The organism is Acinetobacter venetianus RAG-1 = CIP 110063 (assembly GCF_000368585.1).
GTDB lineage: Bacteria > Pseudomonadota > Gammaproteobacteria > Pseudomonadales > Moraxellaceae > Acinetobacter > Acinetobacter venetianus.
The window spans coordinates 1,431,163-1,488,833 of record NZ_KB849558.1 but is presented as its reverse complement, the minus strand read 5'-3'; the positions used below and the strand labels follow the sequence as shown (position 1 = coordinate 1,488,833).

Below are 57,671 nucleotides of genomic sequence, written 5' to 3'. Positions count from 1 at the left end.
AATGAATATTCACCAAAATTCATAAAAATAATTATAGGTATTTTATGAATTTATAGTCAATTAGTACAAAATCTTAGCTCGTTTAGCAGCTTTTGATTCAATCTTGATGATAATTCTATTACAATAATGGCGTTTTAAAAATTCACGCCCAGTATATATAAATTAGAGGACGTAACTGTGAGCAAAGAAACTATCGTTGCCCTACACGCAGAACACCAAGGTCGTTGGAAAAACCGTGAAGAAATCGCGGAACGTATGATTACATTAATTGGTCAATTGTACCGTGAGAAAAACATCGTGGTTTCTGTTTACGGTCGTTCTTTAATTAACCGCTCAGTAATCCAAATTTTAAAAACTCACCGTCGTACTCGTATGCTTGATGTTGAGCTTTCAGTTGTAAATACGTTCCCTATTTTAGAAGCGTTAATGAAAGTTGAAAACATTGGTTCAGCTGAAGTTGATATCGGTAAACTTGCTGTTGAATACAAGAACCAAGGTGGCGATGTTGATGCATTTGTTGCTCAAGCTGTTGCTCCAATTCAAGGTAACTCAACTGCTGCTGAGCCTAAAGATGTTGTTCTTTACGGTTTTGGTCGTATCGGTCGTATCTTAGCGCGCTTAATCATCAGCCAATCTGGTTTGGGTCGTGGTTTAAGCCTTAAAGCAATCGTTGTGCGTAAATCATCTGATGGTGACTTAGCTAAGCGTGCTTCGTTATTACGTCGTGACTCTATTCACGGTACTTTCGACGGTACGATTTCTGTTGATGAAGAAAACGAAGCGATCATCGCAAATGGTCAATTCATCAAAGTAATTTACGCTTCTAGCCCAAGCGAAGTAGATTACACAGCATATGGTATTGATAATGCACTTCTTATCGACAACACTGGTAAATGGCGTGATGTTGATGGTTTAGCTCAGCATTTACAATGTGCTGGCGTTGCCCGCGTTGTGTTGACTGCACCTGGTAAGGGGGACATGAAGAACGTTGTATTTGGTGTGAACCAAGCTGACATCTTAGATGAAGACAAAATCATCTCTGCTGCAAGCTGTACAACAAATGCAATTACACCTGTATTAAAAGTTTTAGATGACAAATACAAAGTGTTAAATGGTCATGTTGAAACAGTTCACTCATTTACAAATGACCAGAACTTAATCGACAACTACCACAAAGCAGATCGCCGTGGTCGTGCTGCAACATTGAACATGGTTATTACAGAAACTGGTGCGGCAAAAGCAGTTGCAAAAGCATTACCAGCACTTAAAGGTAAGTTAACTGGTAACTCAGTACGTGTTCCAACACCAAACGTTTCTCTTGCTATCTTGAACTTAACTTTAGACAAAGAAGTTGATCGTGAAGAAGTGAACGAATACATTCGTCAAATTTCGATTAACTCTAAGTTACAAGGTCAAATTGGTTATACCAACTCAACAGAAGTTGTATCGAGCGATTTTATCGGTTCTCGTACAGCAGGTGTATTTGATGCGCAAGCAACAATCACTTCTGGTAACCGTTTAACTGCGTATGTTTGGTACGATAACGAAGTTGGTTATAGCTGCCAAGTATTACGTATCGCTGAACAAATGTGTGGCGTAAGCTATGCGAAAGTTCCTGCTGAAACAAATGCATAATATTTGTTAGCAAAGCTATACAATAAAAGCCCAGTTTAAACTGGGCTTTTTTATTGACTGTACAGAATCTATGCAGATTAAAACATAAAAATCGATGAGAATAACCACAAAGGGAAATGATTTGTTAGGAATACTTCATTGTTGCAGTTTAAACGTGTGCTGGCGATTTTTGGCCTAATTATTGTTGCTAACCTATGTGGTGTTTATATTGCCATGTGGGTATTTAAACATTTTAATATTTATATCCCACTCAAAAATCAAGATGTTGCGATTGATTTACAAGAGCCATTACAAGTTCGTGTAAAAGTGAAAGATGCATTAAATGTAGATGTGGATGGCCGTGTGGATGCAAAAATTCCAATCGATGAGCAACTCAATGTTCCGTTGACACAAACATTAACACCACGGGTGTATTTTGATAATTTGGTGCCGATCAGCACCACAATTCCTGTCAATGAAACGATTAAGGTTAATCAAAGTCTGCCAATCGATACAAAAGTCCAAGTTAAAATTTTAGGTAAAGATGTCACTTTACCCTTGAAAGGGTCTATTCCTTTGCAACTGGATGTGCCGATTAATATCCAAGTTCCTTTAAATCAAAAAGTTCATTTAAAATTTGATGCGCCAGTTCGTACTGTTTTAAAAGAAAACTTAAATATCCCATTAAAAGCACAACTTAATGCCAATATTCCTATTCAAGGCAAATTAAATGTACCTATTACATCTGAGTTAAATGCATCGGTTGATGTAAAAAATACGCTTCCTGTTAAAATTGCTGAAGGGGAGTTGAAAATTCCACTTTCAACGATGTATTTGGATCGAGTTAAAACTCAACCTGTAGATGAGCCTGCAAAACCTCGTGACGTAAAAATAGGTGAATAATGGATATCACCAAATCGATTAAAAGCTTCGTCATCAGTTTTGTCATACTCACAACGTTAGTTGCAATCTTGTTTTGGTTGTATTTGAACATACAAGCATCTTTGATTGTTTCTGCACAACAGGCGGATATCCGCCTGCCTGAATCATTGGCTACACAAATTCAGGTGGGTGATCATTTACGAGTAAAATCACAGGGTCAACTCAATACAACCTTGGATATTGATCGAACTCTACAACTTCCTTTGAAAGGTAAATATTTAGCGGATTTAAGTTTTGAAGTAGAAACACCGATTACCGTAAATATTAACTATGAAACGATGCTCAAAGTTGATCAGGTCATGCCTGTTGAAACGAGTACTGACTTAATTTACCAAAATAAATTATTACCGAAATTTCCATTAAAACTAAATGTACCCGTAAAGCTCGACATTCCGTTTCAATTGAAGCGGACTTATACCGTTCCTGTAAAAATCGTATTTAGTGGACCTGTTCATTTTGGTTTTGATGAATCAGTAAATTTACCTGTGAAACATCAGTTTAAACCAAGCTTTTATATGAATGATGCGGTGAATATGACTAATATCTCATCTTTTAATGCCACGATGTTTAACTCAGTTCAGCAAACTAAAGCAAATTTAGATATGCAGATGGAGTTGCCATTGAAGAATGTGAAACCTTAATAGGAATAAAAATCTTTTTTAATGTTTGATACGTATTTGCTGATTATTCTATTCGAGAAATTTATTAAAATGTGGCAAAATAGTCCGCTTTTAAGATTTCAGAGGATTGGCACATGCGCTTTGTTGATGAAGCAGTCATAACCGTAGAGGCTGGCGACGGTGGCAATGGCGTAGCCAGTTTTCGCCGTGAAAAATTTGTCCCTTTTGGTGGCCCAGATGGTGGTGATGGTGGACGTGGCGGAAGTATTTATATTCAGGCCGATGATGACACTAGCACGCTCGTAGACTACCGATATACGCGTCGATTCCGCGCTGAACGTGGTAAAAATGGTTCAGGTGCGAATTGTTCTGGTCGTGGCGGTGAAGATGTCATTTTAAAAGTACCTGTAGGTACGACCATTGTTGATACAGAATCAGGCGATATTATTGGTGACTTGGTTGCTGATGGTCAACGTGTGAAAGTTGCTAACGGTGGTGATGGTGGTTTAGGAAACACACACTTTAAATCATCGACTAACCGCGCTCCACGTAAATGTACACATGGTATCAAAGGTGAATACCGTGAAGTACGCTTAGAACTTAAAGTACTTGCTGATGTCGGCTTACTCGGTATGCCAAATGCGGGTAAATCTACATTTATTCGTGCAGTCAGTGCAGCAAAACCGAAAGTTGCTGATTATCCATTTACGACAATGGTACCAAACTTAGGTGTGGTCGATGCTGATCGCCATCGTTCGTTTGTAATGGCTGATATTCCAGGCTTGATCGAAGGTGCTGCAGAGGGTGCAGGTCTAGGGATTCGTTTCCTTAAACACTTGGCTCGTACACGTATTCTTTTGCATATTGTTGATGTTCAGCCAATTGACGGTTCTGACCCAGCACACAATGCAAGAGCAATTTTAGGTGAGTTATTAAAATTCTCTCCGACATTGGCAAAACTTCCTGTGGTTCTTGTATTAAATAAGCTTGATCAAATTCCTGAAGAGTCAAGAGAAGAGTGGTGTCAGCACATTCTTGATGAGTTGCAATGGACTGGTCCAGTATTCAAAACTTCTGGTCTTATGTCAGAAGGAACCAAGGAAGTGGTTTATTACTTAATGGATCAAATTGAACAACAACGTGAACGCGAAGTTGAAGATCCAGAGTACGCAGCAGAAATTAAAGCATTCCGTGAGCAGCTTGAAGCTGAGACACGTGAACAAACCATCGCAGCAAAAGAAGCATATCGTGCAATGCGTAAAGCTCAGCGTGAAGCTGACTTTGACGATGATGAAGACTTTGATGACGATGAAGATGATGGCGGCGTAGAAAGCATCTACGTTCGTGACTAGTAAACCGAGGAAAAAATGATAGAAGTGGTCGATGGGCAACGTCAGCTCAATGCGTGTAAACGGATCGTTGTTAAAATCGGATCATCTTTACTTACTGCAAATGGGCAAGGTTTAGATCTAAATGCAATTTCGCATTGGGCGAAACAAATTGCTGATCTACACAATGCTGGACATGAGATTATTTTAGTGTCTTCAGGCGCAGTAGCAGAAGGGATGGTACGCATGAAGCTTGCGAGTCGACCCACCGATCTACCCAGTTTGCAAGCTTGTGCAGCCATCGGACAGATGGGTTTGATTCATACTTGGTCTAGTGTATTAGAGCAGCATGGTATTCAAACAGCACAAGTCTTATTGACGCACGATGATCTTGCTGATCGTCGTCGTTATCTGAACTCATGTGATGCCTTACAAAATTTGATTGACTGGCGTGTTATTCCAGTCATCAATGAAAATGATACTGTTTCTACAGATGAAATTCGATTTGGTGATAATGATACGTTAGCAGCTATGGTTGCGGGTCAAGTTCATGCAGAGCTGTTGATTATTTTAACTGATCAACAAGGTATGTTTGATTCTGATCCAAGAAGTAATCCAAATGCGAAGTTGTTCTCCGCTGTTCGTGCCTTAGATGACACTCTGTTTGAAATGGCGGGTGGTGGCGGTGTGCTTGGTCGTGGCGGTATGGTAACCAAAGTCCGTGCTGCACGATTGGCTGCAAAGTCTGGCTGTCCGACGCTAATCGCAAGCGGTGAAAGTGATAATGTTTTAGCCCGTTTAATGGCGGGTGAAATGTTAGGCACTTTATTCACCACGGATAATGATCGTGTTACAGCGCATCAGCAATGGTTGGCAGCACATCTACAAACTGCTGGTCGTTTAGTGATTGACGATGGGGCAGTTGAGGCAATTAAGCTCAAACATCGTAGTTTATTGCCTGTCGGTGTGAAAGACATTCAAGGGCATTTTGCGCGTGGTGACGTGGTTGAATGTATTGATCAGCGTGGCAGTCGTGTCGCTGTTGGTCGAGTTAATTTTAGTTCAACTTCAGCCGAGCGAATCAAAGGTTTATCTTCTGAAAAAGTCTATCAAGTTTTAGGTGAAGCACGTTCTTTAGAAATGATCCACCGCGATCATATGGCAATTTATTAGGTTGCTGAAAAGAAAAAAGCTCGCATTCAGCGAGCTTTTTTTATATTTCACTCATGTTTTCGCAAATCTTGAGTGCCTGTGGTTTTAATTTTGGTAAAGCTTTTTCTTCGCCTACCATATATGGATAATCTGCAATCGATAACATTTCTAAATCTTCTTCGCTATTGCCATAGGCATAGATAAATTGATAATCAGATAGTTGATATTGCTGCATAATTCGAAACTTTTTTTGTTCACAGCTACAATCTTCTGATCGATAAGAACCTGTTAGTAGTCCATTTTTATACTCTGTTTCAGTGCAAATTAATTCAATATTTAAATACTTGCAGATATAAGTTAAATACAGATCAATTGAGGCTGAAACTAGCACAACTTGATCCCCACGTTGTTGGTGGAGTTTTAGCTGATGCAGCAAATCAGGATCAAGTTTTTTAATTAATTTTTGCGCATATTCTTGGGCTAGTTTATCCACAAAATCTAAAGGTATATCTTTAAACATGCTTTGATATAAACGTGGTCTCATCGCATGTGCTGGATATAGCTTTAAATAATAGGCTTGAATCCAAGGCAGGATTTTCAGCCCATTTTTTACAATATGACGTTTTGAAAGGGTATAGAAAATAAACCCAGTAAAGCTGTCTTTGGGATAAAGTGTTCCATCGAAATCAAATAAAGCAAGATTTATAGTTTTATTCGTTTCGCTCTTTGCATGCATGATTCATATCTTCCATTTACACGGCTAGCAAACCAATTTGTATTGTAGTCACGGCTTAATTTAGGCCCAGAAATGACGACTTGCGGCATCACCGCATACATTGGTTCTTTATTGGTTTTATTCTGATAAAGTTTTTGTAGAGCTAAATAAGTTTGCGTATCTTCAAATTTCTTTTCCTTTTCTTTTTTCAAGTCAGAGCGAATTTGTCTTGGTGTAACGAGCACGTTGTTTTGTGCAAATGCAGCGATTAGCTCTTTTTCAGTTTGGCTTTGTGTTGCTTTGATACCGCCGTCTTTGTTGTACAGTAATAAGTCACCATCCAAACTAATTTCAGTATCCGTGAGTGCATTTAACATAGACTGAAACGCAGCATTACGGCTGGAATACATGCCTGAGTTATAATCAGCAAAACGATAGATTGCTTTGTCGTAATCTGCTGGGTATTCCATCAGGCGATGAATACCATAATATAAGCCGCCATATTGGGTATAAAGATCATTACGCAATTCAGCAATGTTTCCACTTTGGCGTTTATGTTCTTTTGCGTAGTTAATATGGACTTGCATAGAACCCAGAGTGGTAATTGGATTCATCTTTTCGCCGATGTCTTGACCAACCAGCTTAGCTGCACCTGTGAGTGCACTCACATGATAGTGCTGAGACATGTAGTCAAAAATTTCACGATAAAGTAGATCAAGTTCGCGCTCAGTTTTTACTTTACGCATTTGGCTCATGTAATTATTTTCTGGTGTTGGTTGGTTTTTGAGAACATCTTCAAAATAACCAGCAACAGTTCCCCCAATCATTTCACCTAATTTTGCTTCAAACTTTTCATTTAAGCGTGTGTTGATCTCTTGAACAGCTTTTTCACCTAAACCTGGAACTGTTGGATCAGCAACAAAGTTCGACTCTTGGTCAACCACAGCAACAATACTGCATACATTTTGTTTGGTTTTTGGAATTTTTAGTTGTTCCATAATGTCGAAGATGTCCTGTGACCAAGACTGACGACCATGAACGCGAGGTGGAATGACTTTCTGAATTTGTTCAGCTTCCATTTCAGGTTCTTTATTATTTGACCACCATGAACTATCTCCACAAGCCACTAAACTGATACAAGCAGTAAGCATGCTAAGTGTTTTGATGAATGGACGAGCAGAAGAGGGTTTGTTCATAATCTGGACAGCACCGCATAAAAAGATGAGCTGAATGGGCGAATGAAGTATACTATGTTGATCAGAATTTGTAAGAAAATATATGTATATTGGTTCATATCAACTGTCAAATAATTTGATTGTTGCTCCAATGGCAGGTGTTACTGACCGTCCATTTCGCTCGTTATGTAAATACTTTGGTGCTGGTCATGCGGTTAGTGAAATGATGACTGCGGACAAAACCTTGCGTATGAGTAAAAAGAGCCTATATCGGGCAAATTTTGATGGTGAACTTGCACCTATATCAGCACAAATAGCGGGTTCTGATCCTGAACAACTTGCTGAAGCCGCACGTTATCAAGTTGCAAATGGTGCCCAAATTGTTGATATCAATATGGGATGTCCTGCCAAGAAAGTTTGTAATAAGCTTGCAGGATCTGCATTGTTACAAGATGAAGATTTAGTCGCTCGAATTTTAGATACGGTTGTTGCTGCTGTTGATGTCCCTGTAACGTTAAAAACGCGGTTAGGTTTTTTAAACGGACATGAAAATATTCTACGAGTCGCTAAACGTGCAGAACAGGCAGGTATTGCCGCATTAGCTTTGCATGGCCGCACTCGTGAAGACATGTATTTAAATACCGCGCGTTACGAGTTAATCAAACAAGTTAAAGAAACGATTCATATTCCTTTAATTGCGAATGGCGATATTGATAGTCCTGAAAAAGCTAAATATGTTTTAGATTACACGGGTGCAGATGCCATTATGATTGGGCGTGCAGCACAAGGACGACCTTGGATTTTCCGAGAAATTGCACATTATTTGAAAACAGGTGAGCATTTAGCTGCACCAGATATTGCTGAAGTGAAAGATGTTTTGTTAGGCCATTTGGCTGAGTTATATCAGTTTTATGGTGAATATTCTGGATGTCGTATTGCACGTAAACATATTGCTTGGTACACCAAAGGCTTGCGTTCTAGCAATGAGTTTCGCCAAAGTATGTATAAAGTTGAGAGCACAGTCGATCAAGCTAAAGTTGTTGAGGCTTACTTTGATCAGTTGCTTGATCAAGGTCAACGTATGAGTGATGTGCAAGTTGAACAAGTCAACTTATTAGAAATTAAATAATCTATTTTTGTTTATCATTAAAAAAGCCTGCAATTTTGATTGCAGGCTTTTTCTTACTCTAAGTGAGAGGTAATTTTCTGCAAAATTTGCAGGATCACATCAAACTCACTTTGGAGTGGGGTACTTTTCCGTGTTACCAATGCCAATGTACGGCTTGGGGCATCTTCAATCGATTTCACAGCAATATCTTCATTGAAATGAATCATACTGTTTTTTAGTGCAATTTCTGGAAGTAGGGTAAAGCCTAAATCAGAAGACACCATTTCAACGAGTGTTGGAAGCGAACTTGCTTTCAAGCGGTGATCATTTTTACGTTCGCCAACAGGACATGCGCTTAAAGCGTGGTCACGTAAACAATGACCTTCTTCAAGTAACATTAAACGCGTCAAATCAAGATCATCCAGTGAGTTTGCATTTGCTGCATTCGTGTCTTTTTTATTGTAAACAAGAAATAAATGTTCTTTGGCAATTTCTTCAACTTTCAAACTACGTGTATCAAAAGGGAGCGCAAGAACGATCATATCTAAATTACCGTGTTCAAGCTTTTCTACAATCTTTTCACTTTGTGCTTCATGTAGATGCAATTGAATTTTAGGTAACTGTTGATGAACTTCATCAAGAAGCTGAGTCAGAATAAATGGTGCAATCGTTGGAATAATCCCAAGATGCAAATCACCTGTGAGAGGTTCGCTCATCTCTCGACTCAAGCGCATTAAGTCTTGAGCATCCGCAAGTAATACGCGTGCTCGAGCTACAACTTGCTCACCGAGTGGGGTTAAGCGGACGTTTTGACGATCACGTTCAACTAGGACGCCACCTAATAGACGCTCTAACTCCATAATGCCGCCCGATAACGTCGATTGGGTGACAAATGAACGGCGCGCTGCTTCAGTAAAATGTAAAGTTTCTGACAACGTAACTAAATATGATAGCTGTCTTAATGAGGGTAATGCAGCCATAGTGTCCTAGTGTGATGATCTAAAATGATGAGCAAACAAACCGCTAAGTTGTGGAATGAAATGAGCAGGAATATCATGCCCCATTCCTTGAATTAATTCAAACTTAGCACCAGAAATCGCTTTTGCAACCGCTTTCCCGTGACTCGGCGGTAACAATCGGTCTTTAGAGCCATGTACCACCAAGGTCGGTTGAATAATATTCTTGTTCAATGGTAATAATGAACCTGTACATAATATTGCTAAAAACTGTTGAAGTACACCCGCTGGATAAAAACTACGGCGATATAATTTGCGAATAGTTTGAATTGCTTCTACTTGGTTCACATAACCAGGTGAGCCAATGATGTGAAATACTTTTAAACTATGATTTACAATTGAATCTTCATCATGCGCTTCAGGCTTACCCAATAAGCTAAATAACTGCTTAGGAAACGGAGGAGGGAGTAAGGGTTGGTTATTGCTTGTAAATAACAGACCTATTTTTTCTACTTTTTCTGGATATTTTGCAGCAACGATTTGAGAAATCATCCCACCCATTGAAGCACCTAGAATATAGGTTTTTTCTAGGCCAAGCTGATCAATTAACATGGCAACATCATCTGCCATGTCATACAGTGTATAAGGTGCACCTTGATTCGCAAGACCAAACATAAAGCGACTCATTAATTTCATGGTATTGAGTCTTTGACCTTTATGGCGAACTTTTGAAGATAAGCCGATATCACGGTTATCAAAGCGAATAACGCGAAAACCTTGATCAATTAACGATTTACAAAAGAAATCTGGCCAAAACAGCATCTGAGCACCTAAACCCATAATCAATAAGATTGTTGGATGTTCAGGATTTCCACCCATTTCTACATGTAACTCAATGCCATTACCCAAGGTAACTTTAGTTTCTTGCATAAATGGAGCATATGGTGACACGTTGAATTGTAGGGCACTGTTCATGGCATTCATTCCAAGTTGAATTATTTTTATAAACAATATTTAGAGAGTTTATTGGAAGTCATTTTACAATAAACTCTCGTATTTAAACCTTAAATTTGAGCAGGAATCAAGTCAGGTACAAGTTTGGTCAACGTTAAACGTTGTTTCCCTGCCGTTGCCCCTAACAGAACAAAACCTCTCAATGTACCAGCAGCATCAGCCGCTTTCGCAATCATACCATCATCAAATTCTTCAGTTTCCCAGTTAACATCTACATCTAATGGTGCTGGTAGAACGGTTAATGGTGCCGCTGGTGTTTTCACTGCAACTGGCATAGCAGGGTAGTGTACAGCGGTACTTTGTCCGCTAAGTGTTTTTGCTAATGCTCGTGCTTGTTGCATGATTGGCATTACAAATGGAAGTAATGTTCCATTGACTTCAGCACAGTCACCCACTGCGTAGATATCAGGTTGATTGGTTTCTAATAATGTATTGGTAATGATACCGCGGCTAGTTTGAATATCTGCTGATTTTGCTAATGCTGTATTTGGTTGTAAACCAATGGCTGAAAGTACGATATCTGCAACTAAAGTTTGACCGTTTGCCAATGTTACAGCGTAGTCTTCACCATCATTAATTTTAGTTACTTTTTCAACTGTTGTAGAAAGGGCAAATTTAATGCCTGCTTGTTCTAAGTTGGTTTGAAATGCCTCTGCAACGTGGTTTGGTAATAAACGACCTAATGGTTGTGGTGCTAAGTCAATGACCGTCACATCATAGTCACTATGCAATAAATCATTGGCAAATTCGCAACCAATTAAACCAGCACCTAAAATAACGACACGCTTATCTTTACGTTTTGCAAGATTTTCTCGGAAAGCACGATAGTCAATCAATGAGTTCACAACATGAATATCATCACTGCCATCACCCGCAATCGCAAGACGAATTGGGTTAGCGCCTACAGCCAAAACAAGTTTTGAATAGGGTTGAGTGATTGTCTCACCATTTTTTTCTAATATTAGCTCATGGCTTTCAGCTTTGATTTCTTTTACCCACGTTTCTGCTTCGATACGCATATTTAACTGGGTTGCCATTTTTGCTGAGTCACCTAAAGCAATTTGTTCAGGCGCTTTATTTCCGGCAAAAGCATTGGATAATGTTGGTTTTGCATAATTTACCGCATCATCCGCACAGATCATAACAAGTTCTTGTTCAGGGCTGAGTTTGCGAAATTCTCTTGCAACGGTATAACCAGCCATACCTGATCCGATAATGACGATAGGATGCATGATATTCTCCAATATTTTTCCATTAATAAAACAAATGATAAGAAAAAAGACCATGATCATTATCATGGTCTTTTAGAATGATTTAGATTTCGACCATTTCAAAATCAGCTTTTGAAACGCCGCAATCTGGGCAAGTCCAATCATCAGGGATATCTTCCCATTTAGTACCTGCTGCAATGCCGTCTTGTGGCCAACCTTCTGCTTCGTCGTAAATCCACCCACAAACGATACATTGATATTTTTTCATGTGACTCTCCAAACTGATAGGTATGCTCAAGTTGCCTTTCAGTAAAACTATTCCATAATGTCGTTATGATCGCAGCAATAGAACTAACTTGTGTTGATCAGGAGTTAGATTTTTACGCAGAACGACATTTAAGTAAAGCAAATGCAAGAGTTTAATCATTTATGTAAAAAGTGATATGGCAATTTCAGCTGAAACTCTTGTTATTTGAGCAATTACTCTAATTTTTTGTAAAATAATTTTTGCTATATCTTAAAAAAATCAGTAAACGTATAGATATAGTATGAATAAAAAATAAACATTTGAAACTGTATTATCATGGGGTATTAGAATAATTAAGGAATGTAATACATGGAAACTTTATCTTTTAATATAAAAATCTATGCCTCCAGACAGAAAGTTTGGGATGTTTTATGGACACCTGAGAGCTATGAAACTTGGACAAAATTTTTTGCTTGCAACTCGACGATGCAATCAGACTGGAAAGAAGGTGGAATAACTTATTTCTATAGTGGAGAAGGTGATGGGATGATTTCGACGATAGAAAGCTTAAACGAACCACAAGAAATGATATTCAAACATTTGGGAATGATCAAAGACGGTAAAGAGGATACTGAAAGTGATGAGGTTAAAGCTTGGTCAGGAGCTTTGGAAAAGTATTTATTATTCGATTTGGATGGTATTACACAACTTCATGTTGAAGTTGATATACAGCCTGAATATGCAGAATTTATAAATAAAGGCTTTGATCAAGGGCTTGCCATGGTTAAGCATTTGGCTGAAAAATAATAAAGAGTCTGTTAATTTTTGATGGAGTAAAACGAGCCTATAACCTTTGGGAATTGATAATGATTTGTTTTTTTCTCAATTGTCTAGCTGAAACGATACGAAAATCGGTTGTTATCTGCTATCCTATGCGACTTCATTTTTACTTAGCTCGAGGCAGAGATGACGCAACAAAACGCTCAATCGACTTCTGAACAAACTCTTTCCGAAAACGATTTAATCGCACAGCGTCATGCCAAATTAAAGCAAATCCAAGAGACTGCCAAACAAAACGGCAAGAGTCCTTGGCCAAATACATTTAAGCGTGAGCATTATACTGCTGACCTACAAGAACAATTTAAAGATCAAGACAAAGCACAAATCGAAGGTGCTGAAAAAGTTTATGTAAAAGTTGCTGGTCGTGTCATGTTAAACCGCGGGTCATTTATTGTGATCCAAGATATGACAGGTCGTATTCAACTTTATGTAGACCGTAAAGGTTTACCAGTAGATGTTTTAGAAACGATCAAAAGTTTAGACCTTGGTGATATTATTGCTGCTGAGGGTTATATTGGCCGTTCAGGTAAAGGTGACTTATATGTTCACCTTGAAGGCTTTGAACTTTTGACAAAGTCTCTACGTCCTTTACCAGATAAGTTTCATGGTTTAACGGATACTGAAGCGAAGTACCGTAAACGTTATTTAGATTTAATCGTAAACGAAGAAACAAGAAAGACATTTGAAATTCGTGCCCAAGTGGTTGCAGGGATTCGTGCATTTTTAAGTAATGAACGTTTCATGGAAGTTGAAACGCCAATGATGCATGTGATTCCTGGTGGTGCTTCCGCAAAACCATTTGTAACGCATCACAATGCACTAGATATGGAGCTTTACTTACGTATTGCACCTGAGCTTTATTTGAAGCGTTTAGTGGTTGGTGGTTTTGAGCGTGTTTTTGAAATTAACCGTAACTTCCGTAATGAAGGTGTTTCAACACGTCATAACCCTGAATTCACAATGATTGAATTCTACCAAGCGTATGCTGATTATAAAGATTTGATGGCATTGACTGAAAATATGCTTGAGAAACTTGCTGTAGATATCTTAGGTTCAACAGATGTACCTTATGGTGATGAAGTTTATAGCTTCAAAGGTCCATTCAAGAAAATCTCAATGTTTGATGCGATTCTTGAACATAACCCTGACTTCACACCTGAAAATGTAAACGATCGTGAGTTCTTAGCTAAGTTTACTCAAGACGTATTAAAAGAGCAGGTTAAGCCGGGCTTTGGTTTAGGTAAATTACAAACGATCGTGTTTGAAGAAACAGTTGAGACGAAACTTCGTCAACCAACATTCATTACTGAATACCCTGCCGAAACTTCACCACTTGCACGTCGTAATGATGATAATCCACACATTACGGATCGTTTTGAATTCTTCATTGGTGGCCGTGAGTTGGCAAATGGCTTCTCGGAATTAAATGATCCAATTGATCAAGCTGAACGATTCCAAGCTCAAGTCGCAGAAAAAGATGCAGGCGACGATGAAGCAATGCATTATGATGCTGACTTTATCGAAGCGCTTGAATATGGCTTACCTCCAACGGCGGGTGAGGGTATTGGTATTGATCGTTTAGTGATGCTTTTTGCCAATGCACCAAGTATTCGTGATGTATTGTTATTCCCTCATATGCGTCGCAAAGACTAATTTGTCGTTGTTTAATGTCGAAAAAGCCACTTTTTAGAAGTGGCTTTTTTGTTTCTTAGGTTAAGAAATGTAATTGTTTGGTTTGAGGATTGAAATTCATGTTCAAAAAAACGATTATGTGCTCATAAATAAACTTGAGAACAGTTTGGATATGTTTCTAAAAAAATCGCTTTGCATCGCATTATTTGCTTCTTTTTCATCGACGATATTTGCGCAAGGTTTAGTGCTCAATGATGAAAATTTACGTACCGATTTAAACTGGTTAAATCAACAAGGTGTGATTCAAATCAGTACTTCGACTTGGCCTTTAAGTGGTGATGAAATCCAAAGAGCATTGTCTCAAGCACAAGTGAGCAATAACACGCAACAAAAGGTTGTGAATTCAGTGCTCAATACCTTGCAAGCGGATAACGCAACTGTGAAAGTTGGGTTACATGCTGGAACTGATCTAAAAACAGTACCTCAAGCATTTGGCGATAATCAAAAATCTCAATACCAAGCAGCAGTTGAATTCAATGCTGGTGGTGAGAATTGGGATGCTAAGATTCGTGTCAACGGTGAAAAAGATCCATTGGTTGACAATGGGCATGATGTCAATGTTGAAGGTTCATATATCGCAGGAAAATTATGGAATCAGTGGGTTGTTGCTGGTCAAATCCCAACTTACTGGGGTCCTGGGCATGATGGTAGCTTGATTCGTGGTGATGCAAGTCGTCCTGTTTATGGGGTGACAGTTCAGCGTGCTGTACAAAATGCTTTTGAAACAAAGTGGTTGTCTTGGATTGGACCATGGCAGTACCAAGCATTTGCTGGTCAATTAGATGACTACAAAGCTGTTCCAGATACAAAGTTAATAGGTTTACGTTTAACAGCACGTCCGTTCCCAGCATTAGAGTTAGGTGCTTCTCGTGCAATTCAATGGGGTGGTGAGGGGCGTCCTGAAAGCTTAAGCTCGTTATGGGATGCATTTACGGGTACTAAGGATAACGGTGGTACAGGTAAAGCTGATCCATCAAATCAAATTGCAGGATTTGATGGTCGATTATTCTTACAGCCTTTATTCAATGTCCCTGTAAGTTTATATACTCAATTTGTAGGTGAAGATGAAGCAGGTGGATTACCTGCTAAATATATGTATCTTGGTGGTGCAGATTTTTCTTCTAGCTATAAAAATATGCCATATCAACTTTATGCTGAGTGGGCTGATACACGTACTAACGGAAAAGCTCAAGGGATTTCGTATAGCCATACCACTTATAAAGATGGTTATTATCAGCATGGTTTCCCGTTAGGACATGCGATGGGTGGTGATGGTCAGATGTATTCTGTTGGTGGTGATATTCGTTTTGATGTAATGAATCGTCTTAGCGGAAGAGTGATGTATGCAAAAGTAAGTCAGACTCAACGAGTTGAAGATAATAATGCTGCATTCCCACAAGCAGATACGATTAAAGGTTTGGATGTTACGTGGACACATTATTTAAAACCTACGATTCCATTGAAAATTAATGGTTGGGTAAGTGACTCGGATGTAAATGGCAATGATGGCGGTGTTTCTGTCGGTGTTGAAATTCCATTAGAACGTAATATGTTCCGATTCTAAGATATGAATAAAAAAGAAGCCTGAAGGCTTCTTTTTTATTGTCTTAAATCATGTGAAATAAGATGTAAATTTTATCTCATCATAAAGATGCATATCATAATTTTGCATATTTATATGAAAAAACAAGCTAAAGAAGTCCGTCTAAATTATTATAATGAATAACCTTTACTGGATTATTCATTAACTTCTAGTAAGAACCTTGATATCACGAAAAATTGGAGTTGTTATGGCACTCGTTCCTCCACACGGTCTTCCAAGTGGTGGTGTAAGACCACTTATAGATTTTATGGGTAACATGAATAAAGGAGGAAGCCTACATGACTGAAAATAGATTAACTCACCTCAAACAACTTGAGGCGGAAAGTATTCACATCATTCGTGAAGTAGCGGCTGAGTTTGAAAATCCTGTAATGCTTTACTCAATCGGTAAAGATTCTGCGGTTATGTTACATCTTGCATTAAAAGCATTCTATCCAGCAAAACTTCCATTTCCTTTATTGCATGTTGATACAGGTTGGAAGTTCAAAGACATGATTGCATTTCGTGACAACATGGCGAAAACACATGGCTTTGATTTGATCGTACATCAAAATGTTGAAGGCCGCGAAGCGGGTATTAATCCATTTGATCATGGTAGTTCTAAATATACAGATATCATGAAAACACAAGGCTTAAAACAAGCTTTGGATAAATATCAGTTTGATGCTGCATTTGGTGGTGCTCGTCGTGATGAAGAAAAATCACGTGCTAAAGAACGTGTTTATTCATTCCGTGATAGCAAACACCGTTGGGATCCTAAAAATCAGCGTCCAGAACTTTGGAATCTTTACAACGGTAAAGTAAATAAAGGCGAAAGTATTCGTGTGTTCCCTTTATCTAACTGGACTGAGTTAGATATTTGGCAGTATATCTATTTAGAAAATATCCAAATTGTCCCTCTTTATTTCTCTGCTGTACGTCCAGTGGTTGAGCGTAGTGGTACGTTGATCATGGTAGATGATGAACGTATGCGTTTGAAAGAGGGCGAAGTTCCACAAATGAAATCAGTACGTTTCCGTACACTTGGTTGCTACCCATTAACAGGTGCAGTTGAGTCTGAAGCGGATACATTACCTGAAATTATCCAAGAAATGCTTTTAGCAACAAGTTCAGAGCGTCAGGGTCGAATGATTGATCATGATGAGGCTGGCTCAATGGAAAAGAAAAAGCAGGAAGGTTATTTCTAATTTCCTTAAGCGAATCCCTCTTTAAAGAGAGGGATTTAGGGAGATGAAAACCGATTTCTAAAGAATATGTGGAGTTTTGAGCAATGTCTCATCAATCAGATCTTATTAGCCAAGATATCTTGGCGTATTTAAACCAGCATGAAAATAAAGACTTATTACGCTTTTTAACATGCGGTAATGTAGATGATGGTAAAAGTACTTTAATTGGTCGTCTTCTTTATGATTCTAAACTGATTTATGAAGATCAATTGCAAGCGGTTACCCGCGACAGTAAGAAGGTCGGTACCACTGGTGATGCACCTGACCTTGCTTTACTTGTAGATGGTTTACAAGCTGAACGTGAGCAAGGTATTACTATTGATGTTGCTTATCGTTATTTCTCAACTGAAAAACGTAAGTTCATTATTGCTGATACACCAGGGCATGAGCAGTACACGCGTAACATGGCAACAGGCGCATCGACTGCTGATCTTGCGATTATCTTGATTGACGCGCGTTATGGTGTCCAAACACAAACACGTCGTCATTCATTTATTGCAAGCTTGTTAGGTATTAAAAATATCGTTGTTGCGATCAATAAAATGGATTTGGTCGAGTTCTCAGAAGCGCGTTTCAATGAAATTCAAGTTGAATACGATGCATTTGTGAATCAACTTGGCGATCGTCGTCCTGAAAATATTTTATTTGTTCCAATTTCTGCACTGAATGGTGATAACGTCGTTAATCCATCAGCAAGTACGCCATGGTACAAGGGTGAAACCTTGATGAGCATTCTTGAATCAGTGGAAATTAAGCGTGAATCGAACAAACAGGAATTCCGTTTCCCTGTTCAATATGTGAACCGTCCTAACCTTGATTTCCGTGGTTTTGCTGGAACAATTGCACTAGGCGAAATTCGTGTTGGCGATGAAATCGTTGCATTACCATCAGGCAAGAAATCAACAGTAAAAGAAATTGTTACTTTTGATGGAAATCTTGAACAAGCTGCTGCGGGTCAAGCTGTTACATTAACGCTCAATGATGAAATCGATATTTCTCGCGGCAACGTACTTGTACGTGCTGGTGAGCAACCTTTGATTTCACGTAGCGTTCGTGCTTCTGTGGTTTGGATGAATGAACATCCTTTAGTAAAAGGGAAGTTGTACAACGTAAAAATTGGTACGCAAACGGTTCCTGCTAAAGTCACTGCAATTAATTTCCGTGTAAATGTTAATACACTTGAGCATACTCAGGTTGAAGAACTTGAACTGAATGCGATTGCTGATGTTGTGGTTGAGTTCGATGCACCAGTTGTATTCGACCAATATCAAGACAGCCGTTACACAGGCTCATTTATCTTTATTGATCGTTTAAGCAACGTGACTGTCGGTGCTGGTATGGTTGAAGCAGCAGTAGAATGGACTGCACACAGTAATCCTGTGACTGCGGAAGATCGTGCTGCTCGTTTAGGGCAAAAGCCTGCAGTGATTGGTGTGTCTGCACAGTTAATCGAGAAAGCTCAGGCTTTGGAAAGCTTATTGATTCAACAAGGTGTGGTTGCGATTGCAAAAGCCAATTTAACGGCTGAGCAAATTGCATTGTTACGTGAAACAGGTGTGGTGGTTATTACGACAACTGTTGAAGGTACAGATACGGAAATTGCCGCTGAAACGGTTGAAGAAGCCGCTGAAAAAGTGGTGGAACTGGTTCGTCTTTAATTGATCGAGTCAATTGAAAAAAACCCGCTTAGGCGGGTTTTTTATTTTTGAATTAGACATTTTAGAATGCATTTTTAGATAATTTAAAAATATATTCTTGAATATCTTTTGGATAGTTGTGGATTAAAGCGATAAGCATTTGTTTATCACCTTGATATAAAGCACGGGTTGCTTCTTCATAATTAGGCATATCGCCTAACATTGCAGACATAAAGCGATCAGTGGCTTGTTTTGCCAGCATCTTATTGCTTTCAGAGTTTGGATCATCCAGTTCTTTATCGATCAGTTTGCGAATAATCGCAGAAGCACTGGCACTCTGCTGGTCTAGCCAATCCCAGTGCTTTTTCTGTAAGGTGATTTCTCGAGAAATTACCCCAAGTTTCGGGCGTCCAACTTTTTTAGTTGGTTCAGGTTCAGCATATCGCTCACGAATTTCTTGTTCAGAGCCAGTGTAATCAAAATCAATTTGCCTGCCATTTTGATCATTAAAAATCAAAATATTTTCAGTCGTTTCTTGAAGTTGTTTAATCTTTAAGATGAGTTCCATCATTTCACCACTTGCAAGATAGCGATCACCTGAAAAAGCGGTATAGGTTGTTGAACTATTCATATTCTAAAAATCTAATTTTATACGGGTAAAATAATATTATCAGGGTAAAACTATTTTTGCAAATCCTACTGTAGGATAGACGCCATTCATATTATTTTTTTTATGATGAATAGAGCAAATGAATAGATTGAAAGTTAGTAAGCGAAAGATGCAATTTTAAATTTTTATTCTGCTTTGATAGGGCTTTTATGAGACAATATCCTTTCATATTTTTTGTATTTGGACTCCCATGACTGATTATTCTCCAGAATCTTTAAGCGATATCGAAGTTTTAGACATTTTACAGTCTATGAAAAAAGATGTGCTTGATAGTGAAGCAAAAGAGATAATTCGTAATGGTGGGAAAGCTGGGCGTCAAGAATCACACAAACAAGCTTTAGTAGCGCTAAATACAAGTTTCGAAGAGAAATTTGTTGAAGCTGTGACCCTTGCTTTGGGGTTAAATGCGGGGCAGGCGAAAAAAATACGTTATAAGAAAGATCGTGTTCGTATCTTGAAAGTACGTGGTATTGATTATCTTGCGATTGATGGTGCGGAAACGGCACAAGTGTTGTCTCAAATTGCACAGGCAATTACGCGTGAAGATGCAATTGTGACAGAAGGCTTACACAATATTTTTCCATTTTGGAAAGAAGGCTGGCCGATGGTACAATTTGACAATGCTTATAAAATCTTGGCTGAAGACATTTCGATCCACTACCAAGCAACTTTAGATCAGCTTATTGCTTTATATGGTGGAAATTAATTTCTATTCAAGTTTAGAATGATGTAAATCAAATCATTAAAATAACAAGGATGTTGGCTTTATGAATCAACAATTAGAATTACCGCAAGAGGCGTTACAAGCATTGCGATCGGGGCAGTTAATTGAGGCAATTAAAATAACTCGTGAAAAAACAGGACTTGGTTTAAAAGAGTCAAAAGATTTAGTTGATCAATATTTAAATGATCATCCTAATGAACAATCACATTTACAAGAACAGTTGGCACAACGTAGTCGAGGTGGACTTAAGTTCGCTGTGTTTATGTTCTTGTTGATTGCGATTATCGCTTGGATGATATGGAAATAATAAAAAGCACAATTAAATTGGGCTGTTTATTTATTCAGATGAGGTTGTCGTTTCGGTTTCTTGACTCGGTAAAATCTGAGTTACAAGTAATTGGTCAATTTTATAATGATCAATATCGACAACTTCAAATTTAAAGCCTGCATATTCTACAGCATCGGCTGGGCGTGGAATTTTGCGAAGACGATACATGATAAAACCTGCGATGGTTTCATAATTTTCATTTTCAGGGAATTCTTCGATTTCTAAAACATGTTTTACATCTTCGATAGGTGTACTACCATCAATTAGCCATGAATGATTATCACGTTTAATGATCTGTTGCTCTTCATCCATTGGTGTGACCCAGTCACCCATCACGGTAATCATGATGTCACTCAGCGTAATTACACCGACAACCAAAGCGTATTCATTGATAACAACAGCGAATTTCTCTTTAGTTGAACGGAAACGATCCAGTAACTCGGATAAAGTCAACGTATCTGGAATAATCAGAACATTGCGAATCGTTGATTCATTTAACTGGGTAAATGATTGATTATTCAAAATACGAACTAAAATATCTTTGGCATCGACATAGCCAATCACTTGATCAATATGTTCGTTACAGACTAAAAACTTTGAATAAGGATATTCGGCAAGCTTTTGACGGATGCTTTCCTCGGGTTCGGTCAAGGTAAAGAACACAACATTTTCGCGTGTTGTCATACTAGATGGAACAGTTCTTTCTTCAAGCTCAAATACATTTTCAATAAAATGATGTTCTTGTTTTTGCAGAACACCAGCTTGAGCACCTGCATCCATCACCGCTGAGATATCATCAAAGGTAATATTATCATCACGAATTGTATTAACTTTAAACAGACGAAATAACAGGTTCGCTATTGCATTAATTCCCCATGCAAGTGGCTTACAAATTTTGATAAAAACTTGAATCGGTTCAATGACACTAATAGCAATTTTTTCAGGGGCGATCATTGCCAAGCGTTTTGGCATAAGATCAGCAAATAAAATGAAGAGCGATGTTACCAATGTAAATGACAGTGCAAAACCAATGGTTTCTAGCCAAGGGCCTGCATAAAACTGTTTGATCATTTCAACGAAAAACGGACGGAACGCAGCCTCACCAAGGATACCACCCAAGATTGCGACAGCATTTAAACCAATTTGAGATGCTGCGAAAAAATCAGCAGATTGCTCTTGTAGATCTAAAACTTTTTGAGCACGAGTTTCACCAGATTCCGCTAAAATTTTTAATTTAACTTTACGAGCGCCAGCTAATGCAATTTCTGTAAGTGATAAAAAGCCTGCCGCTGAAATCAGCAGAATAATTACTATAATATTTTGGAAGAGACTCACACATCACCTGTGGTTCATCATTATTATGAATATGTTGTAACACAAAAAAGTACGGAGGTAACTAAATCCTTACCGCAGTGTAACAATCTATTCGGAAGGGGGTAGAATTTGCTGATATTTCAACAAATTCTAAGGATTTTTACAATTGGATATTTTAGTATTGTGAAAATTGAGAATTATTTATAAAAAACTCACGATTCTCTTCTTCGATCATTTGTCTTGCAACAAAGAGGATTAATTGTCTTAACCAACGATGTGCAGGATGATGATGGAGCAACGGACACCATGCCATTTTTAATTCAAATTCTGGAATATAAAATGGAGGATCTTTAATCACAAGTTTTGGATTCTGTGTTTGTAAGCGTGCCATTCGGGTAGGTAATGTTGCAATCAAATCAACATTTTGAGCCAACAGCGCTGGCATTTGATAATGGCGTGTAAATACAGAGATTTTACGACGTTGGCCAATACGTTCTAGTGCTTGATCAATCCAACCCAAACCTGCTTGTTTATCTGGATTTACACCAAATCCAACACCCATACCTGTTTTAGATACCCAAATGTGTTGAGCATCTAAATAGCTTTTCAAATTTAAGTGAGTAACTGCTGGATGTTTGTCATTTAAAATACAACTAAAGCTATCACGCCAAACTAGGACTTGATGAAAACTTTGCGGAATTTCATTAAAGCGGTTAATGGCGAGATCAACTTTACCTTGTTCCATATCTCGATAAGACACGTCACTTGGAGTAAGGAAGTCGAGTACAACATTAGGTGCTTCCGAGCGCAATGCCTTGACAAGGCGAGGCACTAAGGTAGCTTCGGCATAATCCGAAGTCATGATACGAAACACACGAGTACTGGTATAAGGTCTAAATTCGGTACGTGGTTCCAAAATCATGGAAAGGTCTGACAATGCATCACGAATACGAGGTTGTAATTCAAGTGCACGTTCAGTTGGCGTCATACCTTCTGATGATCGAATGAGCAGGGGGTCATTAAACAAATTACGCAAGCGGCGTAAGATATTACTCATCGCGGGTTGAGTAACCCCTAATTGTTCTGCTGCGCGTGTGACATTTTTTTCCCGAAGAAGTACATCAAGATAAATTAATAAATTGAGATCAACCCGCTCCAGATTCATAAAAAAAATACCGAAAATAAAATATTTAAATTGTGTTGAATTATGACATATCTCAAGGCATTTGTATAACTTAAATCCTATTAAATAAGTCCTAAAACACCGACCAACAAAGCTATTCCGTTTTGTGCTAACTTGTTTGGTTTTGAATGCCGTTAACTGTAATCTGAACAGCAGTAAACAATAAAAATAATGAATGAGAATATGGCAAAAAGTGTCAATTTAGATCGTTAACATCGATGCTGACAAAAGAATTTACTGTTTAAAATTAATACAAAATCTTTGATGGGTGATTCTATGTTGTGATTATATTTTTAATAATAGTTTATAATTAACAATATCTTATGGTTGTTTATTTTTTGTGTCACATCATCTTTTTATATGTATTTCAAAAAAAAATACTGAAAATTACCTTAGGATATTGGATTAATCTCTTGGCAAAGACTAAGCTGTGCAACATATTGATGAAGTGCTTGAAATCTAGCCTATAAAAAAGCATGGTTTTATTGCGATCGTTCGATGCCAATCCTCAAAAGGAATATATCATGTCTACATATTTAACAGCGATTGATGCAATTCGCGAATTAAAAGCAAAATTCGGCAACACTTGGCGCGATATTAGCCCAGAAGATGCTGCTCGTATGCAAATGCAAAACCGTTTCAAAACTGGTTTAGATATTGCTAAATATACAGCTGCGATTATGCGTCGTGATATGGCTGCTTATGATGCTGACTCTAGCAAATATACTCAATCATTAGGTTGCTGGCACGGTTTCATCGCACAACAAAAAATGATTGCGAACAAAAAATACTTCGGTACTACTGAACGTCGTTATATCTACCTTTCAGGTTGGATGGTTGCTGCACTTCGTTCAGAATTTGGTCCACTTCCTGACCAATCTATGCATGAAAAAACTTCTGTTCCTGCATTAATCGAAGAAATCTATACTTTCTTACGTCAAGCTGACGCGAAAGAATTAAACGATTTATTCCGCGCTCTTAAAAAAGCTCAAGAAGCTGGTGATACTGCTAAAGCTGCTGAAATCACTGCTCAAATCGATGGTTTCCAAACTCACGTTGTGCCAATTATTGCTGACATCGACGCTGGTTTCGGTAACGAAGAAGCGACTTACTTACTTGCTAAGAAAATGATCGAAGCTGGTGCTTGTGCGCTTCAAATCGAAAACCAAGTATCTGACGCGAAACAATGTGGTCACCAAGCTGGTAAAGTAACTGTTCCGCACGAAGACTTCATCGCTAAAATCCATGCATTACGTTATGCATTCTTAGAAATGGGTCTTGACGACGGTATCATCGTTGCACGTACTGACTCTGAAGGCGCTGACTTGACTCAAAAAATCCCAGTGGTTAAAGAGCCAGGCGACATCGCTTCTCAATACATCAGCTACTTAGACACAGTTGAAATTGATATTGCTGATGCTCAAGAAGATGAAATCTTGATCAAACGTAATGGTAAATTACACCGTCCTAAGCGTTTAGCTTCTGGTTTATATCAGTTCCGTCCAGACACTCAAATTGACCGTGTTGTACTTGACTGTGTATCTAGCCTTCAAAATGGTGCTGATCTTCTTTGGATCGAAACTGCAACTCCAAACGTTGAAGAAATCGCTCACATGGTTAACCGTGTACGTGAAACAGTTCCAAATGCTAAGCTAGTTTACAACAACAGCCCATCATTCAACTGGACGTTAAACTTCCGTCAACAAGCTTACGATCGTTGGGTTGCTGAAGGTAAAGATGTTTCTGCTTATGACCGTGCTAAATTAATGAGCGCTGAGTACGACAACACTGAATTAGCTGCTGATGCTGATGAGAAAGTACGTACATTCCAAGCAGATGCTTCTCGTGAAGCGGGTGTGTTCCATCACTTGATCACACTTCCTACTTACCACACTGCTGCTCTTTCTACTCATGAGCTTGCACAAGGTTACTTCGGTTCTGAAGGTATGTTGGCTTATGTTGCTGGCGTACAACGTAAAGAAATCCGCGGTGGTATCGCTTGTGTTAAACACCAAGCAATGGCTGGTTCTGACATCGGTGATGATCACAAAGAAATCTTCTCTGGTGACAACGCTCTTAAAGCGCACGATGATGCTAAAAACACAATGAACCAATTCGCTGCTCACTAAGCGATTGATTCAAAAAAACCCTGCTTATGCAGGGTTTTTTATTGGCTTAGTAGAAATAAAAAAGCTCACCTTTATTTAGGTGAGCTTTCTATTAAACTTTATTCAGCTTCTTTTTTAAGCTCATATTTTTCTGCTAAATCACCTGTAATTTCATTTCCTTCCATATCAAGTGCTTTTAAATAACCTTCAGCAACGAAATATTTGCGGTTATCGCCAGTTTTATCTAGCTCGATAACAGATGTGTTGTTCGCATCGAATTGGAAGCTACCTTTACTTTCAAATGCTTTACCGTCACCTTTGCCAAGGTATGTTTCTTTTAACTCATAGGTTTTATCAGCGTTAAGTTCAAGCTCTGTTTCAATACCTTCACAATCTGCACATGGTAGAACACCTTTATAAGTGCCATTCCAGTCTAAAGAGTTTTCGGCAGTGTGAGCGCTATCAACGGCAACTGCTTCACTCGTTGCGGTTGGAGCTTGCTCTTGATTATTTTTGTTGTCTGTCTTGCTACAAGCCACTAAAAATATAGAAGCAAGAGAGAGTGCAATAATTGATTTTTTCATTTTAGATTTAACCTATTAAAAATACTTGTGTCCTAAGTTATGAAATTTAAAAAGAAAAGGGTAGTGAAGGAATGTAAGTGTTATTTAACCTTTGGTAAATCGTGAAAAAATCAATATAAATATTTTCTTAATAATGTTCATTGATTTGTAATTTTTTATTGTTAGTTTCAGGTTGTAAGGGTATTCAACGTAAACAAATAAAAGCCACGCATTCAATAAAGAAAATAAAGAAGGTAAATTATGAGTATTAATGTTTTAAATCGACTATTTTTAATAGGTGCACTCTGTGGTTATAGCGTATTTAGCCAAGCCAAGGAAATTGCGGTGATCGGTCATGCAGGTGCGCCTTCATTTGCTATTGCAAATACATTGCCTTCATATCAAAGAGCCATTAATGATGGGGCTGATTTCATCGAAACTGATATTGTTCCCACTAAGGACGGAGCACTGATTTCCATACATGAAAATGAGCTAAGTTTAACAACCAATGTGAGCAGTTTTAGCCAATTTGCAAATAGAAAAACCAGTAAGCTCGTTGGTGCAAAGTATTACACAGGTTGGTTTAGTGAGGATTTTACGCTCAGTGAAATCAAAATGTTAAAAGTACATGAACGTGGCCCAAATACACGGCCTGAAAATACAGCTTATGATGACTTATATAACGTACCTACACTGGATGAAGTGATTAATATAGCCGAGCAAAACTATAATAGAACGGGGAAAATCACCGGGATTTATATTGAAATGAAAACTCCTGCGTATTTTACAGCAGTGGGGCTTCCAGTAGAGAGTAAAGTTTTAAATACTCTTGCAAGGTACAAATATACCAGAGACATTGCACCTATTTATATTGAGGCGTTTGATCCAATCAGTTTGAAATTGGTACGTACTAAACTAAATACAACGCATAGCTCACTCAAGCGGGTGAAGTTATTACAATTACTTAATGATTTAGGCTCACTGTATGATGCTGTAAATCTTGCAAGTTTGCCTGCCTATGCAGTATATGCTGATGTGGTTGGACCGAACAAGAATGCTATTTTTAGAGTCAATTCAACGAAGGCGAGCAACTTTGTCAGTATAGCGCATGGGGTTGGACTTGAAGTGCAGCCGTGGTCATTTGCACCTGAAAATAATAATTTACCTACGGCATTTAGATGTAGCAGCGTGCTTTCAGAGAGATGCTCATCGGGATTGAAAAAACAGCTTAAAATGTTTTTTGATGCTGGTATAGATGGTGTGTTTGTAGATGATCCTGCAACAGCAAAAGAGGCGCTAGCTGAATACTAGAGATCTATAAATATTTGAAAATAAAAAGCCACTTAATTTCTTAAGTGGCTTTTTAAAATTTTGGAGCGGGAAACGAGACTCGAACTCGCGACCCCAACCTTGGCAAGGTTATGCTCTACCAACTGAGCTATTCCCGCAATATGGATGTGCATTATAGAGAGTTTCATAAAACTGTCAACTCTCTAATATGCTAAATGCTGAATTAATCAGCACGTCTCCAAATTGTTCCTTGGCGAGTATCTTCTAAAACCACACCTTGGTCTAACAAAGATTGACGAATACCGTCTGCCTTTGCAAAGTCTTTAGCTTTTTTTGCATCAACACGTTGTTGAATGAAATCTTCAATTTCCGTATCAGAAAGTGTGAGTGCCTCTTGACCAATATCTGATTTGAGAAACTCATCTACATCATGCTGAACCAAACCTAGAATGTTAGTCAGTTGGCGTAAAGTTGAATAGAGAGCAGTTGCCTGCTCAGCTTGTTCTTCTTTTACTGCACGATTTAATTCTTTATTCAATTCAAATAACACAGCCATTGCTTCAGCCGTATTAAAATCATCGCGCATTGCGTTATTGAAACGTTCAACAAAACTCTGCTCTAAAGTTTCAACAGTTTTTTGGCCGTACACTTGCTGATAGGCTTTGAATGAATGATAGAAGCGGCTCAATGCAGTTTTAGCTTCTTTTAAAGCGACATCAGAAAAGTTCACAGGACTACGGTAATGCGATGAAACAATAAAGTAGCGGATGACTTCAGGATGGAATTTTTCCATCACATCACGAATAGTGAAGAAGTTGCCTAGTGATTTAGACATTTTCTCACCATCTACATTGATGAAACCAACATGCATCCAGTAATTTACATACTGTTCACCAGTCGATGCCTCACTTTGTGCAATTTCATTTTCATGGTGAGGGAACATAAGATCTGAGCCACCGCCATGAATGTCAAAGTGATTACCTAAGCAGCAAGTTGACATCGCAGAACATTCAATATGCCAACCTGGGCGACCATTACCCCAAGGTGAAGCCCAAGCTGGTTCATTTTCTTTTGCATGTTTCCAAAGTACAAAGTCAAATGGATGTTTTTTTTCTACTTCGACATCAACACGCTCAGATGCACCAGCTTGCATATCGTCAAGTTTACGACCTGATAAGCGACCATATTTATCAAATTTAGTCACTTCAAAATATACATCGCCATTTGTTGCAGGATATGCAGCACCTTTATCAACTAGAGTGCTGATCATATTTTGCATTTGATCAATATATTCAGTTGCTTTTGGGGCTTCATCTGGTGCAACACAGCCTAAATTAGAGGCATCTTCATTCATAGCATCAATGAAACGTGCGGTGAGTTGTTGAATCGTTTCACCATTTTCATTTGCACGTGCGATGATTTTGTCATCAATATCTGTGATGTTGCGGATGTAACGTACTTTCCAGCCTTGGCTACGTAAAAAACGAATAATGTAGTCAAATGCAACCATAACGCGAGCATGTCCAATGTGACAGTAATCGTATACGGTCATACCACAGACATAGATATCGATTTGACCTTCTTTACGTGGGACAAATTCAACTTTTTTTCGTTGCTCAGAGTTATATAGAACAAAAGGTTGCATAAGGGTTTTAAACACTCTACAAAATTAGCGTTATATCATAACGTATGCACCATATTTCATAAAGTTATCAATAAAAAAAAGATGTGAGTAATCGTTGTCTATGAATAATTTCACCTTTCTAATGATGCTCAATGTTCGTCCATTTTCTACGAAATCTTATACATTTAGAAACGTGGATAACGCACACTTATGCTAGAATCTCCGCAATTCTTTTGATTAAAATCATCTACGCTTAAGTAGGTTGAGCATTATTTTGAGTCAAACTCACATGTCACAAGCTATAAATTTTCAGAAAAGTGCATTGGAAACTTTGCGTATTGAGCAACAAGCTATAGAAGTGCTTGCAACACAGATTGATGAGCGGTTTGATCGTGCATGTGAAATTTTATTGCAGTGCAAAGGTCGTGTCGTTGTAACAGGTATGGGCAAATCTGGTCATATTGGCCGTAAAATGGCGGCTACATTTGCTTCAACTGGAACACCATCTTTTTTCATGCATCCTGGTGAAGCAGGGCATGGTGATTTAGGTATGCTGGTGCGTGGTGACGTCCTGATTGCAATTTCAAACTCAGGTAAGAGTGATGAAATCATGATGTTGATGCCACTTATTAAGCATTTAGGTGTGCCATTAATTACGATTAGTCGTGATGATAAAGGGCCAATGCCACAGAATGCGGATGTTGCATTAACATTGGGCTCGGCAGATGAAGCTTGCCCTTTAGGTTTAGCACCGACTTCTAGTACCACAGCCACATTAGTTCTGGGTGATGCACTTGCTGTTTCCTTGTTGGAAGCTCGTGGATTTACCGCTGATGATTTTGCTCGTTCGCATCCTGCTGGTGCATTAGGGAAACGCTTGCTTTTACATGTGAAGCATTTAATGCATACAGGGGCAGAGTTACCTAAAGTAAAACCTGAAACTCCGATGAATAAGGTGTTATATGAAATTTCTGATAAACGTCTCGGTTTAACGACGATTGTGAACGATGAAGATCAGTTATTGGGTATTTTTACTGATGGTGATTTACGCCGAATGATTGATCATCAGCAAGGTTTTGATGTGAACTTGCCTGTTTCTGAGGTGATGACTAAAAATCCATTGACGATTTCTCCTGAAGCCCGTGCGGTTGAAGCATTGGAAAAAATGCATGAGAGAAAAATTAATCAATTCGTTGTTGTTGATGAGACCAATAGAGTCATTGGTGTCATTAGTATGCATGATCTAATTCAGGCGGGAGTAAATTAAGCCATGGCATCATATGCTTTACAAGAACAAGCACGTCATTTACAAGCTTTAGTGCTTGATGTGGATGGAATCTTAAGCGATGGCTTTGTAACACTAACGAACTCTGGTGATGAAATTAAATCATTTGATATTCGTGATGGTTTGGGCATGAAGTTGGCTCAACGAGCTGGTATGAAGGTGATTATTATCACTGGGCGTAAAAGTAATATTGTTGAAAAACGTATGTCAGACTTAGGTGTAGATCTCGTTTTTCAAGGTCGTGAAGACAAAGGCGTCGCTTTGAAAGAAGCATGTGCACAGTTGAATATTTTGCCAGAAGACTGCCTATATATGGGTGATGATTGGCCTGATCTTTCAGCTTTTGCAATTGCGGGTATGAGTATTACCGTACCAAATGGACATGAAGAAGTTCGTCGTCGTGCGCATTTAGTGACTCAAGCAATGGGTGGTCGTGGCGCGGTCCGCGAAGTATGCGATATGTTGTTAATGGCGAAAGGTGTTTACCAAGAGCTACTTGCAAAATACGTTGCTGCACCACATTAATATAGAATGAATTGCCCAAAGGTTAGGTAACCCTGTTTATGGATACCAAAGTTTTATATGTTGTCGCTGTATTAGTCGCTGCTTTGAGTGGCGGCTATTATTATTACAGTGGCAAAGCAAAAAAACTGGATGTAGATTCAGCAAAAAATATGACTTATTCGGCTCAGGGTGTTCATCTTACACAAACTGATGAGCAGGGTAATTTATATATCCGTGCTGAGATAAAACAATTACAGCAAGACATGCAGCAAAAGACTTCGCGTTTAGATCAATTAAATGCTGTGATGTATAAGCAAGGTAAACCAGATGCGACTTTTTATTCTAAGCAAGCAAATGGTTATGATGACAATTCAAAGATTGTGCTTTTAGGTGATGTGATTGCAACTAAGTTATCTGAACAGGGCAACAAATTAGAATTTCGTACTGATGAATTAACGGGTTATCCGAAAACTGGTCAACTCGAAACACAGCATCAAGTTACTGTTCAGTCTCCAAACTCTGAGTTTGTGAGCCAAGGTCTCAAAGCAAATTTAAATAATGGTCAATATGAATTTTTCAAAGTTCGAGGAAAGTATGCGCCAAACTCTTAATTCTAAAAATCGTTTAACTTTCCTAAAACAAGCAACATGCCTTGCAGCGATTGCATTATCTTCTGCTTCTAGCTTCGCTTTACCATCTGATCGTAACCAACAGCTTTCTTTAGTCGCAGATCGTGCAACATATAATGATCGGACTGGTATAACGACTTATACGGGTAATGTTGTGATTGAACAAGGAACGATGAAGCTACAGGCTGACTCGATTGTTGCAACGTTGAATAGCAAAAAAGAAATTCAGACGATTACGGCTAAAGGTCAGCTTGCTAAATTCCAGCAACAAGTTGATTCGAATAAGGGTTTAGCGCGTGGCGAGGCCCAAACTATTGTTTATAACGCTGACTCAGGCATTATTACATTGACTGGGAAAGCTTATTTATCCCAAGATGGATCAAGCATTCGTGGTAATAGTTTGAAATACAGTATGAATAAAGGTGATGTAGAAGCTCAAGGTTCTTCATCAAATCGTGTGCAAATTATTATTCCACCATCAAGCTCGAAAAGTTTCCCAGGGGCACGTGATTAATGGATCAATCAGCGCAGCAACCTCAAACGCTATGTATTAAACATTTAGCGAAAAACTATAGTAAACGTTGGGTTGTTAAAGACGTTTCGTTTACGATGCAAAGTGGTCAAATTGTAGGATTACTTGGTCCTAATGGTGCGGGGAAAACGACAAGTTTCTATATGGTCGTTGGACTGGTTCGCATGGACAAGGGTGAGATTCATTTAGATAACTTAGATTTATCTGACCTTGCGATGCATGAGCGTGCACGCAAGGGGATTGGTTATTTACCTCAAGAAGCTTCTATTTTTAGAAAGTTAACGATTTCTGAAAATATCATGGCGATTTTGGAAACACGCAAAGATTTAAATAAGCAACAACGTCAGGATCGACTGACTGAATTATTAAATGATTTTAAAATTAATCATATTAAAGATTCATTAGGCATGAGTGTTTCTGGTGGTGAGCGTCGTCGTGCAGAGATTGCACGCGCTTTAGCGGCAGACCCTAAGTTTATGTTGCTTGATGAGCCTTTTGCTGGTGTCGATCCTATTTCAGTCGGCGATATTAAAGATATTATCCAGACCTTAAAAGATCGTGGAATTGGTGTCTTGATTACAGATCACAATGTTCGTGAAACATTAGCAATCTGTGAAAAGGCTTACATCGTGAGTGAAGGTTCTGTTATTGCAGAAGGGACGCCTCAAGAGATCTTGGATAATGAGCAAGTACGTAAGGTTTATCTTGGTGATGATTTCGTTGTCTAAACTTTGACATGATTTTTAAAAGAACCTTCGGGTTCTTTTTTTATTTATACAAATGAATGGGATATCGTATAGATACATGATTTATAATTCTTTTTAATTAGTGGGTTTTAACCTATCTATTTGATTTTAATTTAATTAGAAATAAATAACACTTCAATTTTGGATCAAAAATAAACTACAAAGTGTGAACTATTTTACAAAAAACAAACAGTTAAGTAAGTGGGAATTAGTCCTTAGAGCATAGTGTTTTTCTTTTAAAAATGAGTAGAATGAATGTGCTTTTAAAACATAACAATTTGAAAAGAATATGAGCATTAAAAAAGATTTAGATGATGGAACACGGAAGTTATGTATAGATTTCAAATGGGTGATATACGCAGTAACTTTTTCAGTCCCGATTACACATGCTGCAACACCGAGTGAAAAATACCATTCCTTAAAAAACAACTTATCTCAGTTGATTGCTCCGAAAAGTAGTGATGATTTTAAAACTGCGAATATGCAGCAATTAAGCAATTTTTCGGTAAATCCATCAACCAATGCTTTGCCTGTTGTTGGAAGCGGTCGTCCAGTTGAGGTTGTCCCTGTCGCATTATGGCAGAGTCAACGCAAGTTGTTGAAAGATGCTGTACAAATTGCTGTACAACGAAATCCTGAAATCTCTCAAACACTTGCGACTTTAGCTGCTCAAAATGCCAATATCGATGTAGCTAAAGCTGGTTATTATCCACAAATAACAGGGGGAGTAAATACTGGGGATCTAACTCAGAAAACCTCAAGGGGACAACAAGTTCTCGCCTTAAATGCCACTCAAATGCTTTATGATTTTGGTAAAGTTAAATCTGGGGTAAATACAGAACAAGCCAAATTGGCAGTTGAGCAAGCCAATGTTTTAGTCAAGATTGATGATATTTCCTTAGATGTTGCTCAGACTATCATTAATATTCAACGTTATAAAAAGCTCATTCAAATTGCAGATCAGCAAATTATTGGGATTAAACGCATTCAAGAAATGGCCAATTTACGAGCCAATGCTGGGATTAGTAGCCAAGCCGATCCAGTACAAGCTCAATCTTATTTACAATCTGCACAATCCGCATTAATTGCTCAACAATCTTTACTGGGTCAATATCAGCAGCATTTAACGACGTTGCTTGGGTTCGATGCCAGCAATGTGAAATGGACAATTCCTGAGGATTTAGTTCAGCAATCAGATCTTTACGCTGCACCACAATTCAATATCATTCCTCAAATGATCGCAGCACAGGCTGGTATCATTGTTGCACGTTCACAAAAACAACAGACTCAATTAAGCCGATATCCAACATTATCTGTTAAAGGTGAGTTAAGTCAGGCATTGCATGGTGTAAATCCAAACAACAATAAAGATGGAGGATTTGATAGTGCCATTATGCTTGAAGCAAGTAGCCAATTTTATCAAGGAGGAGCAACATCATCCCAAATTCGTGCCGCTAGTTTTGCTGAAGAAGCTGCTAAAGCACAGGTAAATGCGGTGTATTTACAAGTACTCGATCAGATTCGGACTAGTCGGGAACAGATCGAAAATAAACAACGACAAATGCAGGTGCTGATTAGCCGTCAAGCCACAACTGTAAGAACGAGAGAGCTTTATCAGGAACAATATAAATTAGGAACACGCTCACTTGTTGATTTATTAAATGCGGAACAAGCAATTCACGGTGCAAATTCAGAATTAGAATCAGCACGTTATGATATTTACAACAGTATTGCTCAGTACATTGCGACCACAGGACGTTCGCGTCAAGCCTACGACTTAAATAATATTTCAATTCAGGGGTTTGAAGTTCAGCCATGATGACAAAAATAAACTATCAGCCGTGGTTACAAGCGGTATTAACTATTGCCAAACATTATCGAATAGAACCTTCAGAAGAACGTGTTCGATTACAGTTGGATTGGAATCAAAATCAAAACTTAGATGACATCTTGCTGCTAATGAGCAAGCAGGTAGGTTTGAATGTTTGTAAGGTTCAGTTTACAAATGACGTGATTAATCCTTGGCGTTTGCCAGTCATTATCGAGCTTAAAGATGGGCAAGTCGGTGTTATTGATAAAGCTGACTCAGACGGAAATGTTAGTGTCCAATTAAGTGGTGATCAGGGTTTATCGCAGAAATTTGCGGTTGGTGCACTCAAGCATATTGTTAAAGATGTATATATTCTGCGTCCTGAAAAGTCAGTTCCTGATGCACGTATTGATGAATACATCAAACCGTATGAACCGAGTTGGTTTTGGTCAATTGTGTTACAAGATTGGAAGCGATATGTCGATATTATGTTTGCCTCATTAATGGCAAATATTTTAGCTCTGGCAACGATTATTTTCTCAATGCAAGTGTATGACCGAGTTGTACCTTCACAATCAGTACCGACGCTTTGGGTTCTGGCTGGTGGTGTATTAATTGCAGCTGTATTTGAGTTCGTGTTGCGTGTTGCCCGTGTTTATCTTTCAGACATTATTGGTAAACGTGCTGATCTAAGAATTTCAGATCGGGTTTTTGGTCATGCGTTAAGAATTAAAAATAGTGAACGTTCAAAGTCTACAGGAACCTTTATTTCTCAGATCCGTGAGTTAGAAGGCGTACGTGATCTTGTAACCTCAACTACGATGGGCGCAATTGCAGATTTACCATTCTTCTTCCTGTTCTTAGTCATATTCGCCATTATTGGTGGTAACTTATTTTGGGTAATGTTACTGGTTGTACCACTCATGATTTTGCCGGGTATTTTGGTACAGAAGAAACTAGCGGAACTTGCACAAGAAGGGATGCGCGAATCTTCGATTCGTAATGCGATCTTGGTTGAAGCTGTTCAAGGTATTGAAGACATTAAGTTATTAAGAGCTGAATCTCGTTTCCAAAACCAATGGAATCACATGAATGAAGTCTCAGCTGATATTAGTATGCAGCAACGTAAGATCGTTGGCATATTGACAGCATGGACACAAAAAATTCAAGGTTTGACTTATGCAGCAGTCGTTTTAGTTGGGTGTTTTGCTGTAATGGAAGGTGAAATGACAACGGGTGCTTTAGTTGCTTGTTCGATTTTGTCATCACGTATGTTATCGCCGATTTCTCAAATCACTGGGATTTTAGGACGTTTGCAGCAAGCGAAGGTCGCGAAGAAAAGTCTTGATGAGTTAATGCAAAAGCCAGTTGATCAACCCGATCAAGCACATCTCGTACATAAAGAAGTCCTCAATGGCGACTATGAACTTAAGAATGTGATGTTCCAATATACGGAGGAGGACTCTCGTCCTATCTTGGCAATTCGTCAGCTGAAAATTAAAGCTGGTGAGAAAATAGCAATCTTAGGGCGTAATGGAGCAGGTAAGTCAACCTTGTTGCAGCTCTTGGCAGGTATGCAATCACCAGCAAATGGTTCTGTACATTTAGATAATTTAGATATTAGTTTAATTGATCCTGCGGATGTACGTCGTGATGCGGCATTGTTAAACCAAAATGCCCATATGTTCTACGGCACAATCCGTGAAAACCTAACCTTAGGTGCTCCGCTCGCGCGTGACGAAGATATTTTAAAAGCGTTAAAAGTAACAGGTGCTTTAGGATTTGTACAGGAGAAAAAAGAAGGTCTAGACCATTTGGTGCTGGAGGGTGGTGTGGGTTTTTCTGGTGGTCAAAAGCAAGCATTACTGTTAGCACGTCTTTTAATTCGTCAGCCAAACATTTTGTTATTGGATGAGCCTACTGCTGCAATTGATGATATTGCCGAAAAACAATTAATTGATCATTTAAAAAGTTGGTTATCTCATCGTACATTGGTTGTGGCAACACATCGCCGTGCCGTTTTAGAGTTAGTTGATCGTATTATTGTAATGAATGACGGAAAAGTCGTTATGGATGGACCGCGTGAACAAGTATTAAATCAATCAGCAGGTCAACAAAAACAAATTATTAAAGGGGAAGATTCATGAGCGAACAACCAGTCAATAACCGTTCAATGAATGTGACCTATAGAGAGCCTGCTTTACCGCGTGCAACACTTGTCATTTGGATTGTGTGTATTGGTTTGGCAATTTTCTTGGCATGGGCATGGTTTTTTAATTTAGAAGAAGTTTCTACGGGTACAGGGAAAGTGATTCCTTCTTCAAAAGAACAGATTATTCAGTCTTTAGAAGGTGGTATTTTAACTAAGCTCGATGTGCAGGAAGGCGATATTGTTCAGAAAGGTCAAGTCCTAGCTCAGCTCGATCAAACGCGTTTTGCTTCTAATGTCGGTGAGTCGAAGTCTTTATTGGTTTCAGCACAAGCTACAGCAGCTCGGTTACGTGCAGAAGTGAATGGAACGCCTTTGGTCTTTCCTGATGATGTATTAAAAGAACCAAAATTGGTTAAAGAAGAAACGGCACTTTATCATTCACGCCGCGAGAATTTAGAGCAATCATTAGAAGGTTATCGACAAGCTTTGCAATTGGTTCAACAAGAGTTAGTGATGACAGAACCCCTTGTTGCTAAAGGTGCTGCGAGTGAAGTTGAAGTTTTACGTTTAAAACGTGAAGCAAATGATTTACAAAATAAAATGAATGATACGCGTAACCAATATTATGTAAAAGCCCGTGAAGAATTGTCCAAGGCGAATACAGATATTCAAACGCAACAGCAAGTGGTTATGGGGCGTAGTGACAGTCTACAACGAGCAGTTTTCAAAGCGCCTGTAAGAGGGGTTATTAAGGAAATTGATGTAACAACCCTTGGTGGTGTAATTCCCCAAAATGGTAAGTTAATGACGATTGTACCGCTAGAAGACAAGCTACTTATTGAGGCACGAATTTCTCCGCGTGATATTGCATTCATTCGTCCAGGTCAAGAAGCCTTAGTGAAAGTAACGGCCTATGACTATTCGATTTATGGTGGTTTAAACGGAAAGGTAGCGGTTATATCCCCAGATACGATTCGAGATGAAGTAAAGCAAGATCAGTTTTATTACCGTGTATATATTCGTACAGACTCTGATAAATTGTTTAATAAATCAGGTAAAGCATTCGGTATTACACCGGGTATGGTTGCTACAGTAGATATTCGTACTGGTGAAAAAACAGTTATGGATTATTTACTTAAACCATTTAATAAAGCAAAAGAGGCACTCCGAGAGCGTTAATTTTGTCTATCAAAGAATCCTCGCATCATGCGAGGATTCTTTATTTCAGTCGATAAAGTTATAATTATCTTTTTATACTTATTTTTTTATTTTATGCCTTTCACCATAGCGAACACGGTTACTTTTGAAGAAGAAATTAAAAAGAGTCGTTTTCAGGCAATTGCTGAGATTGTTGAAAATGAACAACAAGTGAAAGCTTTTTTAGAAAAAACCAAAGATATCTCGACTACGCATCAGTGCTGGGCATGGAAGATTGGCCATCATGTTCGTTTTAATGATGATGGTGAACCCTCTGGAACAGCAGGAAGACCAATTCTAGCGACGATCGAAGGCAATGAACTGACTAATGTAATTGTGTTGGTTAATCGGTGGTATGGTGGTGTAAAGCTCGGCACTGGTGGGCTAGTTCGTGCCTATGGTGGTTGTGCAGGTCAATGTTTAATGTTGGCTGAAAAAATTGAACTGATTCAGAAAAAGGAAATTGTGTTTAGCTGCTTATTTAATGAGTGGGCGATTATTCAATACGAGCTTACGCAGCAACAAATTGAGTTTCAAGAACATTATACAGAGACTGGTGTTATGGTTGAGGCAAGGGTTCAGGTACATCAAATTGATCCTTTGAAATTGAAACTTCAAGATGTGACTCGCGGACGAGAAGAAATCAAGGTTGTAGAGGATCAAACACATGACGCATGATCCACTTTTAAAATATCGTGAACAGCATAAACACCGCTTGAATTATATGCCGTGGTTGTATTGGACCTTAAAACCCAAACATCGTGAATGGGCTGAAGCTTGGCAAGCTGAGTACCAAGCCTATTTAATGGAAATGGAAACAGTAGAGATTGGTCAGAACTGTTTTATCTCACCGCTCGCGCATATTTTTGCTGAACGTGGACGGAAAATAACGATTGGTGATAATACCTTTATTGCTGCCGATTGTACCTTACATGGCCCTTTAGAGATTGGTAATGAAGTTGCAATTAATCATCACTGTATTTTAGATGGTGGGCGGACTGGAATTAAGTTACATGATCAAGTTCGTATAGCTGCATATAGTCATTTATATGCATTTGATCATGGTGTGGAACTAGATCGCCCGATTTACCAACAACCCGTCACCTCTAAAGGTATTGAGATTGGGCGTGATGTATGGTTAGGCGCTCATGTGGGCATTAAGGATGGTGTGAAGGTTGGTGATCATGCGGTTGTTGGAATGAATAGTATGGTCACAAAAAATGTTGAAGAATATTCTATTGTTGCTGGAAATCCAGCGCGATTTATTCGTTATCGTAAATAGGAGTAATCATTAAAAAAGTCTCAAGAGATTCTATACATAAATTTAACCCACCATGCTTTTATCTGTGTTAAGTTAAAAATAAGTAGAAGACCTAAGGTATTAAACCTAAAGAGAGGCGAATATGAACCGCGTAATTGCATGTATTGATTCTTCACCCTGTATTGATGCAGTGGCCGAGGCTGCTGTATGGGTGGCAAGGCAAACTCAAAGAGAATTAGTACTGTTGCAAATTCTGGACTATTACCCTGCAAGTTATCATTTAGGTGAAATTAGTGGTGTGATTGGCTTTGAGAGTAATGCAATGCTACTCAAAGAGTTAGCAGAGCTAGAGCAGAAGCAAAGTGAGTTAGCACTAGATTATAGTAATAATTTACTGAAGCATATTTCAGAGCAAATTGAAAAGCAGTACGGTTTAACAAGTACCAAAATTCAAGAAAAAGGGGATTTTCTTGAACAAAGCTTTAATATTTTAAATGAGAATGATGTTGTGATTATTGGGCGTGTAGGGGAGCGCGCTGCTGAAAAAAATAAACCGATTGGGAGTAATGTAGAAAACTTTATTCGTGGTGCAAACTGTACTGTGATTACGGTTGGTGAGCATTTCTCTCCTCCTAGACGATTTATCTTCGCTTATGAATATTCTCCAACCTGCCAAAAGATGCTGCAACGGATTGCCCAAAGTGATTTGCTAAAACAATTGCAATGTCATTTGCTCTATGTTGGTGATCATCCTGAAATGTTGACTGAACCTGAAAAATACTTAAAAGATGCAGGACTAGAGGTCGTGACGATTTATCGTTACGGTGATGTCGCTCAAAATATTCTTGAATATCAAAGGGAACATGATATTCAGTTGATTGTACTTGGTGCATTTAGCCATAGTAAGATTCATCAATTTTTCTTAGGCAGTATTACGACTACAATCTTCAGGAATGCAAATGTTCCATTATTAGTCGCTAAGTGATTCATTTTATTCCATATAGTTATCCGCAATAACTGTGGATAACTATATGGAAAAGCAATGCAGATATATATAATTATTTGATATTAAAAGACTAAAAATAAAAGATTATTTTTTGATCGCTATTTTACAATGGCAATTGCAAAGCCATCATGACCCTTTGAGCCGACTGTTTGCAGTGCAGTACATGACAAAAGTTGTGGATGATCTTTAAGTGCACTGAAAGCATCGCGAATACCTTCAATACTTGGTTTTTTATTATTTTCATCCAAAATTGCACCAGCACGAATCACATTATCAAGGACAATAATGCTGCCTGAGTGTGTAAGTTTTAAACTCAACTCAAAATATTCACGATAACTTTGTTTATCCGCATCAATAAAAATCAGATCGAATGGTTCAGCGCCATCTGCGATCAATTGCTTCATGATATCTGCGCCACGACCTTTTTTAAGCTCGATATTAGTTGGCATATTGGCATAGTCAATATTTTCTTGAGCAATGATCACATGGGTGTCTCGACCTTCAACAGTCAAAAGATAACCATCTTCAGGAAGTGCTTTGGCTAACCAAATTGTGCTGTAAGCACCAAAAGTTCCAAGTTCCAATACACGTTTACATTGATTCATCTGAATCAACATTTGTAAGAACATGCCTTGATTAGGCGCAACAGCCAGATGGTTAGAAAAACCTTGGTTGTCGGTATTGTCTAACGCATGTTGAAGTCTTGGATCTGTGGGAATTAAATGTGAATTGATATATTCATCAATGTCGGTCCACATTTGTTGCATAATCAAGTTTACCTATGAATCTGTTAGCTGCATTTTAAACATTTATAATCAGAGTGCAATTTGATTGACCAATTATTCGTGTTCATCGAAATAAAAAAGAGATCTTGATGATCTCTTTTTAGATAAGTTTTCTATGCACTACGCTTTAGAAGTTACACATTGAACTGTTACGGGTCAAATCAGGACCCCAAGTACGATAGCCCTGAGTGTCTAGATGAATTTGACCTGAACTATATAAGCCAATACCTAAATCTAAACTTTGGCCATGTTGTATCCAGAATTGGCATAGCTTGAATTTTGTTTGTTCGATATATGCATAGTCCTGAGGTTGTGGATATTCAGGTCCAATCCGAAAATCAATCGCCGAGTTAAATAAGTGTTTTGACGAACTTGCGCCGCCTGCACATTGATTCAAAGGTAAGTCACGATAAACTGAGGTGACTTCAAAATCAGTCAAAATCTTTGCTGCAATTAGATATTTAAAGACACGTAAAGTTGATAGAGAATTACCCCATAACTCACGATTTGGCACCATGTATTCTGAGCGACCACATTTTTGCCAATCTCTTGCCGATCTTAAAAGTTCAAAACTTGGGATGATATGCGCAACATTATTGCGCATTAAAAATTGTTCGTATTCGCGGACGCGTGCGTAGTTTTCACCTTGTCCTAACCATTGACGATAAGATGAAGGCTCGACTTTGTTTGGAATAGGGCGGGTAAAGGTTACTTGTTCTTGTGGGATGTAGATTCTTTTACCTTGATTTTGATTCATTTTAGTTGACGAGCTGGTACAACCCACCATCATCACAGGGATGATAAATAATGATAATAGACCCTGTAATTTGTTTCGCATCATAAAAAGGCAGTTCTTGATTTGGAGGCGTCTTATTTTAATGCAAAATAACGCACTAATAATGATGTAATTGCAAAGAAATGTGTGATTCAGGTATAAAAAAGACCAGTAAAAACTGGCCTTTTTTACACAATATTATTTTTCTAAATATTGTAATTTGTTTGGTTTTCCATTCCATTCTTCACGATCAGCAGGTTGTTCGCCAATTTGTGTGATGTTGTTGCCAGCCCACTTTTCAGATAACTCAGCATTGAGTTCGATAAAGACTTCTTGGCCCTCAGGTAACTCATCTTCAGAGAAAATTGCATTTGCTGGGCATTCAGGTTCACACAATGCACAGTCGATACATTCATCTGGATTGATCACAAGGAAATTAGGACCTTCATAGAAACAGTCTACAGGGCAAACTTCAACACAATCTTGATATTTACATTTAATACAATTTTCAGTGACAACGAAGGTCATGGCGACAGCTACCTAAAAATACGGTTTTTTGTTTGGAATGAGCTATTGTAGGCAAAAAAGGGGTAAACAAACAATTGCTTTTATTGATATTGTTTATTTATACATGTGAAAAATAAGTTAATTTCTTGATAATAAAGCAGATGTTGTCTTGCTTGGTTAGATTTTTCCAGAAAAATAAATAAGTTAGATCGTCAATTAAGCAAATAGTTGAAAGTGAATCTTATTTCTATTTTCAGTTAAAACTATATATTCATATATGTGCTGAAGTTAATAGGATGAGCTGGGTTAAATCATCAATGTTTAATTTTTTAGATAGCTAAGCAACTATAAGATATAGAGCATATGGATATCCTCTGGTTCTAATTCAAATAAATGCTGGTCAGGTTTTTCTAAAAGTGTCGCACCTTGTTTAAGATAAAAATCAACAGTGCGTTTACTTGGTGTTGCTGAAATATACAGTTGCTTAGCACCAAGTTGCTTCGTTGAAATGATTGAGGATTGCATCAGCTGTATGCCAATCCCTAAGTTTTGATGGTTGGCATCCACATAAAAATATTGAAGTAGTTTGGCTTCTGGATAATCAGCAATATATTGGTTTGAGACGACTTGAATCGCAACCAACCGATGTGAACTATCAAATGCACCGACACATAAAGCACCGTGTTGATGCAGCATTTTTAATAATGGCGGATCATTTTCTAAATGATATGCATCCCAATTTTTGACATCATAAAAACAATCAATGAGTTCTAATTGTAGTTTTTGTTGTAGGTACTTTTGTGTGATCAGTTCGCGCCGACTGATGTGTTGCCAAATTAAATCGAGTTCTGTGATTTCTAATTTTTTAAATTGGAGCTTGATGTCTATATTCCTTAAATGTGCAGCATAGCGAGTTTATTAATATTTATGTTCACTAAGAGTTAGCCTAGTCGAATTCAGAACAAGCCGAATACATCGACTTGTCCTAAAAATCAAATTTACGATTTTAGAGCAGCTTTTAATGAGTAAAGCTGTTCTAAGGCTTGGCGTGGTGTTAAATCATCGACATCAATTTGCTGCAATAATTCAAGAGCAGGTGATTGAGTCTCTATTTCAACTATTCGTTCAACAACTTGTGTTTCAATTTCATGTTCAACGGCACTGAATAAATCATTTTGAACACTATTCTGTAAATGCTGGTGTTGTTGCTTTTCTAGAATTTTTAACCGTTTCTGCGCCTCTTTAATAACATTGGCTGGAATACCTGCCAACTTAGCAACTTGCAAACCATGACTTTGACTTGCAGGTCCATGTTGAACTTTATGTAGCAGAATAAGATTGCCATTTAACTCTTGTGCAGTCACATGATAGTTATCAATTCCGGCTTCACTTCCAAGTTCTGTCAGTTCAAAATAATGCGTCGCAAATAGGCATAAGCACTTCACGCGTTTCGTCAGATCAACCACGCATGCCCAAGCTAAAGATAGACCGTCATAAGTACTAGTGCCACGACCAACTTCATCCATCAGTACTAGAGATTGACTGGTTGCATGATGAAGAATTTGAGAGGTTTCTGTCATCTCCACCATAAAAGTTGATTTACCTGTAGATAAATCATCGGCTGAACCAATACGAGTAAAGATTCGGTCAATTGAACCAAGCTTGGCTGATTTTGCAGGAACAAAGCTTCCGCAATAAGCAAGTAAACTGATCAATGCAGTTTGACGCATAAAGGTTGATTTACCGCCCATATTGGGGCCAGTAATAATCGCCATACGATGCTGACTATCTAAGAACGTATCATTTGGAGTAAATGGGGCTTTATTCAGAGCTTCAACTACAGGATGGCGACCTGCTTGAATCTTAATTCCTGTCTCTGGGGTGAATTCAGGTCTTGCCCAATTGTTAAGTCGAGCTTGATGTGCGAAGTTGGCTAATATGTCGATATTTGCAATAGCTGCGCTCATCATTTGTAAATGCGCAATATTTTGGCGTAACTCATCTAGAAGTGATTCAAATAAAAGTTTCTCACGGGCGAGGGCACGGGATTCACTTGAAAGCACTTTGTCTTCAAAACTTTTGAGTTCGGGTGTGATATAACGTTCAGCATTTTTAAGCGTTTGACGGCGTATATAGTCAGCAGGAGCTTGTTCGGCCTGTGCGCGAGTGAGTTCGATATAATAGCCACTGACACGGTTGTAACCGATTTTTAATGTATTAATTCCTGTACGTTCACGCTCTTTAATTTCTAGATCAATCAAGAATTGTCCAGCATGGTCACGAATTTTTCTTAATTCATCTAATTCGTCATCATAGCCTTCTGCAATTACATTGCCATCACGCAATAATACAGGTGGATTTTCAACAATTGCATCCATGAGATGTTGATGCAAACTCTTAAAATCACCTAATTCATGATCTAATTGCATCAAAAGCTTAGAGTTTTGCGTTTTTAATACAGGAGCTAAAGCGTGTCTTAAAAATGGAATTTGTGCACAGGCTTGGCGGAGTTGTACTAAGTCACGCGGACGGGCACTACCTAATGCAACTCGACTGAGTACACGTTCTATATCGCCGATTTCTTTAAGTACCAGACGGACTGGTGCTTCGTGATAACCTTTTAATAATTGTTCTGTGGCATCCAGTCGAGCATCTAAAATTGCGGTATCTCGAAGAGGTTGCATCAGTGTACGACTAAGCAAACGTCCACCCATCGCAGTCTGACAATCATTGATCAATTGAAATAATGACGTTCCATGTTCAAATAAAGGCTCGATAATTTCTAAATTACGACGAGTAATCGGATCAAGCGCAATAAAGTCGGTGCTTTGCTCAATCTGAATTGAACGAATATGTGGTAATGCCGTTTTTTGAGTTTCTTTGGCATAATGGATTAAAGCTGCCGCGGCTGCTTTTGCCAAAGGATAAGGGTCTAAACCAAAACCAGACAAAGTTGACACAGAGAGCTGATCACATAAGGTTTTTTGAGCATTATTTAAATTGAAATCAACATTTGGACGCTTAGTTACAGGGCAATCAAGATTTTTCTTAATTTGTTCAATAATATTTTGATCAACTAAATCTTCATCTATCAAGATTTCGCTCGGCATTAAACGAGCCAGTTCAATCGGAAGTTGCTCTGGTTTATAGTTTTGTTGTTGAACTTTAAAAATACCTGCACTGAGATCAAGCAGTGCAAAACCGATTTGATTTTGCTGAATGCAAAGTGCGACTAAGTTTGATGATTGATAACTCGTTAACAGAGCATCATCTGTGAGTGTTCCAGGTGTTAGGATACGAACAACTTTACGTTCAACTGGACCTTTCCCAGTCACTTCACCCACTTGTTCACAAATCGCAACGGTACGACCTGCTTTTACTAAACGAGCTAAGTAGCCTTCAGCAGCATGATAGGGAACACCAGCCATAGGGATAGGTTCACCATTTGCTTTACCACGATGAGTGAGAGTAATACCTAAAAGTTTTGCTGCTTGGTGTGCATCATCAAAGAATAATTCATAAAAATCACCCATACGATAGAACAATAATGCATGTGGATAATCCATTTTGACCGTGGTGTATTGCTGCATCATCGGCGTAAGAGATGAAAGATCAGCCATAACTGTGTCACTTTTCATGCGTGTTAAATCCTTAGGTATTGATGAAACTTGAAAGTATTTGGTTTATTAGAAAGCCAATACAAATAAAACAATGGGAAAGTATAACGATCTTGGTTGTCGTAAGTGAATCAACAAAATGAAAGCAGTTGTAATGCATTCCCAACTCGTAGCATCTTAACAAAACAAGGTTCATTCACAAAAAGGAATCCTAATAGAGCTGAATAAATAATCAGCAAAGTATTGAGTATATTTCCCAGTCCTAGTCGGATGAGTAAAACTCATTCAACTAATACTTTTTCTCACTTTTTATTACGAATCATTTATGACATTTTATAGAGAAAATAAAAATATTTTGATTCTTGGAAGAATTGTGCACTTTTAATGAGTTAACTCTTTAATTATTTAGGAAGTTTATCTTATCCCGTGATGGGGATATGTAGGACAAATTAGGAGTGTCCATGAAAATCAAACCATTGCCCCCAATGAATAGTCTTATTGTATTTGAGGCAGCTGCACGCCACCTCAGTTTTACCCGAGCTGCAAATGAGTTGAATGTTACTCAAGGTGCAATTAGTCGTCAGATCAGGCAATTAGAGGAATATTTAGGAAAGGAATTATTTGTTAGAGCGAACCGAAACATGTATTTAACACCGACAGGATTGCAATATTATCAAACGGTTTACAGTGCTTTGTTAGAGGTGGCTAAAGCAACTGGTGAAATAAAGAAATGGCAAGGAGAACATCAAGTCACAGTAGCAACATCAAATGCAATGGCTGCATTATGGTTACTTCCTAAAGTCACAGCCTTTCAACAGCAAGAAGGTATTGATCTACGAATTTTAGCAACGGACAATATTTTTGATTTGCATAAAATGGATTGTGACATTGCCTTGTTTTATTGTCGGGTACCACCTGTTGGGATGAACGTAACGACTTTATTTCCAGAAGAAGTATTTCCAGTCTGTAGTCCTAGTTATTTAGCACAGTTTGCTGAGAATGTAACAGCCGAGGAGCTTTTTGGTCGAACGCTGCTGTATTTAGATGACTCTCAAAAGGATTGGATTACTTGGTCTGAATGGTTTGAGTTAGTTAATTATCCTGAAGTGAAGCCAAAAAATAGAGTGAATATTAATAATTATCCGATGCTGCTTCAGGCAGCAATGAATGGTCAAGGTGTTGCGCTTGCTTGGGGATCACTGGTAGATGAATATTTAGATAATGGAACTTTAGTGAGACCTGTTGAAACAGTGTTACGAACACAGGCTAATTTTTGTATGCTAGAACCATCTGATAGAGGTGTCATTCCGTCAAGCGTAAAACAATTCAGAACATGGTTATTAGATCAGTTACCCGGTCAAGTCGGACAAAAGGGACTAGGCTAATAAAGCATTTATCATTTATAAATAAAAATAAAGGGATCAAATTGATCCCTTTATTTGTTTGTATCAACTAGTTATTTAGAGCAGTTATCTTTTTCTTTGCAGAACTCAGGACGAACATGTTCAGGCATCATCATCCATGGTTGCTGTTCACGACGTAAGCTTTTAAATAATGTCACACTCATGATGGCTAAAAAGATTGCGATTGGGAAACCTGCGATAATTGATGCTGCTTGAATTGCCTTTAAACCACCTGCATAGAGCAGTACGCCTGCAATAATTGCAATCAAAACGCCCCAAACAATCCGAATCTTAATTGGGGTATCTGTTGAACCTTCAGCATCCATGTAGCATAGAACATGTGTACCACAATCTGTTGAGGTGATCAGGAACGTTGCGAGTAAAAGACACGCGATAATACTAAGAATTTGTCCCAAGGTTCCATTATCAATATTATTAAACATCGTAAATAGCGCTCGTGTATTATCCTGTTGAGTCGCTTTTACAATAGGGCCACCTTCAAATTTAGGAACGGTTTTACCTGCTTCGACTAAAGCTGCGGTTTGTTTTTCGTAAGCATGGCGAGCATCCTGCTCAACTTTGAGTGCAGAGCCACCAACAACTGACATCCAAATTGCAGTTACCAATGTGGGTACTATCAATGCACCTGCAATCAGTTCTCGAATAGTACGGCCACGCGAAATACGTGCGATGAACATACCGACAAAAGGTCCCCATGTCATCCACCATGGCCAATAGAAAGCAGTCCACCAATTTTGCCAACCAGAATCTTTTTGAGTATCACTCCAAAGGCTCATGCTGATAATGTTTTGGGCATAATTACCTGTAGATTCCAGTAAGGTATTTAACAAGTAACGTGTTGGCCCAACGATCAACAAAATGGCAATTAATATAATTGCCAAGATCATATTGAGTTCAGACAATCTTTGCATACCACGATTGATACCAATGACAACCGAAACGGTTGCAATGCTGCATAAGATTGCAAGCATCACAAATTGTAAGCTGAGACTATTGGCGAAACCAAAGACTTGATTTAGACCAGAATTAATCTGTAATACACTCATGCTCAGTGATTGAGCTACACCGAAAGCGGTAATTGTGATTGTAAGAATGTCGACGGTATGACCAATTGGGCCATAAATACGATCACCAATAATAGGATAGAGAATCGAACGTAAGCTGAACGGTAAGCCCTTTCGATATGAAAAATAGGCCAGTGCTAAAGCCGTCATACAGAAAATAGCCCAAGGGTGTAAACCCCAATGGAAGAAAGTGATTTGCATTGCCATACTGGCAGATTCATCGCTTAAATTTGAGGTAAATGGATTGCTTGCGTAGTGCCACATTGGCTCAGCAGCAGACCAAAAAACTAAGCCAACACCCATACCGCCAGAAAAGAGCATTGAGATCCATCCGACAAAGCTAAATTCAGGTTTTTCATCATCTTTACCTAATCGGATATGACCAAAGCGGCTCATCATTAAGTAGAGGAGAACACCTAAAATGATGGTTAATAACCCAAGATAAAACCATTTGACATTTTGCAATAAAATGCCAGAAACCATCTCAAAAGCTTTTCCAGCTTGGTCGGCTTGTAGAGCACAAAAGAGAACAAAAGAAATTACTAATATTTTAGAAACGACAGTCACTGTCGGATTAAGTCCTTTAAAGACCCCTGTTGTAGCACGCATAACTCCTCCTTGGATTGCGTTGCAAGCGGCTTATATCAGTAAGCTGCTGTGTGCGAATAATACAGAGTAGTAATGACTAAGAAGTTTGCTCAACTGATTTATTCTCACTGATGTGTGAGTTTTAGTCATGGGTCTTTTTATTTTCTATGTTGGGAAAATAGAACATCCAAGATCATTTTGGAATGCATGATTAAAACTCATAGATGCCTAGCTAAAAAGTCGTTTGTCTGCTTGATCGATATTAAACAAAATCATTAAAGAAATAGCGTTGAATGCCAATCGTTACGCAGGGAGTGCTGCGTCATTTAGATACATGGAGATCATAAGATGAATAGTCGAGTTAGCCAGCAATTAATTACCATCCAGCAAGTCGATAATGTATTAAACCCGATTACAGAATCAAATGGTATGCCAAATATTGCTTATACCAGTGCTGATTATTTTAATTTTGAACGTGACAATATTCTAAGTAAAACATGGGTGTGTGTGGGTTTCTCTTCAGATCTAGTCAAAAACGGTTATATCAAGCCTATTGAATTTATGGGTTTGCCATTATTGATGATGCGTAACCGCGAGGGACAAGTTCAAGTATTTCATAATGTTTGTAGCCATAGAGGTATGCAACTTGTACATGAAGAAGGTGTGGTTGAGGGGGTTATCCGCTGCCCATACCATTCATGGAGTTATGATCTCAACGGTAATTTAAAAGGCACGCCCCATGTAGGTGGTATTGGTCAGCATAAAGACGAGCGCTTCAAATGCGAGAAGCATGGTTTACGTGCCTTACGTTCAGCAATTTGGATGGATATGGTCTTTGTCAATATTTCTGGCGATGCCCCATCTTTTGAAGAGCACATCGCGCCATTAGTGGAACGTTGGAAACCTTTTTGGGGTGAAAATGGCTTAGATCAAATCCGCCGTGTAAATATGGGTGGACATCTTGAAATTGAAGTGAAAAGTAACTGGAAGCTTACAGTAGAGAATTACTGTGAGGCGTATCACTTACCGTGGGTACATCCAGCATTAAATACTTATTCGAAACTTGAAGATCATTACAACATCATGTTTGAAGATCGTTTCGCAGGGCAAGGCAGTTATAAATATAACCTTTCGGATACAGCAGGCACACATTTGCCAAAATTCCCAAATTGGCCTGAAGATAAATTACGCCATGCAGAATATGTCGCGTTATTTCCAAATGTGTTGTTAGGGATTCAGGCTGATCATGTGTTTGCAATGATGATTGACCCAATTGCCCCTGAAAAAACAATTGAAAGATTGCGTCTTTACTTTGTAGGTGATGAGTCAACTAAAGACTTGTATGCAGCCTGCCGTACCGCAACGCTTGAATCGTGGCGTGTTGTATTTAGTGAAGATATTGGTGCAGTAGAAGGGATGCAGAAAGGTCGTCATTCTCCAGGATTTGGAGGTGGTGTGTTCTCTCCAGAAATGGATTTACCAACTCACTTCTTCCAAAAGTGGCTTGCAACACAGGCTAAAGTGGCTTTGGAGGCGTAACATGCAACATTACCTCAACTATGTTGATGGTCAGTGGCGGGATTCTTCCCGCCAATTGGAAGTCATCAATCCAGCAACGGCAAGTGTATTTGCTACAGTGGCTCAAGCGAGTATTGAAGATGCTGATGCAGCAATGCATGCTGCGCGTTGCTGTGTAAACAGTGGTCTATTAACGGACGTTCGCCCAGCTCAGCGTACCACTTGGATGTTAAAAGCCGCAGAAGCAATTCGTGAAATTGCTGAAGAGGGCGCTTTAATTCTTTGTCGAGAAAATGGAAAAAATTTAGCAACTGCGCGAGAGGAATTCGATGAAGCCGCTCGCTATTTTGAATATTACGCTGGTATGGCGGACAAGATCGAAGGGATCTCCGTTCCTTTAGGAAAGGACTATGTAGATTTCACTTCATATATTCCAATGGGTGTTTCAGTTCAAATTGTTCCGTGGAATTTCCCAGTTTCTATCTGTGCTCGTTCGCTTGCACCTGCTTTGGCTGCTGGTAATGCGGTTGTTATTAAATCGCCAGAAGTTTCTCCATTAGGCATGATTTTATTAATTCAAGCGATCGAGAAAGCAGGTTTTCCAAAAGGTGCAGTGAACTTGCTTTGTGGCAAAGGTTCTGAGGTGGGAAGCCATTTAGTCAAACACGCTGATACGAATCAAATTGTGTTTACAGGTTCTGTTCCGACTGGACAGCGAATTTTACGAGACGCCGCTGAGCGTGCGACGCCTTCTGTGATGGAATTAGGTGGTAAGTCTGCTGCAATTGCGTTTGCTGATGTTGATATTGAACAGTTATTGCGCAGTGTAAAAGTCGGTATTTTCTATAACGCGGGTCAAGTTTGTTCAGCAATGTCTCGTTTATTGGTACATCGTAGCCGATATGACGAAGTTAAAAATGCAGTCGTTGCTTTAGCCGAAAGTTTAAATGTTGGCATTGGCGAAGAAAATGCTGAACTTACACCCGTCGTTTCGAAAGATCAGCAGCAACAAATTCTTGCAATGATTGAAACAGCGCGTGAAGAAGGTGCTCAAATCTTAACAGGTGGTCAAGCTGCCCAACACGATGGATATTTTGTACTACCGACAATTATTGAAGCACAACCACACATGTCGATTGCTCAACAAGAAGTATTTGGGCCTGTCATGGTAATCATGCCATTCGAAGATGAGGATCAGGCTGTAGCGATTGCTAATGGAACGGATTTCGGTCTAGTTGCAGGTGTATTTGGTGAAAATCTTAACCAAAGTTTGCGTGTAGCTCAGCGATTGATTGCAGGGCAAGTTTTTATTAATGAGTGGTTTGCTGGTGGAATCGAAACGCCATTTGGTGGTGTAGGTTTGTCTGGCTTTGGTCGAGAGAAAGGGCAGGAAGCCATTTACAGTTATGTTCAAACCCGAAATATCGGGATTCGTTTGAAACATAACCGGTAGTCGTATCAAAAGGGAATAGGCAAGATGAAGAAGTGGTTATGCATTGTCTGTGGCTGGATTTATGATGAAGCGAAAGGCTGGCCAGCTGATGGAATTGCTCCGGGAACGAAGTGGGAAGATGTTCCTGAAGATTGGATGTGTCCAGATTGTCAGGTCGGTAAAGCTGACTTTGAGATGCTCGATATCACCGATATGGATATTGAAACAGCAGCGCAAGAGAATTCAGAGGAACATGTTGTTCAACCCGTGGTGATTATTGGCAGTGGACACGCTGGATATCAGCTCGCTTCGACATTACGTGCTCAATCTTCAGATTTGTCTATTACCGTATTTACGGCTGATGATGGAGCTTTATATAGCAAACCTGCTTTATCAAATGCATTAGCTTTGGGTAAAGACAGTGAGAGCTTGGTGCGCGAATCGGCATTGAGTTGGGAACAACGTCTTAATATTCGTGTTTATCCACACACTCAGGTTCTCGCAATTGATCGTGATCATAAAAAAATTCAAACCTCTATAGGGGAATATTCTTATGGTCATTTGGTGCTTGCAACAGGTGCGAACCCGATCAATATTCCTATAGATGGTGACACTGCACAGGTTCACAGTGTGAATGATCTCGCAGACTATCGTTTATTTCGAGAGAAATTAAAAGATAAACAGCATGTTACGATCTTAGGTGATGGGCTGATTGGTTGTGAGTTTGCAAATGATCTTGCTGCTCATGGAACTCGAGTGACAGTGGTTGGTCTAGGTCAATCCGCGATGGGACGTTTGATTCCACCACAACTTGGTCAAGCATTACAAAATGCACTCACTGAGATTGGCGTTGAATGGAAATTACAAAACAGTATTCGTTCTATTCATGCAAGAGGTGATCGTTATCAGTTGATTTTACAAGACGGTCAGCAGTTAGAAACTGACCTGATATTGAGTGCTGTAGGTTTACGACCAAACACTGCCTTAGCTCAATCCGCTGGTCTTGAAGTCAAACACGGCATCTGTACTGGACTTGATCATCGAACAAATGACCCTGCAATTTTTGCACTGGGTGATTGTGCAGAAGTTGATGGTATTTGGGCACCGTATATCAATCCAATCAATCAAGCACTTCCTGCTTTAGCAAATAGCCTATTAGGTAAACCAACAGATGCGGCATTAAAAGCAACGCCTGTGTTGGTAAAAACACCAATCTTACCGTTATCCGTATTACCAGCAGTTGGAGCGGGTGAATGGCGTATCGAACAATCTGACGATGAGTGGGCAGCAGCTTTTTACGATGTTACTGGGAAATTATCTGGTTTTGCTTTACTAGGCAAACAGTTACAGCATCAGCGTAGTCAATGGGTTGATAAGCTAAATATCACGCCAGCTATAGTTTAAGGGATGAAGAACATGATTGCTTTACCAAATGATGATAACAGCTGTGGTTGGTATGCTGCTTTAGCTCCAGCAGCACCTGTTAAAAAGTTAAAAGGTTCTCAAACAGCGGATTATGCAATTATCGGTGCTGGGTTTGCAGGTCTAGCAGCAGCGCGGAGATTGGCAGAATTAAAACCTGATGCACGTATTATTTTGATTGATGCTCAACGAGTTGCTGAAGGTGCATCGGGTCGTAACTCAGGGTTTGTGATTGATTTACCACATAAGTTTTCACTAGAGCATCCAGATGCAGCACATAAACAAAAACTATTGAGTTTGAATCGTGCGGCAATTTCACAATTACAAGGTTTAGTTGAACGTTTCAATATCGATTGCCAATGGTCTGCTGTCGGTAAATATCAAGGTGCAGTTGGTGAAAGAGGTGAGGCGCATCTTCAACACTTTGAACATCTCATGAAAGACTTAGGTGAACCGTATCGTTGGGTTGAAAAAGAGGAACTCAAAGGCGTACTTGGGACAGACTATTATAGTCGGGCAATTTTTACGCCGGGTTCTTATCTCATGCAGCCTGCTGCATTGGTAAGAGGTATGGGAGAAAATTTACCTGAAAATGTTGAGTTACTGGAGCAGTCTCCAATTCGACATTTAGAAAAACAAGATGGGAAATGGGTGCTAAAAGGTGATGAAGGTACTATCCAAACACCAAAATTATTATTAGGTACGAGTATTTTCACCAAAGAATTTGGTTATCTCAAAAATCGTTTATTACCCGTGATGACTTTTGCCAGTTGGACGCGTCCACTTTCAGATCTTGAAATGAAACATTATACAGGTCAGCTGAATTGGGGACTTACTCCAGCAGATCATGCTGGAACAACTTTACGTATGACAGCAGATCGAAGAATTCTGATTCGTAACACTTATAAGCATGTTCCAAAATATGGTGCCAATATTTCAGATGATATTCGCCGTGGAATACATGATGAACACCGAAAAGCATTTCTTGCGCGTTATCCAGAATTCGAGAGTGTACCGTTTACCCATACTTGGGGCGGGGTCTATGCGATTTCACGTAACTTTACCAACTTCTTTGGTGAGCTAGAGAATGGTGTCTATGCCAGTGCTTGCGATAACGGTGTTGGTGCTGCATGGGGCACGATTTCAGGGACTTTACTTGCTGATTTAGCTGTCGGAGCTGACTCTCAATCCTTGAGAGACATTCAATATGTGACTGGAATGCCAAGTTTAAATCCGCCTGAGCCTTTTCTAGGAATGGGCGTTAAGTTCCGTATTGCCTTAGCAAAATGGCAAAGCCGTAGTGAGTTGTAAGTAGGATACAAATATGAAAGAAGTTAAGTTAGTTGATAATAAAGAGCTTATTTTTAATTTACGAGGTGAGACGCCAACAGGAACAGCTTATGTGGCGAGAGCGATAGGCGCTGACGTTTCTCCAAATATGGGAATTGGTTTTGCTCGTTGGGAAGGTGCAGAAGTTTCTTGGACTTTGCTTTATGACGAAGTGGTTTTTGTAATTGAAGGCTGCTTTGAATTAACTGCAAATGGTCAAAAATATGAAGTTCATCCAGGTCAAATGCTATGGATACCTGAAGGTACAGAACTCATTTATGGCGGTCATGCATTATTTGGTTATGTCGTACATCCTGGTAATTGGAAAGAAATTCACGGTATTTCTTAATTTTTTTAATCATAAATTGATGCAGTGTGCAAGTTTTGCGTTGAATTAAATAGAAATTTGCACATAAACAACAACAAACACGAGTCAAAAATCTGCTGGAAAAGTTTTTGATACAACAGTGCAATAAGAAACAGGGCGAAGTTTCTTAATACTTTTATTTAAACAAGGAATTGTAAATGAATACAAAATTTTATCGTGATGTTGCAACGGGCTTATTTATCTTCAGTTTAGCGGCGCCTTCATTTGCTGGAATTACATTTGGGAATCCAAAAGCAGATACAGGAGCATTAACCGTTTCGGCAACTTTACGTGCTAAATATAATTATAAAGATTATGGCAAAGATATTGATCCCGATAATAGTATTAAGTTTGATGCTGCTATTTTAAATTTTGGGTATGAGTCACCTAAAGTTTTTGGTAGCGCTCAATGGCGCTGTTATCAATGGTCAGACCTATGTGATTTTTCAACCTTGGTTTCGGCTTATGCAGGCTATCGTTTAAATGAAACAGACAATATTACGTTAGGTTTACAACCCGTTCCATTTGGTCCCAGCCGTTTTTGGGATAGTAGTTTCTATGCAGGTATGAATTACACACTAGGTTTGCAAGATACCCTTAATCTTGGTGTTAATTATCATGCGGAGTTACCATCGGCTACCAAGTTTGACTTAGCCTATTTTGCACGAGATGGCGGTAACTATACTGGGACAGCAGATAACGATACAGCGCGTTATTCAGCAAATGCTGTGAAAACAGATGATCCAACGATGACGAGCCTTAAAGAAAAAAATATGTTTGTAGCTCGAGTAATACAAGATCTCGATTTTATAAACAATGATGATTTAAAAATGGCAGTTGGGGGAAGCTATTGGTATTCATCTATTGATAACAAGCGGAACAATCAAGATGGTAGTCGAAAAGCATGGTCTTTATTCAATACCATTAATTATCAGAATTTAGGGATTACACTTACTGGTGGGCAGCTCAAGATTGATAATAAAGATCCAATTTCGAACTACTCAACCTTTGGTTCATTTGATACTGAATACAATATTGCCAATAAAGGTCTGTTTTACTCAGTTGATGTCAATTATGCCTTTAAAAATGTGAGAGATAACTTAAACATTACGCCTTATCTCGTGCTAAGTGGTTTCAATAAAGACCAAAAAGGATATAAAGATTCACAACGTAATATCATAGGTGCGGCTTGGAACTATAAGAATATTGCTGTTTATACAGAATATGTCATGAGTAAAAATGATGTATTTATTGGCGGTAATGCTGATTCATTTGCAGCAGGTGATGACAATAAATGGAACAAGCTGGCAAATGTCATTTTTACCTATACGTTTTAAAGTACGCTTTTAATTTTTTAACCTTGTTCCATCAACAATTTTCAAGAGGTTTGACTGCCTCTTGAAAAATTTTAGGTAATGAAAGCAGTGACTTCTCCATATATTCATACTTTTATTTTATTTTTCTCATTATTGAATCCTTTTCTCATGAGTGTCTACATGATTGGTCTTATTCGCCATACGGAGACAAAGAGCTTCAATAAAGGGTTAATACAAGGTGCTTTGATTGCTTATCTTGCTTTCATTCTTTTTGCTTGGGGTGGGGAGGCAATCTTTAATAAATATTTGAATGTAAGATTTGAATCATTTCAAATTTTTGGTGGACTCATCTTTTTAGTGATTGGTTACCGATTCGTATTTCAAGGTGCGGACACGATTGGTGAAATGAGAGGAGCACCTGAACATTTAGCTGGCACAATTGCGATGCCGTTTATGATTGGTCCAGGAACGATTAGTGCAGCCGTTGTCACTGGTATGAAAATGAATCTTTTAGAGGCGGCAGCAGTCATTGGTCTTACGCTATTTGTGTCATGCAGTATATTAATTTTAATGAAGTTTTCGCATGATCATTTGAGATATAAACATGCAAAGCATATTGATCGCTATTTTGATATTGCTGGTCGATTGGCAGCCTTGCTGATCGGCACAATTGCCATAGATATGATTGTTACAGGGGTTATTAGATTAATCGAGCAGCAGTGAGGCAATTTAAAATTAGTTGATGATATTTTTGAAGATGAAATAGTTGTGCTTTATTCGCTATGAGACTTATGCTTTTTTAACGAACAATTGACTGTGATCAAATTAAAATGCCGCACACAAGTTGAACTCATATGCGGCACCATAGTAGGTGTATCAAACCGTGCGCTAACTTTATCAATAAATTGAGTGCTTGATGAGTGTACCAAGACTAATGGCTAATATGTGATGGTTAAATGTTGGTCGATTTCTCTTGGTTGAACAACTTGGTAGTCAATCGGCGCTGTTTGTATGCGTTAAATTTTATGTAAGTTATTGAACTTTGATTTTTACTTTAACTGATCACTATTGAAATATTTTAATTTTTACAAATTAATTGTAACTAGGAGGTAAGTTAAAAAACACTTTGCTTAGCTAATTTCAATGTGTTAGCAGCATAATTAATAAAAGTATAATACTTATAACTCTTGTTACAACGATTAGGTCGACAATCTTGATAAATTTTCCCATAGTCTTATAAAAGGCACTTTGCGAGGATATTATGGAAAGAGTCACGGTAATTATTAAGGATCAAGAAGAGAATGAATCTATTGTGATGGCACAGCTAAATGATTTTGAGGATCATGATCTGCCATTTTTCAAAAGAGTAGAGCATATTGAAGTTGAAGGTGAAGTTCTTTTCCCGAATATGGATTTACTTTTTGAAAATGAAGAAGATGGTAAGGTTTATCGGTTAGTCTCAGCTGTGGATGATAAAAGGTTTATTTAAAAAATGTTGAATTTGAAAATAAAATCCACCTA

52 protein-coding genes, 1 tRNA gene and 1 pseudogene are annotated in these 57,671 nt (G+C 38.6%); 36 read left to right on the top strand and 18 right to left on the bottom strand.

From position 1 onward, the window contains the following. Positions 1–177: 177 nt before the first annotated feature. The 5 genes from F959_RS12580 to proB all read left to right on the top strand — a co-directional run bounded on the left by F959_RS12580 (position 178) and on the right by proB (position 5,677). Complete coding sequence (locus tag F959_RS12580) at positions 178–1,635, top strand: glyceraldehyde-3-phosphate dehydrogenase (protein WP_004880721.1); 1,458 nt, start codon at positions 178–180, stop codon at positions 1,633–1,635. Between the two features lie 138 nt (positions 1,636–1,773). Continuing rightward, on the top strand, positions 1,774–2,517 hold the full coding sequence (locus tag F959_RS12575) for a hypothetical protein (protein WP_004880719.1): 744 nt from the start codon (positions 1,774–1,776) through the stop codon (positions 2,515–2,517). Continuing rightward, on the top strand, positions 2,517–3,197 hold the full coding sequence (locus F959_RS12570) for a hypothetical protein (protein WP_004880717.1): 681 nt from the start codon (positions 2,517–2,519) through the stop codon (positions 3,195–3,197). The genes F959_RS12575 and F959_RS12570 overlap by 1 nt, the downstream gene beginning before the upstream one ends. A 113-nt stretch (positions 3,198–3,310) precedes the next feature. Continuing rightward, entirely contained in the window at positions 3,311–4,528 is a 1,218-nt protein-coding gene (cgtA, locus tag F959_RS12565; protein ID WP_004880716.1) for an Obg family GTPase CgtA, read from the top strand. Between the two features lie 15 nt (positions 4,529–4,543). Continuing rightward, positions 4,544–5,677 carry a glutamate 5-kinase gene (gene proB / locus F959_RS12560; protein ID WP_004880712.1) on the top strand — a complete coding sequence of 378 codons (1,134 nt, stop codon included), beginning with the start codon at positions 4,544–4,546 and terminating at the stop codon, positions 5,675–5,677. 40 nt (positions 5,678–5,717) lie between these two features. Here the strand turns inward: proB and F959_RS12555 are convergent, their stop codons facing one another. Both F959_RS12555 and F959_RS12550 read right to left on the bottom strand, forming a co-directional pair. Further along, positions 5,718–6,392, bottom strand: a complete 675-nt coding sequence (locus tag F959_RS12555) for an HAD family hydrolase (RefSeq protein ID WP_004880710.1) — start codon at positions 6,390–6,392, stop codon at positions 5,718–5,720. Further along, positions 6,359–7,567 carry a DUF1615 domain-containing protein gene (locus tag F959_RS12550; protein ID WP_004880705.1) on the bottom strand — a complete coding sequence of 403 codons (1,209 nt, stop codon included), beginning with the start codon at positions 7,565–7,567 and terminating at the stop codon, positions 6,359–6,361. The genes F959_RS12555 and F959_RS12550 overlap by 34 nt, the downstream gene beginning before the upstream one ends. A gap of 82 nt (positions 7,568–7,649) precedes the next feature. Between F959_RS12550 and dusB the strand changes: the two genes are divergently transcribed. Then, positions 7,650–8,675, top strand: a complete 1,026-nt coding sequence (gene dusB / locus F959_RS12545) for a tRNA dihydrouridine synthase DusB (protein ID WP_004880703.1) — start codon at positions 7,650–7,652, stop codon at positions 8,673–8,675. A 53-nt stretch (positions 8,676–8,728) separates the two neighbouring features. Here dusB and oxyR read toward each other — a convergent pair whose 3' ends face one another. From oxyR to rubA, 4 genes are all read right to left on the bottom strand, one after another. Beyond that, positions 8,729–9,634, bottom strand: a complete 906-nt coding sequence (gene oxyR, locus F959_RS12540; RefSeq protein ID WP_004880701.1) for a LysR family transcriptional regulator OxyR — start codon at positions 9,632–9,634, stop codon at positions 8,729–8,731. 6 nt (positions 9,635–9,640) lie between these two features. Continuing rightward, a complete protein-coding gene (gene estB / locus F959_RS12535) occupies positions 9,641–10,585 on the bottom strand; it encodes an esterase EstB (protein WP_004880698.1) in 945 nt (314 codons plus the stop codon). An 89-nt stretch (positions 10,586–10,674) separates the two neighbouring features. Next, positions 10,675–11,856 (bottom strand): rubredoxin reductase RubB, encoded by a 1,182-nt coding sequence (gene rubB / locus F959_RS12530; protein ID WP_004880696.1) that lies wholly within the window; start codon positions 11,854–11,856, stop codon positions 10,675–10,677. 82 nt (positions 11,857–11,938) lie between these two features. Beyond that, complete coding sequence (rubA, locus tag F959_RS12525) at positions 11,939–12,103, bottom strand: rubredoxin RubA (protein WP_004678010.1); 165 nt, start codon at positions 12,101–12,103, stop codon at positions 11,939–11,941. A 348-nt stretch (positions 12,104–12,451) separates the two neighbouring features. On the opposite strand from rubA, the gene F959_RS12520 reads away from it, so the two are divergent. The 5 genes from F959_RS12520 (at position 12,452) to cysN (ending at position 19,101) form a co-directional block, all read left to right on the top strand. Continuing rightward, entirely contained in the window at positions 12,452–12,889 is a 438-nt protein-coding gene (locus F959_RS12520; RefSeq protein WP_004880693.1) for an SRPBCC family protein, read from the top strand. 159 nt (positions 12,890–13,048) lie between these two features. After that, complete coding sequence (lysS, locus tag F959_RS12515) at positions 13,049–14,575, top strand: lysine--tRNA ligase (protein WP_004880692.1); 1,527 nt, start codon at positions 13,049–13,051, stop codon at positions 14,573–14,575. Between the two features lie 151 nt (positions 14,576–14,726). After that, on the top strand, positions 14,727–16,178 hold the full coding sequence (locus F959_RS12510) for a capsule assembly Wzi family protein (RefSeq protein WP_004880690.1): 1,452 nt from the start codon (positions 14,727–14,729) through the stop codon (positions 16,176–16,178). 317 nt (positions 16,179–16,495) lie between these two features. Continuing rightward, positions 16,496–17,404: a sulfate adenylyltransferase subunit CysD gene (gene cysD, locus F959_RS12505; protein ID WP_004880687.1), complete on the top strand. Its 909-nt coding sequence runs from the start codon at positions 16,496–16,498 to the stop codon at positions 17,402–17,404. 83 nt (positions 17,405–17,487) lie between these two features. Continuing rightward, positions 17,488–19,101, top strand: coding sequence for a sulfate adenylyltransferase subunit CysN (gene cysN, locus F959_RS12500; protein ID WP_004880685.1), 1,614 nt, complete (start codon positions 17,488–17,490; stop codon positions 19,099–19,101). A 61-nt stretch (positions 19,102–19,162) separates the two neighbouring features. On the opposite strand, the gene F959_RS12495 is transcribed toward cysN, so the two are convergent. Continuing rightward, positions 19,163–19,711 carry a DUF2239 family protein gene (locus F959_RS12495; RefSeq protein ID WP_004880683.1) on the bottom strand — a complete coding sequence of 183 codons (549 nt, stop codon included), beginning with the start codon at positions 19,709–19,711 and terminating at the stop codon, positions 19,163–19,165. Positions 19,712–19,940: 229 nt separating this feature from the next. Here F959_RS12495 and F959_RS12490 point away from each other — a divergent pair, with 229 nt between their 5' ends. Together F959_RS12490 and F959_RS12485 are read left to right on the top strand one after the other, a co-directional pair. Continuing rightward, positions 19,941–20,456 (top strand): hypothetical protein, encoded by a 516-nt coding sequence (locus F959_RS12490; protein ID WP_004880681.1) that lies wholly within the window; start codon positions 19,941–19,943, stop codon positions 20,454–20,456. 61 nt (positions 20,457–20,517) lie between these two features. After that, positions 20,518–20,781, top strand: a complete 264-nt coding sequence (locus tag F959_RS12485; protein ID WP_004880678.1) for a ribosomal protein L7/L12 — start codon at positions 20,518–20,520, stop codon at positions 20,779–20,781. Positions 20,782–20,811: 30 nt separating this feature from the next. On the opposite strand, the gene F959_RS12480 is transcribed toward F959_RS12485, so the two are convergent. Both F959_RS12480 and F959_RS12475 read right to left on the bottom strand, forming a co-directional pair. Then, entirely contained in the window at positions 20,812–22,137 is a 1,326-nt protein-coding gene (locus tag F959_RS12480) for a polyamine export protein PaeA (RefSeq protein WP_004880676.1), read from the bottom strand. Positions 22,138–22,291: 154 nt separating this feature from the next. Continuing rightward, positions 22,292–23,281, bottom strand: a complete 990-nt coding sequence (locus F959_RS12475) for a LysR family transcriptional regulator (protein ID WP_004880674.1) — start codon at positions 23,279–23,281, stop codon at positions 22,292–22,294. 542 nt (positions 23,282–23,823) lie between these two features. Between F959_RS12475 and F959_RS12470 the strand changes: the two genes are divergently transcribed. Next, a complete protein-coding gene (locus F959_RS12470; protein WP_004880670.1) occupies positions 23,824–25,428 on the top strand; it encodes an isocitrate lyase in 1,605 nt (534 codons plus the stop codon). A 98-nt stretch (positions 25,429–25,526) separates the two neighbouring features. Here F959_RS12470 and F959_RS12465 read toward each other — a convergent pair whose 3' ends face one another. Further along, positions 25,527–25,991: a copper resistance protein NlpE gene (locus F959_RS12465; RefSeq protein ID WP_004880667.1), complete on the bottom strand. Its 465-nt coding sequence runs from the start codon at positions 25,989–25,991 to the stop codon at positions 25,527–25,529. A gap of 240 nt (positions 25,992–26,231) precedes the next feature. On the opposite strand from F959_RS12465, the gene F959_RS12460 reads away from it, so the two are divergent. Continuing rightward, entirely contained in the window at positions 26,232–27,281 is a 1,050-nt protein-coding gene (locus F959_RS12460; RefSeq protein WP_004880665.1) for a glycerophosphodiester phosphodiesterase family protein, read from the top strand. A 61-nt stretch (positions 27,282–27,342) separates the two neighbouring features. Here F959_RS12460 and F959_RS12455 read toward each other — a convergent pair. Next, positions 27,343–27,418, bottom strand: a tRNA-Gly gene (locus F959_RS12455). Between the two features lie 65 nt (positions 27,419–27,483). Continuing rightward, complete coding sequence (cysS, locus tag F959_RS12450) at positions 27,484–28,905, bottom strand: cysteine--tRNA ligase (protein WP_004880663.1); 1,422 nt, start codon at positions 28,903–28,905, stop codon at positions 27,484–27,486. A gap of 268 nt (positions 28,906–29,173) precedes the next feature. Here cysS and F959_RS12445 point away from each other — a divergent pair, with 268 nt between their 5' ends. The 11 genes from F959_RS12445 to F959_RS12395 all read left to right on the top strand — a co-directional run bounded on the left by F959_RS12445 (position 29,174) and on the right by F959_RS12395 (position 39,985). Further along, positions 29,174–30,151, top strand: a complete 978-nt coding sequence (locus F959_RS12445) for a KpsF/GutQ family sugar-phosphate isomerase (protein ID WP_004880660.1) — start codon at positions 29,174–29,176, stop codon at positions 30,149–30,151. Positions 30,152–30,154: 3 nt separating this feature from the next. After that, complete coding sequence (locus F959_RS12440) at positions 30,155–30,694, top strand: KdsC family phosphatase (protein ID WP_004880658.1); 540 nt, start codon at positions 30,155–30,157, stop codon at positions 30,692–30,694. Between the two features lie 38 nt (positions 30,695–30,732). Continuing rightward, positions 30,733–31,284, top strand: coding sequence for an LPS export ABC transporter periplasmic protein LptC (gene lptC / locus F959_RS12435; RefSeq protein ID WP_004880656.1), 552 nt, complete (start codon positions 30,733–30,735; stop codon positions 31,282–31,284). Beyond that, positions 31,268–31,816 (top strand): lipopolysaccharide transport periplasmic protein LptA, encoded by a 549-nt coding sequence (gene lptA, locus F959_RS12430; RefSeq protein ID WP_004880653.1) that lies wholly within the window; start codon positions 31,268–31,270, stop codon positions 31,814–31,816. Before lptC ends, lptA begins: the two co-directional genes overlap by 17 nt. Beyond that, positions 31,816–32,562, top strand: a complete 747-nt coding sequence (gene lptB / locus F959_RS12425) for an LPS export ABC transporter ATP-binding protein (RefSeq protein ID WP_004880651.1) — start codon at positions 31,816–31,818, stop codon at positions 32,560–32,562. Before lptA ends, lptB begins: the two co-directional genes overlap by 1 nt. Positions 32,563–32,869: 307 nt before the next feature. Then, complete coding sequence (locus tag F959_RS12420) at positions 32,870–34,399, top strand: TolC family protein (protein ID WP_004880649.1); 1,530 nt, start codon at positions 32,870–32,872, stop codon at positions 34,397–34,399. Then, entirely contained in the window at positions 34,396–36,537 is a 2,142-nt protein-coding gene (locus F959_RS12415) for a type I secretion system permease/ATPase (protein ID WP_004880648.1), read from the top strand. Before F959_RS12420 ends, F959_RS12415 begins: the two co-directional genes overlap by 4 nt. Next, positions 36,534–37,721 carry an HlyD family type I secretion periplasmic adaptor subunit gene (locus tag F959_RS12410; protein ID WP_004880646.1) on the top strand — a complete coding sequence of 396 codons (1,188 nt, stop codon included), beginning with the start codon at positions 36,534–36,536 and terminating at the stop codon, positions 37,719–37,721. The genes F959_RS12415 and F959_RS12410 overlap by 4 nt, the downstream gene beginning before the upstream one ends. 93 nt (positions 37,722–37,814) lie before the next feature. After that, on the top strand, positions 37,815–38,417 hold the full coding sequence (locus tag F959_RS12405; RefSeq protein WP_023012383.1) for an IMPACT family protein: 603 nt from the start codon (positions 37,815–37,817) through the stop codon (positions 38,415–38,417). Continuing rightward, on the top strand, positions 38,407–39,021 hold the full coding sequence (locus F959_RS12400; RefSeq protein WP_004880641.1) for an acyltransferase: 615 nt from the start codon (positions 38,407–38,409) through the stop codon (positions 39,019–39,021). Before F959_RS12405 ends, F959_RS12400 begins: the two co-directional genes overlap by 11 nt. A gap of 121 nt (positions 39,022–39,142) precedes the next feature. After that, positions 39,143–39,985, top strand: coding sequence for a universal stress protein (locus F959_RS12395; protein ID WP_004880638.1), 843 nt, complete (start codon positions 39,143–39,145; stop codon positions 39,983–39,985). Positions 39,986–40,104: 119 nt separating this feature from the next. Here F959_RS12395 and F959_RS12390 read toward each other — a convergent pair whose 3' ends face one another. The 5 genes from F959_RS12390 to mutS all read right to left on the bottom strand — a co-directional run bounded on the left by F959_RS12390 (position 40,105) and on the right by mutS (position 45,711). Beyond that, positions 40,105–40,773: an O-methyltransferase gene (locus F959_RS12390; protein WP_004880636.1), complete on the bottom strand. Its 669-nt coding sequence runs from the start codon at positions 40,771–40,773 to the stop codon at positions 40,105–40,107. A gap of 145 nt (positions 40,774–40,918) precedes the next feature. Then, positions 40,919–41,632, bottom strand: a complete 714-nt coding sequence (locus tag F959_RS12385; protein WP_004880634.1) for a D-Ala-D-Ala carboxypeptidase family metallohydrolase — start codon at positions 41,630–41,632, stop codon at positions 40,919–40,921. Positions 41,633–41,764: 132 nt separating this feature from the next. After that, positions 41,765–42,094, bottom strand: coding sequence for a ferredoxin FdxA (fdxA, locus tag F959_RS12380; protein WP_004639922.1), 330 nt, complete (start codon positions 42,092–42,094; stop codon positions 41,765–41,767). A 324-nt stretch (positions 42,095–42,418) separates the two neighbouring features. Beyond that, complete coding sequence (locus F959_RS12375; RefSeq protein ID WP_080585260.1) at positions 42,419–42,955, bottom strand: GNAT family N-acetyltransferase; 537 nt, start codon at positions 42,953–42,955, stop codon at positions 42,419–42,421. Between the two features lie 116 nt (positions 42,956–43,071). Next, the gene (gene mutS, locus F959_RS12370; RefSeq protein WP_004880631.1) at positions 43,072–45,711 is read right to left on the bottom strand and encodes a DNA mismatch repair protein MutS; all 2,640 of its coding nucleotides are present in this window, start codon (positions 45,709–45,711) and stop codon (positions 43,072–43,074) included. A 440-nt stretch (positions 45,712–46,151) separates the two neighbouring features. Between mutS and F959_RS12365 the strand changes: the two genes are divergently transcribed. After that, positions 46,152–47,075, top strand: a complete 924-nt coding sequence (locus tag F959_RS12365) for a LysR substrate-binding domain-containing protein (RefSeq protein WP_004880630.1) — start codon at positions 46,152–46,154, stop codon at positions 47,073–47,075. Between the two features lie 71 nt (positions 47,076–47,146). Here F959_RS12365 and F959_RS12360 read toward each other — a convergent pair whose 3' ends face one another. Next, positions 47,147–48,787: a BCCT family transporter gene (locus tag F959_RS12360; protein WP_004880629.1), complete on the bottom strand. Its 1,641-nt coding sequence runs from the start codon at positions 48,785–48,787 to the stop codon at positions 47,147–47,149. Positions 48,788–49,114: 327 nt separating this feature from the next. Here F959_RS12360 and F959_RS12355 point away from each other — a divergent pair, with 327 nt between their 5' ends. The 9 genes and pseudogenes from F959_RS12355 to F959_RS12320 all read left to right on the top strand — a co-directional run bounded on the left by F959_RS12355 (position 49,115) and on the right by F959_RS12320 (position 57,639). Next, a complete protein-coding gene (locus F959_RS12355) occupies positions 49,115–50,305 on the top strand; it encodes an aromatic ring-hydroxylating oxygenase subunit alpha (RefSeq protein WP_004880628.1) in 1,191 nt (396 codons plus the stop codon). A 1-nt stretch (position 50,306) separates the two neighbouring features. Further along, entirely contained in the window at positions 50,307–51,737 is a 1,431-nt protein-coding gene (locus tag F959_RS12350; protein WP_004880627.1) for an aldehyde dehydrogenase family protein, read from the top strand. Between the two features lie 24 nt (positions 51,738–51,761). Next, a pseudogene (locus F959_RS16940) lies at positions 51,762–51,923 on the top strand (rubredoxin); the annotation flags it as partial. Continuing rightward, a complete protein-coding gene (locus tag F959_RS12345) occupies positions 51,912–53,120 on the top strand; it encodes an NAD(P)/FAD-dependent oxidoreductase (protein ID WP_322782731.1) in 1,209 nt (402 codons plus the stop codon). The pseudogene F959_RS16940 and the gene F959_RS12345, both read left to right, overlap by 12 nt. A gap of 12 nt (positions 53,121–53,132) precedes the next feature. Next, positions 53,133–54,449 (top strand): NAD(P)/FAD-dependent oxidoreductase, encoded by a 1,317-nt coding sequence (locus F959_RS12340; protein WP_004880624.1) that lies wholly within the window; start codon positions 53,133–53,135, stop codon positions 54,447–54,449. 13 nt (positions 54,450–54,462) lie between these two features. Continuing rightward, on the top strand, positions 54,463–54,816 hold the full coding sequence (locus F959_RS12335) for a cupin domain-containing protein (RefSeq protein ID WP_004880623.1): 354 nt from the start codon (positions 54,463–54,465) through the stop codon (positions 54,814–54,816). Positions 54,817–54,992: 176 nt separating this feature from the next. Continuing rightward, positions 54,993–56,171, top strand: a complete 1,179-nt coding sequence (locus F959_RS12330) for a hypothetical protein (RefSeq protein WP_004880622.1) — start codon at positions 54,993–54,995, stop codon at positions 56,169–56,171. A gap of 87 nt (positions 56,172–56,258) precedes the next feature. Continuing rightward, positions 56,259–56,873, top strand: coding sequence for a MarC family protein (locus F959_RS12325; protein WP_029424907.1), 615 nt, complete (start codon positions 56,259–56,261; stop codon positions 56,871–56,873). 538 nt (positions 56,874–57,411) lie between these two features. After that, entirely contained in the window at positions 57,412–57,639 is a 228-nt protein-coding gene (locus F959_RS12320; RefSeq protein WP_004880620.1) for a hypothetical protein, read from the top strand. Positions 57,640–57,671: the final 32 nt, after the last annotated feature.

Bases quoted from the DNA above. Each gene is read 5' to 3' on its own strand.
- F959_RS12570 (WP_004880717.1), top strand. From the start codon at position 2,517: ATGGATATCACCAAATCGATTAAAAGCTTCGTCATCAGTTTTGTCATA.
- cgtA (WP_004880716.1), top strand. From the start codon at position 3,311: ATGCGCTTTGTTGATGAAGCAGTCATAACCGTAGAGGCTGGCGACGGT.
- proB (WP_004880712.1), top strand. From the start codon at position 4,544: ATGATAGAAGTGGTCGATGGGCAACGTCAGCTCAATGCGTGTAAACGG.
- F959_RS12555 (WP_004880710.1), bottom strand. From the start codon at position 6,392: ATGCATGCAAAGAGCGAAACGAATAAAACTATAAATCTTGCTTTATTT.
- F959_RS12550 (WP_004880705.1), bottom strand. From the start codon at position 7,567: ATGAACAAACCCTCTTCTGCTCGTCCATTCATCAAAACACTTAGCATG.
- dusB (WP_004880703.1), top strand. From the start codon at position 7,650: ATGTATATTGGTTCATATCAACTGTCAAATAATTTGATTGTTGCTCCA.
- oxyR (WP_004880701.1), bottom strand. From the start codon at position 9,634: ATGGCTGCATTACCCTCATTAAGACAGCTATCATATTTAGTTACGTTG.
- estB (WP_004880698.1), bottom strand. From the start codon at position 10,585: ATGAACAGTGCCCTACAATTCAACGTGTCACCATATGCTCCATTTATG.
- rubB (WP_004880696.1), bottom strand. From the start codon at position 11,856: ATGCATCCTATCGTCATTATCGGATCAGGTATGGCTGGTTATACCGTT.
- rubA (WP_004678010.1), bottom strand. From the start codon at position 12,103: ATGAAAAAATATCAATGTATCGTTTGTGGGTGGATTTACGACGAAGCA.
- F959_RS12520 (WP_004880693.1), top strand. From the start codon at position 12,452: ATGGAAACTTTATCTTTTAATATAAAAATCTATGCCTCCAGACAGAAA.
- lysS (WP_004880692.1), top strand. From the start codon at position 13,049: ATGACGCAACAAAACGCTCAATCGACTTCTGAACAAACTCTTTCCGAA.
- F959_RS12510 (WP_004880690.1), top strand. From the start codon at position 14,727: ATGTTTCTAAAAAAATCGCTTTGCATCGCATTATTTGCTTCTTTTTCA.
- cysD (WP_004880687.1), top strand. From the start codon at position 16,496: ATGACTGAAAATAGATTAACTCACCTCAAACAACTTGAGGCGGAAAGT.
- cysN (WP_004880685.1), top strand. From the start codon at position 17,488: ATGTCTCATCAATCAGATCTTATTAGCCAAGATATCTTGGCGTATTTA.
- F959_RS12495 (WP_004880683.1), bottom strand. From the start codon at position 19,711: ATGAATAGTTCAACAACCTATACCGCTTTTTCAGGTGATCGCTATCTT.
- F959_RS12490 (WP_004880681.1), top strand. From the start codon at position 19,941: ATGACTGATTATTCTCCAGAATCTTTAAGCGATATCGAAGTTTTAGAC.
- F959_RS12485 (WP_004880678.1), top strand. From the start codon at position 20,518: ATGAATCAACAATTAGAATTACCGCAAGAGGCGTTACAAGCATTGCGA.
- F959_RS12475 (WP_004880674.1), bottom strand. From the start codon at position 23,281: ATGAATCTGGAGCGGGTTGATCTCAATTTATTAATTTATCTTGATGTA.
- F959_RS12470 (WP_004880670.1), top strand. From the start codon at position 23,824: ATGTCTACATATTTAACAGCGATTGATGCAATTCGCGAATTAAAAGCA.
- F959_RS12465 (WP_004880667.1), bottom strand. From the start codon at position 25,991: ATGAAAAAATCAATTATTGCACTCTCTCTTGCTTCTATATTTTTAGTG.
- F959_RS12460 (WP_004880665.1), top strand. From the start codon at position 26,232: ATGAGTATTAATGTTTTAAATCGACTATTTTTAATAGGTGCACTCTGT.
- cysS (WP_004880663.1), bottom strand. From the start codon at position 28,905: ATGCAACCTTTTGTTCTATATAACTCTGAGCAACGAAAAAAAGTTGAA.
- F959_RS12445 (WP_004880660.1), top strand. From the start codon at position 29,174: ATGTCACAAGCTATAAATTTTCAGAAAAGTGCATTGGAAACTTTGCGT.
- F959_RS12440 (WP_004880658.1), top strand. From the start codon at position 30,155: ATGGCATCATATGCTTTACAAGAACAAGCACGTCATTTACAAGCTTTA.
- lptC (WP_004880656.1), top strand. From the start codon at position 30,733: ATGGATACCAAAGTTTTATATGTTGTCGCTGTATTAGTCGCTGCTTTG.
- lptA (WP_004880653.1), top strand. From the start codon at position 31,268: ATGCGCCAAACTCTTAATTCTAAAAATCGTTTAACTTTCCTAAAACAA.
- lptB (WP_004880651.1), top strand. From the start codon at position 31,816: ATGGATCAATCAGCGCAGCAACCTCAAACGCTATGTATTAAACATTTA.
- F959_RS12420 (WP_004880649.1), top strand. From the start codon at position 32,870: ATGAGCATTAAAAAAGATTTAGATGATGGAACACGGAAGTTATGTATA.
- F959_RS12415 (WP_004880648.1), top strand. From the start codon at position 34,396: ATGATGACAAAAATAAACTATCAGCCGTGGTTACAAGCGGTATTAACT.
- F959_RS12410 (WP_004880646.1), top strand. From the start codon at position 36,534: ATGAGCGAACAACCAGTCAATAACCGTTCAATGAATGTGACCTATAGA.
- F959_RS12405 (WP_023012383.1), top strand. From the start codon at position 37,815: ATGCCTTTCACCATAGCGAACACGGTTACTTTTGAAGAAGAAATTAAA.
- F959_RS12400 (WP_004880641.1), top strand. From the start codon at position 38,407: ATGACGCATGATCCACTTTTAAAATATCGTGAACAGCATAAACACCGC.
- F959_RS12395 (WP_004880638.1), top strand. From the start codon at position 39,143: ATGAACCGCGTAATTGCATGTATTGATTCTTCACCCTGTATTGATGCA.
- F959_RS12390 (WP_004880636.1), bottom strand. From the start codon at position 40,773: ATGCAACAAATGTGGACCGACATTGATGAATATATCAATTCACATTTA.
- F959_RS12385 (WP_004880634.1), bottom strand. From the start codon at position 41,632: ATGATGCGAAACAAATTACAGGGTCTATTATCATTATTTATCATCCCT.
- fdxA (WP_004639922.1), bottom strand. From the start codon at position 42,094: ATGACCTTCGTTGTCACTGAAAATTGTATTAAATGTAAATATCAAGAT.
- mutS (WP_004880631.1), bottom strand. From the start codon at position 45,711: ATGAAAAGTGACACAGTTATGGCTGATCTTTCATCTCTTACGCCGATG.
- F959_RS12365 (WP_004880630.1), top strand. From the start codon at position 46,152: ATGAAAATCAAACCATTGCCCCCAATGAATAGTCTTATTGTATTTGAG.
- F959_RS12360 (WP_004880629.1), bottom strand. From the start codon at position 48,787: ATGCGTGCTACAACAGGGGTCTTTAAAGGACTTAATCCGACAGTGACT.
- F959_RS12355 (WP_004880628.1), top strand. From the start codon at position 49,115: ATGAATAGTCGAGTTAGCCAGCAATTAATTACCATCCAGCAAGTCGAT.
- F959_RS12350 (WP_004880627.1), top strand. From the start codon at position 50,307: ATGCAACATTACCTCAACTATGTTGATGGTCAGTGGCGGGATTCTTCC.
- F959_RS12345 (WP_322782731.1), top strand. From the start codon at position 51,912: ATGCTCGATATCACCGATATGGATATTGAAACAGCAGCGCAAGAGAAT.
- F959_RS12340 (WP_004880624.1), top strand. From the start codon at position 53,133: ATGATTGCTTTACCAAATGATGATAACAGCTGTGGTTGGTATGCTGCT.
- F959_RS12335 (WP_004880623.1), top strand. From the start codon at position 54,463: ATGAAAGAAGTTAAGTTAGTTGATAATAAAGAGCTTATTTTTAATTTA.
- F959_RS12330 (WP_004880622.1), top strand. From the start codon at position 54,993: ATGAATACAAAATTTTATCGTGATGTTGCAACGGGCTTATTTATCTTC.
- F959_RS12320 (WP_004880620.1), top strand. From the start codon at position 57,412: ATGGAAAGAGTCACGGTAATTATTAAGGATCAAGAAGAGAATGAATCT.